Source organism: Stenotrophomonas sp. Steno-Z2 (genome assembly GCF_056393235.1).
In genome coordinates this window covers 112739-170409 of sequence record NZ_JBWJOY010000001.1, presented here as the reverse complement: position 1 = coordinate 170409, position 57671 = coordinate 112739, and the positions used below count along the sequence as shown (strand labels likewise).

The following is a 57671-nucleotide window of genomic DNA, read 5'->3' as shown; positions in this document are numbered from 1 at the left end:
GCGCGGCAGGTAGGCGTCGCCATAGACCGGCTCGTGCTCGACGCCGCTTTCGGCCACCTTCTCCTCGTCCAGCCAGATCTCGTAATAGGCGCGTGTGGCCGGCCTGAAGCGCAGCGACAACTGCTGCGCCCAATCGTGTACCTGCGCGTGCAGCGCCGACTGCAGCGGGTTGCTGGCGCCGAGCACGTTGCGGTTGACGTCGCCGCAGGCCGAGACGGTGTCCAGCGCGGCGGCGTTGATCGCCTGCATGGTCGCTTTCAGCTCGCGCTTGATCACGCCGTGGAACTGGAAGGTCTGGCGCGTGGTCACGCGCAGCGAGTGGTTGGCCCAGGTGGTGGCGATCGCGTCCAGTTTCAGCCACTGCTGCGGGGTGAACACGCCGCCCGGCGCGCGGATGCGGATCATGAACTGGTGCGCGGGTTCCAGCTTCTGCCGGCGGCGCTCGTCGCGCAGGTCGCGGTCGTCCTGCTGGTAGCTGCCGTGGAACTTGATGGTGCGCTGGTCCTCGAAGCTCAGCGAGCCGGTGGTGGCGTCCCGCAGGCCCTGGTCGATGGTGCCGCGCAGGCGCCGGCTTTCGAGTTTGATCTTTTCTACGGAGGGGTGGCTCATGGACAGTCCAATGGCGGTGTTGCGTGGGAGCGACTTCAGTGGCGATCTGGCTTTACCGGGAAAGCGTCATCGCGGTTGAAGCCGCTCCTGCGGATCAATAGACGTCGCGGGCGTAGCGGCCTTCGCGCTGCAGCGTGGACAGGTAGTCGGCCGCGGCCTCGGCGTCGCCGCCGTTGTGCGCGGCCACGACCTCCAGCAGCGCGGCGTGCACGTCCTTGCCCATGCCGATGGCGCCGCACACGTACAGGTGCGCGCCGCCCTGCAGCCAGTCGTACAGGTCGCGGCCCTGTTCGCGCAGGCGCTGCTGCACATGGATTTTCCGGGCCTGGTCGCGGGAAAAGGCCAGGTCGAGGCGATGCAGTTCCTTCTTCTGCAGGGCTTCCTGCCACTCGACCTGGTAAAGGAAATCGCTGTTGAAGTGGCGGGCGCCGAAGAACAGCCAGTTGCGGCCGCTGGCGCCGGTCTCGGCGCGCTCCTGCACGAAGCCGCGGAACGGCGCCACGCCGGTGCCGGGGCCGATCATGATGATGTCGCGGCCGGCATCGGCGGGAACGCGGAAGCGCTCGTTCGGTTCGATGAAGACCGGCACTGGCGCGCCTTCCTCCAGCGCGGCGAGGAAGGCGCTGGCGGCGCCGACATGGGCGCGGCCGTGCGCGTCGTAGGCCAGCTCGTCCACGGTCAGGTGCACCTCCTCGCCCACGCGCTTGCGGCTGGAGGCGATGGAGTACAGGCGGTGCGCGGCCGGGCGCAGCGCGGCCACCAGTGCGGCGGCGTCCCAGCCGGCCGGCCAGCGGTGCAGCACGTCCACCAGCTGGTGGTCGGCGAACACCGCGGCCAGTTCGGCGGCGCGCGCCGGTTCCAGCAGGCCGGCCAGGTCGGCGTTGCCGCTGCGTTCGGCCACGGTCGCCAGCAGCGGGCGCGAGATGCGGGTCAGTTCGCGGTGTTCGCCCAGCCACTGCGCCAGCGGGCGGGTATGGCCGTCATGGCTGACCGCGGCGTCGCCGTCCAGGCCGGTGGCGGCGAGGATGGCGTCGACCAGCGGTGGCGGATTGCGGTGCACGATGCCCAGCGCGTCGCCCGGTTCGTAGTGCAGGCCGCTGCCTTCCAGCGACAGCTCGACGTGGTGCACGCGCTTGTCGATGCGCCCGTAGTGGCCGTAGGCCGGGCCCTTGAAGTCGCGGCCACTCAGCAACTGCCGCGCCAGCAGCTCGGCATGGAACGGATGCTGGGCGCTGTGCGTGGTGTTCTGCGCATGGCGCAGCGGGGTGACGTTGCTGGCCGGCGCGGCGGCGCTTTCACCCAGGGTCTGGCGCGCATCGGCCACGGCACGGGTGCGCCAGGGCGTCGCCACGGTGTCGATGTCGAGGTCGGCCTCGGCCAGCGGCTGCAGGCGCTGCGCGCCGAGTTCGGCCAGGCGCGCATCCAGTTTGCGGCCGATGCCGCAGAAATCGGCGTAGCTGGAATCGCCCAGGCCGAGCACGGCGTATTTGAGGTCCGGCAGTTTCGGCGCGCGCCGGCCGGCGATGAACTCGACCAGGCCGATGGCGTCGTCCGGCGGATCGCCTTCGCCCTGGGTACTGATGACGAGGTAGAGCAGGCGCTCGCCGGCCAGTTCGCGGGTGGGGTAGGCGTCGGCGCGCAGCAGCCGCACCGCCAGCCCGGCGGCCTCGGCGTCGCCGGCCAGCTGCTCGGCGGCGCGGCGCGCGTTGCCGGTCTGGCTGCCGTAGACGATGGTCAGGCGGCCCGCGGCCTGCGTGGCGGGCTGGCCGCCGGCAATCACCGCCAGCGACGGCGGCGGATGGCCCTGGGCCAGGCCGGCGGCGAAACCGGACAGCCACCACAGGCTGTTGCCGTCCAGGCCGTCCACCAGGCGCGTCAGCAGGACCCTGCGGTCTTCGGGCAGGGGGCTGGGAGGCACGGTGGCGGCGGCGGCGGTCATGTCCTGTCCGGTCTGGGATGGGGGACCGATGCTAGGGAGGCGCGCGTGGCGGGGGAAAGGATGCGCGGTTATCGGTTCATGCCCTGCGTTTATTTCTGCGCAGGGCGGATGGCCCGCACACTCGCTGCCCTGCCGGGGTCCCGTGCCGGCCTGCGCTGTTACCCTTCCGTTTCCAGAGCGTTCCCAGAACCTGCCGCAATGACCGCTACTGTTCCCCTGTCGCACCTCGACCGGCTGGAAGCCGAAAGCATCCACATCCTGCGCGAGGTCGCCGCCGGCTTCTCCAACCCGGTGCTGCTGTATTCGGTCGGCAAGGACAGTTCGGTGCTGCTGCACCTGCTGCTCAAGGCGTTCGCCCCCGGCGTGCCGCCGATCCCGCTGCTGCACGTGGACACGCGCTGGAAATTCCGCGAGATGATCGCCTTCCGCGACCGCCGTGTCGCCGAGACCGGCGTGGACCTGCGCGTGCACATCAACCCCGACGGCATCGCTCGCGGCATCGGCCCGGTCAGCCACGGCGCGTCGGTGCACACCGAGGTGATGAAGACCCAGGGCCTGAAGCAGGCGCTGGATGCCTGGAAGTTCGATGCGGCCATCGGCGGCGCGCGCCGCGACGAGGAGAAGGCGCGGGCCAAGGAGCGGGTGTTCTCGTTCCGCAACGACCGCCACCGCTGGGACCCCAAGAACCAGCGCCCGGAGCTGTGGAACCTGTACAACGCCCGCATCCACCCGGGCGAGAGCGTGCGCGTGTTCCCGCTGTCCAACTGGACCGAGCTGGACATCTGGCTCTACATCTACCGCGAGAAGATCCCGGTGGTGCCGCTGTACTTCGCCGCCGAGCGGCCCGTGGTGGAGCGCGACGGCAGCCTGATCATGGTCGACGACGAGCGCCTGCCGCTGCATCCGGGCGAGGTGCCGCAGCGGCGCCGGGTGCGCTTCCGCACGCTGGGCTGCTACCCGCTGACCGGCGCCATCGAATCGGACGCCGACACGCTGGAAAAGATCATCGCCGAGATGCTGGTGTCCACCAGTTCGGAGCGGCAGGGCCGCCTGATCGACCACGATCCGTCCGCCTCGATGGAGAAGAAGAAGCTGGAGGGGTATTTCTGATGAACGCGGTCGCCACGTCTCCGGACATCTCCACCTACCTGCAGCAGCACGAATCCAAGCCGCTGCTGCGCTTCATCACCTGCGGCAGCGTCGACGACGGCAAGAGCACGCTGATCGGGCGGCTGCTGTACGAAAGCAAGCGCCTGTTCGACGACCAGCTGGCCGCGCTGGAGGCCGACAGCCGCCGCCATGGCACCCAGGGCGAGCGCATCGACTATGCGCTGCTGCTGGACGGCCTGGCCGCCGAGCGCGAGCAGGGCATCACCATCGACGTGGCCTACCGCTACTTCGACACCGACCGCCGCAAGTACATCGTCGCCGACTGCCCGGGCCACGAGCAGTACACCCGCAACATGGCCACCGGTGCCTCCACCGCCGACCTGGCGGTGGTGCTGGTGGACGCGCGCAAGGGCCTGCTGCAGCAGACCCGCCGCCACAGCTACCTCGTTTCGCTGCTGGGCATCGGCCAGGTGGTGCTGGCGGTCAACAAGATGGACCTGGTCGACTACGACCCGGCCGTGTTCGAGCGCATCGCCGGCGAATACCGCGCGCTGGCCGCGCAGCTGGGCATCGCCAACGTGCAGGCGATCCCGCTGTCGGCGCTGGAAGGGCAGAACCTGTCGGCGCGCTCGGCGCTGATGCCGTGGTATGCCGGCCCCAGCCTGCTCGAGCACCTGGACACGGTGGCCATCGCCGGCCATGACGCCGACAGCGGCCTGCGCCTGCCGGTGCAGTGGGTCAACCGACCCAACCCCGATTTCCGCGGCTTCGCCGGCACCATCGCCGCTGGCCGCGTGTCCGCCGGCGATGCGGTGGTGGTGCTCCCCTCGGCGCGCCGTTCCACGGTGCGGCAGGTGCTGGGGCCGGACGGTCCGCTGGACGCCGCCGCGGCCGGGCAGGCGGTGACCCTGACCCTGGCCGACGAGATCGATGTCAGCCGCGGCGACATCATCGCCGCCGCCGGCGATCCGCCGGAGGTGGCCGACCAGTTCGCCGCGCACGTGCTGTGGATGGACGATGCCGCGCTGCTGCCCGGCCGCCCGTACTGGCTGCAGATCGGCAGCCGCACCGTGGCCGCCAGCGTCAGCGAGATCAAGCACCGCATCGACGTGAACACGCAGGACAAGCTGGCGGCCAAGCGGCTGGAACTGAACGAGGTCGGCTACTGCAACCTGTCGCTGGACGAACCCATCGCCTTCGAGCCCTACGCCCGCAACCGCGCGCTGGGCGGCTTCATCCTGATCGACCGCCAGAGCAACGCCACCGTCGCCGCCGGCACCCTGGACTTCGCCCTGCGCCGCGCCGGCAACGTGCACTGGCAGCACCTGGACGTGGACAAGGCCGCGCGCGCGCGCATCAAGGGGCAGACGCCGAAGGTGCTGTGGTTCACCGGCCTGTCCGGCGCCGGCAAGTCCACCATCGCCAACCAGGTGGAGAAGCGCCTGCATGCGCGCGGCTGCCACACCTTCCTGCTCGACGGCGACAACGTCCGCCACGGCCTGAACCGCGACCTGGGCTTCACCGACGAGGACCGCGTGGAGAACATCCGCCGCGTGGCCGAAGTGGCCCGGCTGATGGTCGATGCCGGCCTGATCGTGCTGGTCAGCTTCATTTCACCGTTCCGCGCCGAGCGGCAGATGGCCCGCGAGCGCTTCGCCGACGGCGAATTCATCGAGATCTTCGTCGACGTGCCGCTGGAAGTGGCCGAGTCGCGCGACGTGAAGGGCCTGTACCGCAAGGCGCGGGCCGGGCAGATTCCCAATTTCACCGGCATCGACTCGCCCTACGAGCCGCCGGAAGCGCCGGAACTGCACCTGTACGCCGACGGCGAGGCGCTGGACGCCATGGCCGACCAGGTGGTGCGGCTGGCGCTGCGCTGAGCGCCCGGGCCCTCGCGCCGGGACGGCCGCGCCGCCTGTCCGCCATGGCGCGCGGGCGGGCGAGCGCCCTTGGGCACCGGGGAGCGGAGCGGGGACGAACGGGCAAGCCGGCCCGCCCTGGTGTTGCGGCGATCCGCTCCCGGTACATCTTCTCCCGGGGATGAAGGGAATTGGCCGGCGCCGCGGGGCTCGTCCCGACGCTGGCCGGCGCGGCCTCCGCCATGACATCCGGCGATGGCTGCCACCGGCCTGTCTGTGTCGCCGCCCCACCCAATGGCACATCCGGGCTGTCATCCGTGCCCGCTAGACTGCCCGATCGTGTATCTGACGGGATTGCGTATGTTGGGGCGTTTTTCCGCCACTTTCGCCGGTGGCGCTGTCTTGATGCTGGCCCTGGCCGCCTGCGGGCGCGGGGCGGGCGAGGCACCGCGCCCGCAGGGCGGTGCCGTGCCGGTCACCACCCGGGTGGTCGCGCATTCGGCCTGGAACGACACCCTGCAGGCCATCGGCACCGCCAAGGCGCGCGAGTCGGTGACCGTCACCGCCAAGGTCAGCGAGATCATCGAGGCCGTGCATTTCCGCAGCGGCCAGGAAGTGGCGGCCGGCGCGCCGCTGGTGACCCTGCGCATCGACGCGCAGCAGGCCGCGCTGGCGCAGGCCCAGGCCACCTTCGACGAGGCCGACCGCCTGTACCGGCGGCAGAGCGAGCTGGCCACCCAGCAGCTGGTCGCCAGCTCCACGCTCGATACGCAGAAGTCGATCCGCGACGCGGCCGAGGCACGGGTGCGGCAGATGCGCGCGGACGTGTCCGACCGCCAGGTGCGGGCGCCGTTCGCCGGCGTGCTCGGCATCCGCCAGGTCAGCCCCGGCTCGCTGGTCACCCCGACCACGGTCATCGCCACGCTCGACGACATCTCGCGCATGCACGTCGATTTCCAGGTGCCGGAGGCCGAACTGGCCTCGCTCAAGCCCGGCGACAAGGTCAGCGGCAGCAGCATCGCTTACCCGGGGCGCAGCTTCGAGGGCGAAGTCAGCACCGTCGATGCGCGCGTCGACCCGGGCAGCCGCGCGGTCACCGTGCGCGCCGATTTCCCCAACCCCGACCACGCCCTGCGCCCGGGCATGCTGCTGGACGTGCGCGTGTTCCGCCCCGAGCGGCAGGCGCTGGTGATCCCGGAGATCGCGGTGGTGCAGGTGGGGCGTGATTCCTATGTGTTCCGGGTCAAGGACGACGCCACCGTCGAGCGCGTCGACGTGAAGACCGGCACCCGCCGCTCCGGCGTGGTCGAGATCGTGCAGGGGCTGGAGGCCGGGCAGCGCATCGTCGTCGACGGCACCGGCAAGCTGCGCCCGGGCCTGCGCATCGAGGACAAGGCCGCGCTGGCCGCCGCGGAGGCCACGGCCGGATGAAGCTGTCGGACCTCTCGATCAAGCGGCCGGTGCTGGCCGTGGTGATGAGCCTGCTGCTGGTGGTGCTGGGCCTGATGTCCTTCAGCCGCCTGACCCTGCGCGAACTGCCGGCCATCGACCCGCCCATCGTCTCGGTCTCGGTCGATTACACCGGCGCCTCGGCGGCGGTGATCGAGAGCCGCATCACCCAGGTGCTGGAAGACGCGCTGGCCGGCATCGAGGGCATCGACACCATCAATGCGCGCAGCACCAACGGCCGCGCCTCGGTGAGCATCGAATTCACCGCCAACCGCGACATCGAGGCCGCCGCCAACGACGTGCGTGATGCGGTCAGCCGCGTCGCCGACCGCATGCCCGAAGAGGCGCGCCCGCCGGAGATCGCCAAGGTCGAGAGCGACGCCGACCCGATCATCTGGTTCAACATGAGCTCCTCGGCGATGGACACGCTGGAGCTCAGCGACTACGCCGAGCGCTACGTGGTGGACCGCTTCTCCAGCATCGACGGCGTGGCCCAGGTGCGCATCGGCGGCCGCCAGCGCTACGCCATGCGCATCTGGCTGGACCGCGACCAGCTGGCCGCGCGCGGCCTGACCGTGGGCGAGGTGGAGACCGCGCTGCGCAACGAGAACGTGGAGCTGCCGGCCGGGCGCATCGAATCGGCCGACCGCGACTTCACCCTGCGCGTGGAGCGCAGTTACGTGGCCCCGGCCGACTTCGCCAGCATCCCGCTGGGCAAGGGCAGCGACGGCTACGTGGTGCGGCTGGGCGACGTGGCCAAGGTCGAGCTGGCCTCGGCCGAACGCCGCGCCTATTACCGCAGCAACGGCGAGCCCGGCATCGGCCTGGGCATCGTCAAGACCTCCACCGCCAATGCGCTGGACGTGGCCCGCGCCACCCGCGCCGAGGCCGAACGCATCGCCAGGACCCTGCCGGCCGGCACGCAGATCTTCGTCGCCTTCGACAACACCACCTTCATCGAGGCGGCGGTGGAACGCGTGTACGCCACCCTGGTGGAGGCGATGATCCTGGTGCTGGTGGTGATCTGGCTGTTCCTGGGCAGCCTGCGCGCGGCGCTGATCCCGGCGGTGACGGTGCCGGTATGCCTGGTTGCGGCCTTCATCGCGCTGTTCGCCTTCGGTTTCTCCATCAACCTGTTCACCCTGCTGGCGCTGGTGCTGTGCATCGGCCTGGTGGTGGACGACGCCATCGTGGTGGTGGAGAACGTGCAGCGCCGCATCGACCTGGGCGAACCGCCGCTGGTCGCCGCGCGCCGCGGCACCGCGCAGGTGGCGTTCGCGGTGATCGCCACCACCGCGGTGCTGGTGGCGGTGTTCCTGCCGGTCGGCTTCCTCGAGGGCAACACCGGCCGCCTGTTCCGCGAGCTGGCGGTGGCGCTGGCCGCGGCGGTGGCGCTGTCGGCCTTCGTCGCGCTGACCCTGACGCCGATGATGGCCTCCAAGCTGCTCAGGCCGCACAGCGAACGCAGGCCCAACCGCATCAACCGCTTCATCGACGGCCAGCTGGCGCGCGTGGCGGCGGCCTATGGCCGCGTGCTGGACCGCCACGTGCAGCGCAGCTGGGTGTTCGGGCTGGTGATGCTGGCCGCGCTGGGCGCCAGCTGGGGCCTGTTCCGGCTGCTGCCCTCGGAACTGGCGCCGGCCGAGGACCGCGGTTCGTTCCAGATCATGATCGACGGCCCGGAAGGCGCCGGCTTCGACTACACCGTCGGCCAGGTGCAGGAGGTCGAGCGCATCGTCGACCGCTTCGTCGGCCCGGACGAGCCGATCGTGCGCGCCAACCCGCGCGTGCCCGGCGGCTGGGGCAACAGCGAGGAAATGCACACCGGCCGCATCAGCGTGTTCCTGCAGCCTTGGCGGCAGCGCCAGGAGGCCACCGCCGATGTCGCCAACGCGCTGCAGAAGGAGCTGGACGGCCTGAGCGGCGTGCGCGTGCGCACCCAGGTCGGCGGCGGCCTGGTGCGCAGCTTCGGCCAGCCGTTCCAGGTGGTGCTGGGCGGGCCGGAGTACGCCGAGATCGCGCAGTGGCGCGACCGCCTGCTGGCGCGCATGGCCGATTACCCGGGCCTGGTCGGCGCCGACTCGGACTACAAGGAAACCCGGCCGCAGATGCGGGTCAACATCGACCGCCAGCGCGCCGCCGACCTGGGCGTGAGCGTGACCGACATCGGCCGCGCGCTGGAAACCATGATGGGCTCGCGCCGCGTCACCACCTTCGTCGACAACGGCGAGGAATACGACGTGCTGGTGCAGGCCGGCCGCGAGGGCCGCGCCTCGCCGGCCGACCTGGCGGCGATCCAGGTGCGCGCGCGTTCGGGCGAACTGGTGCCGCTGTCCAACCTGGTCAGCCTCAGCGAAGTGGCCGAGGCCGGCACCCTGAACCGTTTCAACCGGCTGCGCTCGATCACCATCAGCGCCAGCGTCGCGCCCGGCCACACCCTGGGCGAGACCATCGCCTGGGTGCAGCAGGTGGCGCGCGAGGAACTGCCCGAGTACGCGCAGATCGACTGGAAGGGCGAGTCGCGCGAGTACCAGAGCGCCGGCAGCGCGGTGCTGCTGACCTTCGCCATGGCCCTGCTGGTGGTCTACCTGGTGCTGGCCGCGCAGTTCGAGAGTTTCATCCACCCGCTGGTGATCATGCTCACCGTGCCGCTGGGCGTGCTCGGCGCCTTCATCGGCCTGTACGTCAGCGGCGGCACGCTCAACCTGTTCAGCCAGATCGGCATCGTCATGCTGGTCGGCCTGGCGGCCAAGAACGGCATCCTGATCGTGGAATTCGCCAACCAGCTGCGCGACGAGGGCCGCAACGTGCACCGGGCCATCGTCGAGGCCTCGACGGTGCGCCTGCGCCCGATCCTGATGACCTCCATCGCCACCGTGGTCGGCGCGGTGCCGCTGGTGCTGGCCGGCGGCCCGGGCTCGGCCAGCCGCGGCACCATCGGCATCGTGGTGATCTTCGGCGTCGCCGTCTCCACCTTCCTGTCGCTGTTCGTGGTGCCGGCGTTCTACGCGCTGCTGGCGCCGTACACGCAGTCGCCGGAAACGGTGGCCAACGAACTGGCGAAGCAGGAGCGCGAGACGCCGTCGGTGGGCGGGCATGCGTGAGCCGCCTTCCACCGGCGCGGTACGCCTGCGGCGCTGGCGGCGCGACGACCTGGAAGCGCTGCTGCGGCATGCCGACGACGCGGCCGTCTCGCGCGGGCTGAGCACGCGCTTCCCGTACCCCTATACCCGCGCCGACGGCGAGGCGTTCCTGGCCGGGCAGGTGCTGGACCTGTCCGGGCCGGTGTACGCGCTGGAGATCGACGGCGAAGCCTGCGGCGGCATCGGCGTGCAGCCGGGCAGCGGCGAGCGCCGCCACGGTGCCACGCTGGGCTACTGGCTGGGGCGGCGCCACTGGGGGCAGGGCATCATGACCGAGGTCGTGGCCGCCTTCGCGCCCTGGGTGATGGACGAACTGGGCCTGTACCGGCTCGCGGCGCAGGTCATGGCCGGCAACCCCGCCTCGGCGCGGGTGCTGCTCAAGACCGGTTTCATCGAGGAAGGCCTGGAACGCCAGGCCGTGCTCAAGGACGGCCTGCTGCACGACCTGCGCTGCTTCGCCCGCCTGCGGGCGTGGCCGCCGGCGCGATGAGGAACCTGCGCAGGCGCCACCCGCCTGCCCGCAGCCCCGGTCCACAACCGGCGGCTATACCCCCTGGCGTCCTCGTTATCCCCGGCCTGGAAGGCGCGGGGGACGCCATCTGCCTATCGCTGCGGAATCATGGAAGAATCGGCAGCTTGCCTGCTTTCCCTTCAGCTACCCGGGAGTCCGCGTGGAATCCATCGTCGAATTCGTAAATGGCATCATCTGGAGCAATGCGCTGATCTTCATGTGCCTGGGCGCGGGCCTGTGGTTCACCCTGCGCACCCGCTTCATGCAGATCCGCGGCTTCGCCGAGATGTGCCGGCTCACCGTGCGCGGGCAGAAGTCCGACGCGGGCGTCTCCTCGTTCCAGGCGCTGGCCATGTCGATGGCCGGGCGCATGGGCATCGGCAACATCGCCGGCGTCGCCACCGCCATCGCCTATGGCGGCCCGGGCGCGATCTTCTGGATGTGGGTGATGGGCTTCCTCGGCGCCTCCACCTCCTATGTCGAATCGACGCTGGCGCAGATCTACAAGACCAAGGATGCCGAAGGCCGCTACCGCGGCGGCCCGGCCTATTACATCGAGAAGGCGATGGGCCTGAAGTGGTACGCGGCCGCGTTCGCCGTGGCCACGGTCATCGCCGCCGGCTTCCTGCTGCCGGGCGTGCAGGCCAACGCCATCGCCGACAGCGCGGTCAACGTGCTGTGCACCGGCGCCGACGCCTGCGCCTCGGTGGGCGGCGCGGGCAGCATGAAGCTGTGGATCGGCATCGCCGTGGCGGTGCTGCTGGGCGTGATCATCTTCGGCGGCGTCAAGCGCATCGCCAGCTTCGCCGAGGTGATCGTGCCGTTCATGGCGCTGGGCTTCATCCTGATGGCCATCGTGGTGATGATGCTCAACGCCAGCAAGGTGCCGACGATGTTCGCCGACATCTTCTCCAGCGCCTTCGGCGCGCATGCGGCGTTCGGCGGCATCATCGGCCAGGCCATCGCCTGGGGCGTGAAGCGCGGCATCTACGCCAACGAGGCCGGCCAGGGCACCGGCCCGCACGCCGCCGCCGCCGCCGAGGTCTCGCACCCGGCCAAGCAGGGCTACGTGCAGGCCTTCGCCATCTACTTCGACACCATGCTGGTGTGCACCTCCACCGCCTTCCTGGTGCTGTCCACCGGCATGTACAACGTGTTCCGCGAGGTCACCGAGGGCGGCGTGCAGAAGCTGGAGGCGATCGTCACCGGCGTGCCGGGCGTGGCGCCCTCGGAGGGCGCGCTGTTCACCCAGGCCGCGGTCGAGTCGGTGCTGCCGGGCTGGGGCGCGGGCTTCGTGGCGCTGGCGCTGTTCTTCTTCGCCTTCACCACGATCATGGCCTATTACTACATGGCCGAGACCAACCTGACCTACCTGGCCGGCAGCAACCGCACCCATCCGGCGGCCACGCTGCTGCTGCGCCTGGGCATCATGGGCATGGTGGTGTTCGGCGCCTTCCACAACGCCAAGATGGCGTGGGCGCTGGGCGACATCGGCGTGGGCCTGATGGCCTGGCTCAACGTCATCGCCATCTTCATCCTGCAGAAGCCGGCGATGCTGGCCCTGACCGACTACGAGCGGCAGAAGAAGCAGGGCCTGGACCCGGTCTTCGACCCCGATGCGCTGGGCATCCGCAACGCCGATTTCTGGCGCGGCAACAAGTAAGCGAGCGCGAGTGCAGTGAACAGCCCCTGGAACAACCGCCGCCCTTCCGCGCGCCCGCCGCGCGCCACGCCGCTGCCACCCACCGGCGGCCGCGGCGAGGGCGCCGGCCCGGTGCGCGGCAACGACGAACTGCGCCTGTATGGCGTCAACGCGGTGCTGGCGATGCACGCGCGTCGCCCGCAGGCGCTGCGCAAGCTGTACCTGGCCGAGGCATTGATCCCGCGGCTGCAGCCGCTGCTGAAGTGGTGCGTGGCCAACCGCGTCGGCTACCGCGTGGTGGGCGAGGGCGATCTCAACAAGCTTGCCGCCACCACCCACCACGAAGGCGTGGTGGCCGACGTGCTGCGCGCCGAACCGCAGCCGCTGGCGGCCTGGCTGGCGGCGCTCGGCGACGGCCCCGCGCTGGCGCTGTGGCTGGACGGCGTGGGCAACCCGCACAATTTCGGCGCGATCCTGCGTTCGGCCGCGCACTTCGGCGCGGCCGGCATCCTGCTCCCGGCCGAATCGACGCTGAGCCTGTCCGGCGCCGCGGCCCGCGTCGCCGAAGGCGGCGCCGAGGCGGTGCCGCTGGTGCGCCTGCCGGCGCTGCCGCAGGCGCTGTCGCAACTGCGCGACGCCGGTTTCGTGCTGGCGGCGACGCTGGTGGAAGGCGGCGATGATCTGTTCGCCACGCCCCTGCCGCCGCGCATGGTCTATGTGATGGGCGCCGAAGGCGAGGGCATGGACCGCGGCTTCGCGCAGCACTGCGACCTGCGCCTGTCGATCCCCGGCACCGGCGCGGTGGAAAGCCTCAACGTCGCCGCCGCCACGGCGGTGTTCCTGTCGGGCTGGCGCAGCCGGCAGGCGAAGGGCTGAGCCAGGCCGGCCGGGCATTGGATTTCAAGGTGGAGTCATGCGTTTGAAGACATTCGTTTCTCGACCCCGTTCCTGGCGCTGACCTGGAGATAGATCGGGCGAGGTGGGGTCGGTCGCCAACGACTGGCTGGGCCGCAATCCCGACATCGACGTGGTCGCCATCAAGCATGACCCCGCGGCCAGCTTCTGGTATCCGCCGCAGCTTTTCGTCCCGGTCTATTACCGCCAGCGCGATTGCGGACGCCGCCGCATTGGGCATGGCATCCGCCGATGCCACGCCGCATGCACGATCGGACCCGGCCCTTACCCGCGATAACCGTTGCTGATCGGATAGCGCCGTTCGCGGCCGAACGCGCGGCGCGAGACCTTGGGGCCGGGCGCGGCCTGGTGCCGCTTCCATTCGCTGATGCGCACCAGCCGCAGCACCCGGTCCACCACCTCCGGCGCGTAGCCGGCGGCGATGATGTCCTCGCGCGACTGCTCCTGGTCGATGTAGCGGTAGAGGATGCCGTCGAGCACGTCGTAGGCCGGCAGCGAGTCCTGGTCGGTCTGGTTCTCGCGCAGCTCGGCCGAAGGCGCGCGCGCGATCACCGCCGGCGGGATCACCGGCGCGCCGCCCACCGTGTTGCGCCATTTGGACAGGCCGTAGACCTCGGTCTTGTACAGGTCCTTCAGCGGCGCGTAGCCGCCGCACATGTCGCCGTAGATGGTGGCGTAGCCGACCGCGTACTCGCTCTTGTTGCCGGTGGTCAGCAGCAGCCCGCCGAACTTGTTGGACAGCGCCATCATGATCACGCCGCGGCTGCGCGACTGCAGGTTCTCCTCGGTCACGTCGGCGTCCTGGCCCTCGAACAGCGCCGACAGCGACTGCATCAGGCCCTGGAAGGCCGGCTCGATCGGCACCGTCTCCAGCTTCACGCCGAGCGCGCGGCACTGCTCGGCGGCCAGGTCGTTGGACAGGTCCGCCGTGTAGCGCGAGGGCAGGGCCACCGCGGTGACGTTGTCCGCGCCCAGCGCGTCCACCGCCAGCGCCAGCACCAGCGCCGAATCGATGCCGCCGGACAGGCCCAGCCATACCCGGCGGAAGCCGTTCTTGCGGCAGTAATCCTGGATGCCGCGGGTGACCGCGCGCCAGGCCAGCGCGTCCATGCTTTCGTCGCCATCGTCGATCCAGCGCAGCGGGGTGAACGCGCGCGCGTCGGCGTCGTACTCGACCACCAGCATCTCCTCGGCGAAGGCCAGCGCCGCCGGATGCACCGTGCCGTCGCCGTCGGCCACCACCGAGGCGCCGTCGAACACCAGCGCATCCTGGCCGCCGACCAGGTTGACGTAGGCGATGGCGGCGCCGCTGTCGCGGCTGCGCTCGGCCATCAGTGCGTCGCGCTGGGCGTGCTTGCCGCGCTCGTAGGGCGAGGCATTGGGCACCAGCACCAGTTCGGCGCCTGCGGCCACGGTCGCGGCCAGCGGTTCGGCGAACCACAGGTCCTCGCAGACCAGCACGCCCAGCTTCACCCCGCCGACCTCGAACACGCAGTTGCCGCCGTCCGGGTCGACGTCGAAATAGCGGCGCTCGTCGAACACCGCGTAATTGGGCAGCTCGCGCTTGCGGTACGTGGCGGCGACCGCACCGTCGCGCAGCACGCTGGCGGCGTTGTACACGACCGCGCCGGCGCTCTGCGGCCAGCCGACCACGGCGACGATGCCGCGCACCTGCGCGGCGATGCGCGCCACCGCCTGCTCGCACTCGCGCAGGAAGGCCGGGCGCAGCAGCAGGTCTTCCGGCGGATAGCCGCTGACCGCCAGTTCGGGAAACAGCACCACGTCGGCACCGTATTCGTCGCGCGCGACCTGCGCCAGTTCGATGATGCGCGCGCTGTTGCCGGCCACGTCGCCGACCGGGAAGTCGTACTGCGCCAGGGCGATGCGGAGGGATCGGGACGTCATGAGGAGGGCTGCCATGCGGTGCGTTGGCGGCCATTATCCCAGACCCGGGTGAGCAGGAAGGATAGAGCGGCTTTCATGGGAGCGGCTTCAGCCGCGAGGGGCCTTTACCGGGCAAGCCCCTTCGCGGCTGAAGCCGCTCCTGCGGGGCGCGATCGTGTCGAGCAGCGGAAGCGCCTGGTGGCGCCTCCGCAGTGGAGCGTCTTCCGTCGCGGTTGCCCTGCGCTGCCGCCTATTCCTTCGGTGGCACCACGTCCCTGGCTTCGCTGCCGAAGCTGCCTTCGGCCTCGGCGGCGAGATAGGCGAACACGGTGTAGGCGGCCACGTTCTGCGCCAGCGCCTTCGGGTCGATCTTGTCCAGGGTGTCGTCGGCGGTGTGGTGCAGGTCGAAATAGTCGGTCCCGTCCTGCGCCAGCCACGCCCAGGCGCCGCCCTTGGCCGCCAGCGGGCCCACGTCCGGGCCGGGGCCGCCCTGGTCCGGGCGGTACTCGATGCCCAGCGGCGCCAGCACCTGCGCGATCTGCGCGGTGGCCTCGCGCGAGCCGGCGGGATTGCCCGAGCCGGTGTTGAACGCGTAGATGCGGCCGGCGCCGAAGTCGCTTTCCGCGGCGATGTGCTGCAGCGGGATTTCCCCGGCCTTGACGCGCGCGGCGGCGTAGGCGAACCCGCCGTGCAGGCCCTGTTCCTCGTTGGCGAAGGCGATCACGCGGATGGTGCGCTTGGGCGCGCGCCCGAGCTGGCCGATCAGGTGGCCGGCGGCCATGGTGATGCCCACGCCGGCCCCGTCGTCGATGGCGCCGGTGCCCAGGTCCCAGGAATCGAGGTGGCCGCCGATCACCACCACTTCCTTCGGCAGGCTGCGGCCGGTGATCTCGCCGATGACGTTCTGCGAGGTGTAGCTGCCGTCCCAGCCGCAGTCCAGCGCCATGCGGATACGGGTCGGGCCGCGCGCGACCAGCCGCGCCAGCTGGTCGGCATCGGGCACCGACAGCGCCGCCGACGGCACCGGGGTCAGGCCTTCGTCGAAACGGGTGATGCCGGTATGCGGCACCCGGTGCGAGTCGGTACCGGCCGAACGCATGATGTAGCCCACCGCGCCCTTGCGGATCGCCTCGGACGGGCCGCGGCTGCGGATGGTGCCGCCGATGCCGTAGTCCTCGCCGCTGCGGCTGCGCGTCATCTGGTAGTCGATGAAGGCGATCTTGCCGGCCAGCGAGCCTTCCGGCGCGGCCTTCAGCGCTTCCAGGCTGTCAAAACGCACCACCTCGCCCTCGGCGGTGCCCGCGGGGCTGCCGCCCAGCGCGGTGATCGCCAGCGGCTGCGCATGCGCGCCGAGCACCTGCGCATGCTCGCTGCGGCGCTCCCACTTGGGGAAGGTGACCGGCTCGGTCCATACCTTGTCGAAGCCCAGCGCCTTGAACTTGGCCTTGGCCCATTCCACCGCGCGCGCGTCGGCCTCGCTGCCGGCCAGGCGCGGGCCGACCTCGGTGGTCAGCGATTCGACCACCTTCCAGCCGGTGTCGTCGGCCAGCGCCTGCTCGCGCAGCTGCGCGGCCTGGGCCAACGCCTGCTCGGGAATGCGGGTCGGGGCGGCCTGCGCGCTGGCGCAGGCGAGCACGGTGGCGATGGCGAAGGCGAGGCGGCGCATGGCGGGCTCCAGGTCGGGTGGGGTTTCCGCACGCTGGCGTGCGGCGCTGCTGCGGGGGATTCGCAGACGAAGAAGCCGCGAGCATACGCCCGCGGCTTCGGGTCGAACCGTGCTGGAGGTCATCGCTCCGGCATCGGGTCACTTCTTCAGGTTGTCGCGGATCTCGCGCAGCAGCAGCACTTCCTCGCTCGGCTCGGCCGGCGCGGCGGGCGCTTCTTCCTTCCTGCGCGACAGGCGGTTGATCACCTTGACCAGCATGAAGATGGCGAAGGCGACGATGACGAACTGCACCACGGTGTTGATGAAATCGCCATAGCCGACCACCACCGCCGGGATCTCCTTGCCGTCCTCGCCGATCCGCGCCGGCGCCAGCGTCCAGGCCAGCTTGGAGAAGTCGACGTTGCCGATCATCCAGCCGATCGGCGGCATGATCACCTTGTCCACCAGCGAGGTGACGATCTTGCCGAACGCGCCGCCGATCACCACACCGACCGCCAGGTCGATGACGTTGCCGCGCATGGCGAATTCCTTGAACTCACTGATCATTCCCATGGGTCTCTCCTGTTGTGCGTGAAGGGAAGGCCGGCACAGAGTACGCCGGCGTCCGTCATCCGGCGATCATGCCGTCGCGGCGCGCGACGTCGCCCAGCCGGGCGCTGAAACGGTCGCCGGGCTGCAGCGCGGCCACGCCGGCCGGCGTGCCCATGAACACCAGGTCGCCGGCGCGCAGCGCGTAGAGCCTGGACAGTTCGTGCAGGATTTCCGGCACGTTCCAGATCATGTTGTCCAGCGTGGAGCGCTGCCGCACCTGGCCGTTGACCTCCAGCGACAGTTCCAGCGGCGCCAGTTCGCCCACCTGCGCGGCGGGCACCAGTCCGCTGCACGGCGCGGAATGGTCGAAGCCCTTGGCGGTGTCCCACGGCCCGCCCTTGGCCTTGGCCGCGGCCTGCAGGTCGCGCCGGGTCAGGTCCAGGCCGACGCCATAGGCCAGCACCAGCGACATCGCCTGCTCGAGCGGCAGCACGCCGGCCGGCGCGTCCTTGCCGAGCGCGACCACTAGCTCGACTTCATGGTGCAGGTCGGAGGTGGCGGACGGGTACGGGATCGGCGCGTCGCCGGTGACGATGGCGTCGGCCGGCTTCATGAAGAACATCGGCCGGCCGCGCTCGGCGGCCGAGGCCGGTGCGTTGGCGCCCATTTCGCGCGCGTGGTCGGCGAAGTTGCGGCCCACGCAGTAGATGCGGCGCACCGGGAAGGTGCCGCCGCCCGCCACCGGGATGCGGGGAACGGGCGGCGCGGGAATCAGGTCGGTCATGGTTCGTGCGGAAAACGAAGGACAGCCGCCATGATGCCGGACGCCGCCGCCGGGCCGGTAGTGCCGCCAGGCGAAGCGGAAGCGGGCAGGGGCACGGCGGTCCGCAGGACGGAAGCATGGCGTGCCGCGCGCGGGCGAGGAGGCCGCTGGCAGGTGCCGGCCCCATGCGGCACGCCCGGCCGATGGCCGGGCGCTGTGCGGTGAATCGTTGCCGGCGGCCCGGCGTCAGTGGACGTGCGGCAGCGCCGGCTTGCGCACCACGCGGTACTCGCCGTCCATGACATTGCCAGCGGCCTTGCCCGCGGCACGCGCCTTGCGCGCGGCCAGCAGCTTCCAGGTCAGGCCGACCAGGATCATCGCCGCGCCGACGAACACGCCGGCCACCACCAGCACCGCGAGGATCGCCAGGCCCAGCAGGCCCAGCGCGATCCGCAGCAACGGGTTGCGCGGCTTGCGCGGCGCGAACAGGTTGCGGAGGTTGGCGAACTGGAAGTAACGGATCTGCATGTCGGCGGTATGACGGTTTGGCTGGCGGCAGTATCGGGGGCGATGCCGGCCGATGAGTGAATTTGTCGTTAAACGCGGCCACGCATTCATCCCCGGGGCCGACGGGGCGGTGTCCCGGTCCATGCGACAATGCACGCGTTTCCGCATTCATTCGAAGCCATCATGTCCGCATCTCCGTCTTCCCCGGTCGAGCTGGCCCAGCTCGAGGCCCTGCCCGACCAGGGGTTCCATACGGTGGAGGCGGTGATCGATGGGGACGCCGAGCCGCTGATCCTCTACCGCGATGGCGGGCAGGTGCGGGCCTGGCTCAACGTCTGCCCGCATGCCGGCCGCAGCCTCGACTGGGCACCAGGACAGTTCCTCAAGAGCCGCGAGGGCCACCTGGTCTGCGCCGTGCATGGCGCCGCGTTCGAGCTGCAGGGCGGCACCTGCGTGTCCGGTCCGTGCAAGGGCGATGCGCTGCGTGGGGTGCCGGTGCGGGTCGAGGACGGCAGGGTGCTGCTTGGCGGATGACCGCCGGTGCCGGGCCTGCCCCGGCACATGGCACTCCGGGAAGGTCCGCGTGCGGCACGCCCCGCCGCCATGGCGCGTTCTTCCTAGAACATGAGGTTGACCATCACCACCACGACCAGGGTGTAGATCAGCGACAGCGGCCCGCCGACGCGCCACATCTCGCGCGGCGTGTACTTGGCCGGGCCCATCACCATCGAGATCACCGGGTTGGACGCGGTCATCAGGTTGTTGGAGGCCGACAGCGCCACGATCAGCGCGAACGCGGTGGGGTTGCCGCCGGCCGCCAGCGCCAGGTTGACCGCGATCGGCACGGTGACGATGGTGGCGCCGACATGGCTGATCACCAGCGAGAAGGCGGTGGTCAGCACTGCCAGCGCCAGCTCCAGCACCCATATCGGGATGCCGGCCGGCAGCTTGTCGATGGTGTGGCCGGCGACCCAGGCCGCCGCGCCGCTGGAGTCCATGGCCCAGCCCAGCGGGATCAGCCCGGCCATCATGAAGATGGTCTTCCAGTTGATCGAGGCATAGGCCTCGTCCATGCGCAGCACGCCGGTGAGCAGCATGCCGGCCACGCCGGTGAGCAGGGTCAGCGCCACCGGCAGGTGCGAGGTCAGCGCGATGATGATGGTGATGGCGAAGATCGCCATGGCGATCTTGAACTTGTGCGGGCGCTGCTCGCCCTTGGGGTAGTCGGTGACCACCACGAAGTCGCGGCTTTCCGCGGCGGCGGCCAGGTCCTGCCAGATGCTGTGGAACACCAGCATGTCGCCGGCGCGCAGCGCCACGTTGCGCACGTCCTCGCGGATCACCTGCTTGTCGCGGTTGATCGCCAGCAGGCTGATGCCGCGCTCCTTGCGCAGGCGCAGCTGGCCGGCGGTCTTGCCGATCAGCTTCGAGGTCGGCGGGACCACCGCTTCGGAAATGCCGGCGCGGCTGGGGTTGAACAGGTCGCCGAGGTTGCGCAGGCGCGAGGACATGCGCAGGAACTGGTTCTGCGCGAAATCGGCCACCTGCTGGCGCGGGCCCATCGCGCCGATCACGCTGCCGACCCAGATGCGCATGTCCGCCGGCGGCGCCAGGCGGGTGTCGTTGCCGGTCTTCAGCGCCAGCAGCAGCGGCGCGTCGAACAGGTTCTCGACCTCGCTGACGGTCATGCCGACCAGCGGGCTTTCGGCCGTCACCGCCAGCTCGAACACCTCGCCCTCGATGCCATAGGCCTTGGCGAAGTAGCTCTCGGTGCGCGCCGGGGTCTGGCCGTCGCCGTCGCCGCCGTCCTCGTGCGACAGCCTGCGGTCGCCGAAGAAGCGGAAGTACAGCAGCGAGGCGGCCAGCAGCGCCACGCCGATCGGCAGCGGCGCGAACATGCGCAGCGGCTCGATGGTGGCGGTGCCCGAGGGCAGGTTGTTGTTGGCCGAGATCAGCAGGTCGTTGAGCAGGATCAGCGGCGAATTGCCGACCATGGTCAGGCCGCCGCCCATCACGATGGCCGCGGTGATCGGCAGCAGCAGCCGCTTGAGGGTGAGCCCGGTGTGCGAGGCCAGCCGCGAGGCGACCGGCAGGTACAGCGCCATCACCGACGGGTTCTGCATGAAGGAGGAATTGAAGCCGGCGGTGGCGCTGGTCAGCAGCAGCAGGCGCTGCTCCAGCCCATGCGAGCGCCGCAGCAGCCAGCCGGCCAGCCGGTTCAGCGCGCCGGTGCGGTCCAGGCCTGCGCCGAGGATGGTGGTGGCGATGATGCTCATCACCGCGTTGCCGGAGAAGCCGCCGAAGATCTCCTCGGGCGCGATCAGGCCGGTGACGCCCAGCACCACCATCACCACCAGCGCCACCACGTCGGCGCGGATGCGCTCGAACAGGAACATCGCCATGGTGAAGCCGACCAGCCCGAGCACGAGCTTCATGTCGGTGGTCAGCGTCAGCGCGGTATCCATCAGGGCTGGGTGGCGCGAGTGGGAAGGCAGGACGCGATGACGGCCGGCGCCGCCCGGTGCGGGGCGGCGCAAGCGCCATGCCCGATGGACGGTGAGGGGAGTGCCTTCCGCTGTGGCAGACGCCTGGTGCCGTCGGCGGGTGCGTATGTGCGTGAAGGCCTCATTCCCTTACTCCCCGGTCCCTGTTTCCTGCCTGTCATACAGCAGATCCCAGACGCCGTGGCCCAGTTTCTGGCCGCGGGTCTCGAAGTGGGTCTGCGGCCGCCAGTCCGGGCGCGGCACGCTGCCGCGCGGACCGGCGCGGTTGGCCAGGCCCGCGGTGGCGTCGAGCACGTCCCACATCTGCTCGGCGTAGTTTTCCCAGTCGGTGGCGCAGTGCAGCAGCCCGCCCGGGCGCAGCTTGCGCACCAGCAGCGCGGCGAACGCCGGCTGCACCAGACGGCGCTTGTTGTGCCGCTTCTTGTGCCACGGGTCCGGGAAGTAGATGCGGATCTCGTCGAGCGCGCCGTCGGCGATCTCCTTCTCCAGTACTTCGACCGCGTCGTGGTGGTAGAGCCTGACGTTGCCGGCGTCGTCCTCGGCCAGTGCGTTGAGCAGGCGGCCGACGCCGGGCGCATGCACCTCGATGCCGATGTAGTCCTTGGAGGGGTCGAACTGCGCGGCATGGCGCAGCGCGGCGCCATTGCCGAAGCCGATCTCCAGCACCTTGGGCGCGGCGCGGCCGAAGGTGGCGTCCAGGTCGCGCGGCTCGCCGGTGAAGTCGATGCCGAAACGCGGCCAGCGTTCGTCGAACGCGCGCTGCTGGGCGGGGGTGAAGCGGCCCTGGCGCAGCACGAAGCTGCGGATTTCGCGGCGGCCTTCGGTGACGGTGAAGGGCTTGGGCGGCGCCTTGGCGCCGGCGCTGTCGAAGGGATTGGTCATCAGCCGATCAACCCGTCCACCGGCGAGGACGCGCTGGCATGGCGCCTGCGCGGAATGCGGCCGGCGAGGAAGGCCTCGCGGCCGGCCTCGACCGCCTTGCGCATCGCGCTGGCCATCAGCACCGGGTTGCGCGCGCCGGCGATGGCGGTGTTCATCAGCACGCCGTCGCAGCCCAGCTCCATGGCGATGGCGGCGTCCGAGGCGGTGCCGACGCCGGCGTCGACGATGATCGGCACCCTGGCGTTCTCGATGATCTCCATCAGGTTGTAGCGGTTCTGGATGCCCAGCCCCGAACCGATCGGCGCGGCCAGCGGCATCACCGCGGCGCAGCCGATCTCTTCCAGGCGCTTGCACAGGATCGGATCGTCGGAGGTGTAGACCATCACCTCGAAACCGTCCTTGACCAGCTGCTCGGCGGCCTTGAGCGTCTGCACCACGTCCGGGTACAGGGTCTTCTGGTCGCCCAGCACTTCGAGCTTGGTCAGGTTGTGGCCGTCGAGCAGTTCGCGCGCCAGGCGGCAGGTGCGCACCGCGTCCTCGGCGGTATAGCAGCCGGCGGTGTTGGGCAGGATGGCGTAGCGGTCCGGCGGCAGCACGTCGAGCAGGTTGGGCTCGCCCGGGTTCTGGCCGATGTTGGTGCGGCGGATGGCGACGGTGACGATCTGGGCGCCGGCGGCCTCGGTGGCCAGGCGGGTTTCTTCCAGATCCTTGAACTTGCCGGTTCCGGTCAACAGCCGGGACGCATAGCGTTTGCCGGCGATGACCAGCGGATCGGTGGGGGCGTGTGCATTCATGGGGCGATTATCGCGCATCGCATCAGGCGCTGTGTTGCATGGCATTGCCTCGTGGTCGCGGGGCCCGCGCCGCATGAGGCTTTCCCGGCAGGGCCGATGGGGTGCAGGTGCCACGCCGGCGGGCGTGGACGAGCGGTCACCCGCCGCCCAGCGCGTGCACGATCTCGACCACGTCGCCCGCGTTCAATTGCCAGTCGCCGTGCCGGCCGCGGGGCACGATTTCGCCGTTGACCTCCACCGCCACGCGGCGTTCGGCCAGGCCTTCGGCGGCCAGCAGGCCGGCCAGGGTGAGGGGCGACGGGAACGGGCGGGTTTCGCCATTGAGCTGGATATCCATGCGCTCATTCTCGCCGGCACGCACGGAAAATCCAGCCCATGCGGCAGTGCAGCGTGAGCCCGCCGTGGGCCAATGAAAAACTAACACCGTGCGGCAGCGTACGCTGCCGCTTCCCTCGTCCGTCAGGAGTTCTTCCATGCGTGTCCTTTCCCGTCCACTGCGCTCGGCGCTCGCCCTGGCGCTGGCTGCCGCCGCCCTCCCGGCGATGGCGCAGTCCCCGTTCTCGAAGACCGTGTTCTTCGGCGACAGCCTGACCGACACCGGCTATTTCCGTCCCATCCTGGTGCAGGCCAACCCCAGCGCTTCGGTTGCCGGCCGTTTCACCACCAACCCGGGCTGGGTCTGGTCCGACTACCTGGCCGACTACTACGGCACCAATGCCCTGCCCAACGGCAACGGCCAGGTGGGCGACAACTACGCTGCCGGCGGTGCGCGCGTGGGCGTGGACGTCCCCAATCCGCTGAGCCCGCTGCTGCCGCCGACGCCCTCGCTCAAGACCCAGCTCAACACCTACCTGGCAGCCAACGGCGGCAAGGCCGATGCCAACGCGCTCTACACCGTGTGGGGGGGCGCCAACGACCTGTTCGCGGTGGCGGGCGGCGCGCCGCCGGCGGCCACCATCGGCGCGGCGGTCGCCAGCCAGGTGGGCATGGTCGCCACGCTCAAGGGCGCCGGCGCGCGGTACGTGATGGTGCCGAACCTGCCCGACATCGGCCTGACCCCGTCCTCGCGCGCCGGCGGCCCGGTGGCGATGGCGCAGGGCACCGCCCTGGCCAAGGCCTACAACGACGCGCTGTTCGGCGGCCTGAAGCAGGCCGGCCTGCAGGTCATCCCGGTTGATACCTTCAGCATCCTGCAGGAAATCGTCGCCAACCCGGGTGCCTATGGCTTCACCAACGTGTCCGGCACCGCCTGCCAGCCGCAGGTCACCGCCCAGTCGCTGACCTGCACGCCGCTGAACTACGTCACCCCCAACGCCGCCGATACCTATGTGTTCGCCGACGGCGTGCACCCGACCACGGCCGCGCACCAGATCCTGGGCCAGTACGCGATCTCGGTGCTCGAGGCGCCGCGCCTGCAGCAGGTGCTGACGCATTCGGCGCAGACCACCGGCCGCGCCCGCGCCGACCAGGTGAGCGGCCACCTGGGTGGCCGCCCCGCCGACGGCATGAGCTGGTGGGGCAACGTGCGCGGCGACATGCAGCGTTACGAGCACGCCAACCTGTACGACGGCATGGCGCCGGCCGGCCTGTTTGGCGTCGACTGGGCGCGCGATGGCGTGGTGGTCGGCGGTTTCGCCGGCTATGGCCGCATGGATGCCGACTTCGGCAACAGCAAGGGCGACTTCACCCAGTCCGACACCACGCTGGGCCTGTTCGCCGGCTGGTACGGCGACCGCGTCTGGGTCAACGGGCAGGCCAGCTACAGCTGGCTGGGCTACGACGTGACCCGCAAGGTGCAGCTCGGCCCCGCCACCCGCGTGCACAAGGGCTCGCCCGACGGCAGCAACCTGACCGCCGCACTCAACGCCGGCTATGAGTTCGGCCAGGACGGCGGCTTCCGCCACGGTCCGGTGGCCGGCGTGGTCTGGCAGAAGGTCAAGCTCGACGGCTACCTGGAGAGCAACGCCAGCGCCACCGCGCTGGGCTATGGCGACCAGGACGTGGATTCCACCGTCGGCCGCGTCGGCTGGCAGGCGCGTTTCGATGGCGGCAGCGTGCACCCCTACGCGCAGGTCACCTGGGACCACGAGTTCGAGGACGGCCAGCAGGCCAGCGCCTGGCTGCAGACCATGGCCGACGTCGGCGCCTACAAGGTTCCGGGCCTGCAGTTCGACCGCAACTACGCCACCGCCGTGCTGGGCGCGCGGATGAACCTGTGGGGGCTGCAGAGCAATATCGGCGTGAGCACCACCACCGCGCAGAAGTCGGCCCGCGACGCGACGTTGTTCGCCACGTTCAGCGGCGGATTCTGAGCCGCGGCGGAGCGTTGGAGGGCGGCGCCGCATGGCGGTGCCGCCCTTTCCGCGGAAGCGCGTGCCAGGCCGGCGCCCCGCAGATTGCCATTGCGCGGCAGGCCCCGGCCCGCATAGACTGCGCTTCGCCGCGCGGGTGTAGCTCAATGGTAGAGCAGAAGCTTCCCAAGCTTACGACGAGGGTTCGATTCCCTTCACCCGCTCCATCTTCCAGGTGCCGCGCAGGCACTGAGGCGACAGGCAAGGGCAGGGCGTGATGTGCCCGCCTGTCTTCCAGGCCCTGCGATGAAGCTCGCCATCCTCTCCCGCAACAGCAAGCTCTATTCGACCCGGCGCCTGGTCGAAGCCGCGCGCGCGCGCGGCCATACAGTGCGCATCCTCGACCCGCTGCGCTGCTACATGCGCATCACCGCGGGCGATTTCAGCATGCATTACAAGGGCCGGCCGCTGACCGGCATCGACGCGGTGATCCCGCGCATCGGCGCTTCCATTACCCGCTACGGCACCGCGGTGCTGCGCCAGTTCGAGATGATGGGCGCACGCACGCCCAATCCCTCCGATGCGATCCTGCGCGCGCGCGACAAGCTGCGCGCGCACCAGGTGCTCGCCGCCAAGGGCATCGACATGCCGGTGACGGTGTTCGGCGACAACCCGGACGATACCGACGACCTGCTGTCCATGCTGGGCGCGCCGCCGCACGTGGTGAAGCTCAGCGAGGGCACGCAGGGCCGGGGGGTGATCCTCACCGAGAAGCTGAGCGCTTCGCGCGGGACGGTGGAGGCGCTGCGCGGCCTGTACGCCAATTTCCTGGTCCAGGAATTCATCGCCGAGGCGCAGGGGGCGGACCTGCGCTGCCTGGTCGTGGGCGACCAGGTGGTCGCGACCATGCGCCGCCAGGCCCAGGACGGCGAATTCCGCTCCAACCTGCATGCCGGCGGCAGCGCCCAGCCGGTCGTCTGCAGCAGGGTTGAACAGCAGGTGGCGGTGCGCTCGGCCAAGGCCCTGGGGCTGGGCATCGCCGGCGTGGACATGATCCGCTCCCGGCGCGGGCCGCTGGTGCTGGAGGTGAATTCCACCCCGGGCCTGGAAGGGATCGAAAGCGTATCCGGCGGCGACATTGCCGGGCGGATGATCGACTACGTGGCCAATCTGAAGCGCTGAGCCGGTATTCCGAATTGCTTGCAAGGTTTTAACGGACCTTTAATTCCGGGGGCCATAGGCTTGCTCCACTGCGACCAGCCCTCCTCAGCGGGTCCGGTGATCGGGAATCTTCAGGCCCTGGCGTCTCTGCGCCAGGGCCTTGTTTTATCGGTGTCGCGCCGGGTCGCCCGCGCGGCGGGTAACCGGTGCGTGGCGCGGCCAGGCACGGCTTGCCGATGCAGCGAATTAAGGGTCCATATGTTGTAATTTCACCGCATTGCCATGCCGTGTCCGACGCGGCACTCTGGAACTCCACATTCGAGGTACCTACGCCTGTGCGCATTCTCGTGATCGAAGACAACAGCGACATCGCGGCCAACCTGGGGGACTACCTTGAAGACCGCGGCCATACGGTGGATTTCGCCGCCGATGGCGTGACTGGCCTGCACCTGGCGGTGGTGCACGATTTCGATGCGATCGTGCTCGACCTCAACCTGCCGGGCATGGACGGCATCGAGGTCTGCCGCAAGCTGCGCAACGACGCGCGCAAGCAGACCCCGGTGCTGATGCTCACCGCGCGCGATTCGCTGGACAACAAGCTGGCCGGGTTTGATTCCGGCGCCGATGACTACCTGATCAAGCCGTTCGCGCTGCAGGAAGTCGAGGTGCGGCTCAACGCGCTGTCGCGCCGCGGCAAGGGCGGCCACACCCGCGTGCTGGAAACCGGCGACCTGGAATACAACCTGGACACGCTGGAAGTGCGCCGCCAGGGCAAGCTGCTGCAGCTCAACCCGACCGCGCTGAAGATCCTGCAGGCGCTGATGGAAGCCTCGCCGGCCGTGGTCACCCGGCAGGAGCTGGAAACCCGGGTGTGGGGCGAGGAACTGCCCGATTCGGATTCGCTGCGCGTGCATATCCACGGCCTGCGTGCCGTGGTGGACAAGCCGTTCAACGCGCCGATGATCCAGACCCGTCACGGCATTGGATACCGGATCGCCGCACCCGATGCCTGAAAATGCGTCGCCTGCGGTCGTCCGCAAGCAGGGGCGGTATCGCCGCCGCTTGCGCAGCCGCATCATCGTCTCGTTCGTGCTGCTGGGCTTCTGCCTGACGGCATTGTTCGCCGCTGCGGCTTGGAACCTCAGGGGCCGGGTAGAAAATCAGCTGATCGAACGGACATTGCAGCGCGAGGTCGACAATCTGGTTGCGCAGGTTGAAACGAACCCAAGCGAGGCGCCTTATTTCCTGATGTTCGATGCCAGGACCTGGAGTCCTGCCAATGCATATAAGGTAGATCCGCTTTATCGCGACCTTGACGAAGGCCTGCATGACATCCGGCAGCAGGCTCCCGATGGTAGCTGGCACGTGTACAAGGTTGCGATCCGGAAGGGCACAGACCCGAAAGGCACGCCATTCACCAGTCTTATTCGCTACGACGTGACCGATGCAGCGAAAGCTACGGAGCAGTTGCTTCGCTGGTTGATCGTTACCGTCGTGCTCTTCACCCTGTTGAGCTTGGTTTTGGGTTGGTGGTCTGCTTCGCGGGTGATGCGGCCGGTATCAGATCTGGCCGCGCGCCTGCGGGCTTACCGGGGAGGTAGCAGCCATCCAGAGCTACTTGCTCCGCGCTTTACCGACGACGAAGTGGGGCAGTTGGCCGAAGCGTTGGACCACTATTCGACGCGGCTGACCGAAGTCGTGCAGCGCGACCGTGAGTTCAACGCGGACGTGAGCCATGAGCTGCGCACGCCGCTGGCCGTGATCCGTGGCGCGACGGAGCTGCTGCTGGCGCGTCCGGGCCTGGACGAAAAAATGCTGCAGCGGCTGCAGCGCATCCAGCGCGCCGAGCAGCAGTGCAGCGACCTGATCGGCTCGCTGCTGCTGCTGTCGCGCAACGAGCGCGGGCAGGGCAGCAGCAATGTCGCCAAGGTCGCCGAACAGCTGCTCGAGGCGCATCGCGCCCAGCTTGGCGGCAAGCCGCTGGAGCTGATACTGGAGGGCGGTCGTGAGCTGGTCGTCGACGCGCCGGAAGCGGCGCTGTCGGTGGCGCTGGGCAACCTGATCGGCAATGCGGTGAAGTACACCCAGGAAGGCCAGGTCCGCGTCCGCGTGCTGGACAATGCGGTCGAGGTGATCGACACCGGCCCGGGGTTGAGCGAGAAGGATGCGGCCAGCCTGTTCCAGCGCGGTTACCGCGGAACCCATGCCGGCCATTCGCAGGGCGGTGGCATCGGCCTGTCCATCGTCAGCCGGTTGTGCGCGCTCTATGGCTGGCAGGTCAGCATCCGGCCCGGTGGCGAGCGCGGCGTGGTCGGCACGCTGGTCTTCGCGCCTGCCAGCTGACGTGGGGTGCGCGGCCTGCCCCGCCTGAAGTCCAGCGTCAGGAGAGCGGTTTTCCGGCAGCCAGCTGCCGATAGAGCCTGTCCAGCGCCTCCACCTGCGGCTGCAGGTGCTCCGGTTGCCCATCGTTGACGATCACATCGTCGGCCAGCGCCAGCCGCTGCTCGCGACTGGCCTGCGCCTGGATCATGCGCGTGGCCAGGGCGGCGTCGATGTTGTCGCGCTGGAGCAGGCGGGCATGGCGCACGGCTTCCGGCGCGTCGACCACCACGATCCGGTCCAGCCAGGGGTAGCGGGCGCGCCCGCCGGCTTCGGCCAGCAGCGGGATCGCGGCGATGGCATAGGGACTGCCGGCGGTTTCGCAGATGTCCCGCACCCGCGCGCGGATCGCCGGATGGGTGATCGCCTCCAGCGCTTTGCGCTCCCCGTCGTTGCCGAAGACATGCTCCCGCAGTCTCGCACGGTCGAGCGAGCCATCGGCCAGCAGCATCGCGCTGCCGAAGCGTCGGCCGATCTGCTCCAGCGCGGGGCTGCCCGGCGCCACCACGTCGCGTGCGGCGACGTCCGCGTCGGCCACGACGATGCCCAGTGCCTCGAAGCGCCGCGTGACCTCGCTCTTGCCCGAGGCGATGCCGCCGGTAAGCCCGACGATGAACCTGCTCATGGGCAGGCGCCGCCCATGGCAATGGAGTGACCGGCAGTGCCGGCCGGCGTCACGCCAGGCCAGCCCACTGGCGGTAGGCCGCGATCATCGGCTCGCCCCACATGAAGACCAGCCAGCCGGCGATGGCCAGGTAGGGACCGAAGGGAATGGGCGTTGCGCGGTCGCGGCCGCGCGCGTACAGCCAGATCGAGCCGATGATGGCGCCCACCAGCGAAGAAAGCAGGATGATCGGCAGGATGCCCTTCAGCCCGCACCAGGCGCCCAGCGCCGCCAGCAGCTTGAAATCGCCGTGGCCCATGCCTTCCTTGCCGGTGATCTGCTTGAACAGCCACCAGACCGTCCACAGCGACAGGTAGCCCACCGCCGCGCCTATCAGTGCCGGCTTGGCGGGCATGTAGAGGTTGTCCATGCTGCCTATCAGGCCCAGCCACATCAGCGGCAGGGTCAACTGGTCGGGCAGCAGCTGGGTGCGCAGGTCGATGCCCGACAGTGCGATCAGGAAGCAGGTCAGCACGATCGCGCCGAAACCCTGCCAGCCGAAACCGAACTGCCACACGCTGGCCAGCACCAGCACCGCCGTCAGCAGCTCCACCAGCGGGTACTGGATGGAGATCGGTGCCTGGCAATGGCGGCAGCGCCCGCGCTGGATCAGCCAGCTGAACAGCGGGATGTTCTCGTACCAGCTCAGCTTGTGCTTGCAGTGCGGACAGTGCGAGGGCTCCACCACCACGCCGGGCGGCGGCGGCTCGTAGATGTCCGGTTCGCCCAGGATCTCCCGAGCGTCGCGTCTCCACTGCCATTCCATGCGCCTGGGCAGGCGCAGGATCACCACGTTCAGGAAGCTGCCGATCAGCAACCCCAGTCCGGCAGCGGCGGGGTAGCCGATGCCGGGATGCTGGTCGAGAAATGCCATGGGTCAATTATCCAACTACGGAGGCGAGCTTGAAGATCGGCAGGTACATGCCGATGACCATGCCGCCGACGACCACGCCGATGAACACCATGATCATCGGTTCGATCAGGCTGCTCAAGGCGTCGACGGCATTGTTCACTTCCTGCTCGAAATACTCGGCCACCTTGAACAGCATGGTGTCCAGCGCACCGGCCTCTTCGCCGATGGCGGTCATCTGGATCACCATGTGCGGGAATACGTTGACCTGTTTCATCGCCATGTTCACCGGGTAGCCCACCGCCACGTCGTCGCGCATGTGCAGGACGGCTTCCTCATAGACCTTGTTGCCGGTGGCGCCGGCGACGATGCCCAGCGCCTCGACCAGCGGGACGCCGGCCCGGAAGGTCACGCCCGTCGTGCGGGAGAAGCGGGCGATGGCGCTGTTGTGCATGATCTGGCCGATCACCGGCACCTTGAGGATCAGCCGGTCCATGGCGTGCTGCATCCTGGACGAGCGCTTGAGGGCAAAAATGAAGCCCACGATGGCGCCCACGGTTACCAGCAATATCAGCCACCACCAGCTGACCAGGAAGCGCGAGGCGGCCACGATCATCTGCGTGAATACCGGCAGGTCGGCACCGAAGCTGCTGAATACTTCCTCGAACTGCGGCACGACGAAGACCAGCAGGATCGCACTGACCAGCAGCGCCACGGCAATGGTCATCGCCGGGTAGAACAGCGCCTTCTTGATCTTGCCCTTCAGCGACTCGATGTTTTCCTGGTAGTTGGCGATGGTCTCCAGCACGGTTTCCAGCACGCCGGCGCCTTCGCCGGCGCGTACCAGGTTGCGGTACAGCTCGTCGAACTGGATCGGATGCTTGCTGATGGCCTCGTACAGGGACGAGCCGCCTTCCAGGTCGGCGCGGATCTGCCCGACCAGCTTGGCCATGCGCGGGTTCTTGTGGCCGTTGCCGATGATCTCCAGTGCGGTCACGATGGGCACGCCGGACTTCATCATCGTCGCCATTTGGCGGCTGAAGAAGGCGATGTCCTTGGGCTTGATGGCGCTGCCGGACGCGCCGAACAGGGGTTTGGGCTTGGGCTTCACCACCGTGGGGGTGATGCCCTGCCTGCGCAGTTCGGCGCGCAGCATGTTGGCGTTGCGGGCCTCCTGCTCGCCCTTCATCTTGGCCCCGCGTTTGTCCGTCCCCTCCCAGACAAACGGTTGCATCTGGCTGGTGTTGCGATCCACCGGCGTCTTGTTCACTGCGCTGCGGGTAGCGGACATCGTTCTTCTCCCCGTCCGGCCACTCCCCGGGCCGGACAACCCTTGCATGGTAGCGGGTCCGCCCGGACGTGGCATCCTGCCTGTCGGCAAGCGTGGACGTCATCACGCTCCTGGGGGAGCGTCGCTGGGCGCCCGTGTTGGCTCCGATGGTGCGGGCAACGGAGCGTCGTGATGTGACGCGGTACGTCACCCTGCCGTGTGCATCCCAGAATCGCCACGCCAGGCTTCATTTCTTCCTGATTGCTGCCATCATGCGTCCCGGGGGACATGGCAGGTGGGAGCCATTGGCACGCAATCTGCTATTCACCCCGTACGGGGCGGGCGACGGTCCTCCCGGTGCTCACAATCCAAACCTCTAGGGGATGTACAGATGAAGAAGATGCAGCAGGGCTTCACCCTGATCGAACTGATGATCGTGGTCGCGATCATCGCCATCCTGGCCGCCATCGCGCTGCCGCAGTACCGCAACTACACCCAGCGTTCGGCCAATGGCGCCTGCCTGGCGGAAGCCAAGGCCTACGTCAACACCGCCGTGGCCGACGCGGCCGATGACCGTGATCCGACCGCGTTCTCCCCGGCTGCTTGCGAGGCTGGCGCTACTGCGACGAAGGCGGATTACACCGGCGATGCGGACATCCAGTTCCAGGCCAAGGCCCGTGGCAACTCGAGCCTCATCCGCGGCACCCAGTGCAACATGGGCAGCGGCACCTGCAGCCTGCTGCCGGAAGGCACGGCGGGTACTCCGTAAGCAAGGCTTGGTCCTGGCAGGTTTGCTGCCGCCAAGTACGTTCAGCGAAAGGCGCCGCGAGGCGCTTTTCGTTTTTTGGGGGCCCGCGCGGCCCACGCCGCTGCCTGCTGGATCTCGCATGCCCGCCACCCATCGCCCGTTCGCGCTCGCCAGCCTGGTCGTTGCCCTGATCGCAAGCCTGCCGTACTGCTTCGGGTTACCCGGGATGTTCGTGTTCGACGACATTCCCAACATCGTCAACAACGGCAGCATCCACCTGACCCGGCTGGATGCGCGCTCGTTGCTGGACGTGCTGGCCACAACCCAGGTGTCCGGCGCCATGCGTGGCCTGCCGGCGCTGAGTTTTGCCCTGGATTACTGGCGGGCCGGGGCGGACCCGGCCAGTTTCCGCGCCACCAATATCGTCATCCATGCGCTCACCGCCTGCGCGCTGGCTTGGATGTTCAGGGCGCTGCTGCGGGCCGCCGGCATGAACGGCAGGAGGGCATGCACCACGGCGTGCCTCCTGGCGCTGGCCTGGGCACTGCATCCCTTGCAGGTTTCAGCGGTGCTGTACGTGGTACAGCGCATGCAGACGATGGGTACCCTGTTTCTGGTGCTGGCGCTGCTGGCCTACCTGCAGGCGCGAGGGGCGCAAATGCAGGGTCTGTCGGGACGGCCTGGCTTGCTGGTTTGCGCCTTGCTGTGGGGGTTGGCCCTGGGCTGCAAGGAAGATTCGGTGCTGTTGCCGGCCTATACGCTCGCGCTGGAGCTGACCGTGCTGCGCTTCGCCGCCGCCGATGCGGGCGTGGCCCGGACCCTGCGTCGTGGCTATCGGGTAGCCGTGCTGGCTGGCGTGGCGGCCTATATGTTCTGGGTGATTCCCCATTACTGGCATTGGGAAGCCTATTCCGGGCGTGATTTTTCGACCTGGGAACGCCTGCTGACCCAGCCCCGGGTGCTGTGCATGTACCTGTGGGAGATCCTGCTGCCGCTGCCCCGGCACATGCCGTTCTTCTACGATTGGGTGCAACCCTCGCGAGGGTTGCTGCACCCGTGGACCACCTTGCCTGCACTGGCCGTGGTGCTGGGCCTGCTGGCATTGGCCTTGCGCCTGCGCTCGCGGCAGCCATTGTTCGCGCTGGGCGTGCTCCTGTTCTTTGGCGCGCACTTCATCGCCAGCAACGTCGTGGGGTTGGAATTGGCTTTCGAGCATCGCAATCACTTCGCCCTGATTGGCGTGGTGCTGGCGGTGGGCAGCCTGCTGGTGGAAGCGGGCCAGCGCCTGTCACCGCGCCCGCTGGTGCAGGCGGGCGTGTGCACGGTACTGCTTGCGGCGCTGGGCAGCGCCACTGCGATACGCGCCCACGATTGGCGCAGCAACGTATCGCTGGCGCATGCCAGCACGCAGGCTGCCCCCGGGTCGGCCCGTGCGTGGATCGAGTTGTGCGATGCGTATTTCAACGCTGGCGGGGGTGTGCAGGTGCGGCCCAATCCGCATCTGGACGATGCGATCGGTGCCTGCGCCTCCGGTGTCGATGCTGCGCCCGGCTCATTGAACAGCCTGGTCCTGCTGACGGTTCTGAAGACCGTCCGTGGTGACGTGTCCGCACAGGACTGGGCGCGCCTGCAGGCCCGGTTGAAGACCGCGCGCATGAGCTGGGATAACGCCAGGGCGCCGCTGATCCTCACCCATTACGCCAGTCTTGGCGTGCCGCTGGACAGGCCGCAGGTACTGCAGGCATTGGCCACGCTGGATCGGCGGACTACCCTGGGGCCATCGCAGCTGGCGTATATCGGCGACAGTCTGGTGAAGGCGTGGTCCGAGCCTGAACTGGCGCTGCCTTATTACCTGAGGGCGATCAGGCTGGCACCGGGCGATCCGTTTGCGGATGAGCTGGCCCGCGAGCTGCGCGACCAGGGCAGGCCTGATCTGGCGCGGGAGATCGAGCAGGCCGGTCGCCCAGCGAACCCGTCGGTCACTCCCATGCAGCCCTCGCCCTGATGCCCAAGACCCTGATGCCTGGACGCTTCCTGCTGCTTGCCCTGCTGACGGGAGGGCTGGCGGCTGCGCTGTTCCTGCCCGGGTTGGGGGGCGGCTTCATGCTGGATGACGTGCACGCGATCGTGCAGAACTCGTTGATCCGTGTGGACTCGCTGAGCAGGTCGTCGCTGCTGGATGCGGCAGCGAGTTTCCATGGGGCCAGGCCGCTGGCGATGGCCAGTTTCGCCTTGGACTACTGGCGTAGCGGCAGCGTGGACGCGCCTGCGTTCAAGGCCACCAATCTGGTGATCCATGCGCTGACGACCTGCTGCCTGGCGCTGATGCTGCGCCGACTGCTGGTGTTGGCCGGTTGGATGCCCCGGCACGCGGTGGTTGGCGCGCTGCTGATGGCGTTTGCCTGGGCGGTCCACCCGTTGCAGGTCTCCGCGGTGTTGTATGTGGTGCAGCGCATGCAGACGCTGTCCACCTTGTTCCTGGTGCTGGCGCTGTGGGCGTACCTGGGCCTGCGGCAGGCGCAGATGGCCGACCGGCGCGGCTGGCCGCAAGGGCTTCTGGCGACGGTGTTCTGGCTGCTGGCGCTGGCGGGCAAGGAGGATGCCGCGATGCTGCCGGCTTACTGCCTGTTGCTGGAGGTGACCGTGTTGCAGTTCCGCGCGGCCCAGCCCTGGCGTGAGCGGTCGCTGCGGCGGAGTTACCTGCTGGCCGCGCTCGCGGGCGTGGCGCTCTATCTGTTCTGGGCTGTGCCGCATTACTGGCACTGGCAGGCGTATCCGGGCCGTGACTTCAGCAGTGTGGAACGTCTGTTGACCCAAGGGCAGGTATTGGCGATGTATCTGGGGCAGATCGTGTTGCCGCTGCCCGGCCGGATGCCGTTCCACTACGACACGCTGGTGATTTCGCGTGGGTTGCTGCAGCCGGCGACCACGTTGCCGGCGTTGCTGCTGGTGTTGACCTTGATCGTGTGGGCCTGGGCATGGCGCAGGCGTCGGCCGGTGTTTGCCTTCGGTGTGCTGCTGTTCCTTGCCGGTCACTTCGTCACCAGCAATGTCATTCCGCTGGAGCTGGCCTTCGAGCATCGCAATCATTTCGCCTTGATTGGCGCGATCGTGGCGCTGTGCGACCTGTTGGCCGCTGCCGCGCAGCGTTGGCGTGTTCCGCCCCGTTGGTGCGCCGCCATCGCCGGCGCGTTGCTGGCAGGTCTGTGCGTGGCCTGCGGCCTGCGCGTGCATGCGTGGGGCGACCCTGTCAGGCTTGCCCGGTACCACGTGCGGATCGCCCCGGCTTCGCCACGGGCATGGCTTGAACTGGGCGGTACCTATTTCGACCTGGCTGGCAGGCGAGCCGGCAAGGACAGCCCCTATCTTGCACTGGCAATCGAGGCCGTGGAGGACGGCGCAGCCCGGACTGGCTCGCCGTCGGCGTTCTCCAATATCGTCACCTACAGGAGCATCCAGGGGGTGGCTACCCCGCGCGACTGGAGCCGTTTGGCGCAACGCCTGGAATCGGCACCGATGTCGCCGCCCACCCGCAACATCCTGTGGACGATGGTCAGCAACCTTCGGGCCGGAATCGGGTTGGACGAAGCCCAGGCCATGCGGGTGATCGAAATCATCGGCCGCCGCGCCGCGTTTTCACCCGAGGAGTCCCTGCGCATCGGCCGCTTTGTCCAGTCACTGCCGGCGCAACGGGAGCGCGCACTGCCGTGGTTCGTCCGCGCCGCCAGCGATCTGCCTGCAGGGGAAGCGCGCATCGTCGGCTTGGCCGACGAGCTGGAGCATGAGGGCAGGGCCGACTGGGCTGATGCCGTCAGGCAGGCCAACACGGCCAAGCGCGCTGTTCGGCGGGAATGATCCCGATGGTTCTGGCGGGTCAGGAAAGGGGCTTGGCCCGCTTCTTGCTAATGTTTTATGCGGAAAAGCACAGGGGAGCAATCATGCACCAGCGCAATGCAGGTTTCACTTTGATCGAACTGATGATCGTGGTCGCGATCATCGCCATCCTGGCCGCCATCGCGTTGCCCCAGTACCGCAACTATACCCAGCGCTCGGCCAATGCGGCCTGCCTGGCCGAGGCCAATGCTTTCATGCATACCGCTTCGGCCGACATGGCAGACGAGCGCAACAGCACGGTGTTCGTGGCGAAAGCCTGCGCAAGCGGACCCGCCGGCCCGTTGCAGCCCAGCGATTGGACCGCGAACACTGCGGTACAGTTCACCCCGCAGACGCGGGGCAACAGCAGCCTCCTGCAGGGAACGACGTGCCATGCGGGAACCGCCGCCTGCGCGCTGGATCCTTGAGCGGGCACAAGTACCGGAATCCGACGCGAAGCTGCATGGCAGGGCCTCTTTCCACACGATTCGACACGGCCACGCGCGAAGGGCGCAGAGTGTGGCAGGCCTTGCTCCCCGCGAGAATGAAGAGGCCGGGTGCTGGCCGCCGGATTGTCGTTCCAGGGAGCCGGATGGGCCGGGATGACGCAGGGCAATGACGTGGCGCCCTCGTAATGTCCGCTGGCAATTGCCTGAGCTGCGCGCCGCCTGCTGTGCGTTGCTCTATGGGGTGTTGCCGAACCTTCCGTTCTGGGTCGTCGCCCATTTTCTGAAGGTTGATCGCCCGTACATCGTGCTCGACTATCTGGTTTCGGCGGCGCTGTTTGCCTATGGTTGGAAGCGGTCTGCTGCGGTGCTGCTGACCTTGTCCCTGCTTGCCGATGGGTTGTCGGTCCAGGGGCTGGTGTATCCGGTACTGCATCCGGCAGACATCCTTTACCTTGTCTCCCTGCTGCCCTACGCGCCTCCAGGCTGGCAGTTCGTGGCGGTCGGCACGTTCCTGGTGTTGATGCTCATGGTCGGCGCGTCCTGGTATTTCGCGCGCGTGATCGATCGGCTTGCCGCGTTGCTGCTGCTCGGCCTTGCGGTGCTCGGCTATGCGGTACAGTCCCAGATGGACCCGCACAGCTCGGAATTCGAACGGGACAAGAGCAGCGTGTTTGGCAGCCAGTTGGCCTACTACGCAAATACGCGCGCCACGTTGGTGCTCGACAGCCTCTTCGAAAGCTTGAATCCGCTGTATCCCATCGGATTCAGGGATGAAGTTTCGTCATGGGCCGGCAAAGGCGATGACGACAGCAGGAATTTCCTGCTGATCGTCGTTGAATCCTGGGGGCAGATGAGGGATTCGCACATTCGGGAAGCCATGCTCCAGCCGTTGCTTGCGGAGCGGGATCAGTTCCAGTGGCTGAAAACAGGAGAAGCGTCTGGTGATCACGCCACCGTAGAGGCAGAGCTGCGTTATCTGTGCGGTCTGGGCGCACGCTATCTCAATCTGGAATCGGTCACCGAAGGCTTCGAGAACTGCCTGCCCTGGCAACTCAAGGCACGGGGGTACACGACCCTTGCGATCCACGCCGCCGACGGAGGCATGCATGCGCGGAAATTCTGGTATCCGCGTGCGGGTTTCGACAAGATCCTTTTCCAGGATACCGCCCCCTGGACGACGCACTGTCATTCCTTTCCCGGGGCATGCGACCGGGAGATCATGGCGTCGACCCTGCCTGGGGCATTTGCGGGGAAAAACCGCCAGTTCGTCTACTGGATGACGCTGAACACGCATGCGCCCTACGATGAGCGCGACCTGTGGATGGATGCCTTCAACTGCGCGGAGTACCAGCTGCCGGAACCTGGCGATACCTGCCGCCTGGGCAAGTTGCACGCGCAGTTCTTCCAGCAACTCGCGCAGTTCCTCGCGCAGCCGGAAATGCGCGGCACAGAAGTGTTCATCGTGGGCGACCACTCTCCGCCGATCCTCGACCAGGATGAGTTCAAGCGCAATTTCGTCGATGGAAGGGTGCCTTATGTCCACTTGCGGGTGAAATAAATGTGGCCTTTGCATGGGAAGCGGGCGCCGGCCATGTACATCACCAGCGCAAGCTGCGCCGTGGAAGGCGGTCTTCGCATTACCATCCAGAAAGCAATCAATACCTGGCGAAGTCGAGTCGATCCGCTGTGCATATAGGCCCCATCACCAGAGCCACCATCCGCACCAGCGCCGTATTCGGGCTGCGTCTTCTTGTGCAGGCCGGCACGCTGCTGTTGCTGGCGCGCATGCTGGGGGCGCAGGGCTACGGGGCATTCGCGGGTATCTCGGCGTTGGCCGTGACCTTGGGTACGCTGTCCACCTTCGGCATGCATCTGGTGTTGCTTGGAGAAATGGCGCGTGATCCAGCGCGCCGGGACTACGGACTGGCCCGTGCCGTGCCGGTAACGCTCATGTGCGGGACGTTGTTGCTGCTGTTGTTTCTGCTGCTCTGCCACGCCGGCTTGCGCGGAGCCGGAATGTCCTGGTGGGTGCTGCTGGCGATAGGGGCTGCCGAAATCCTGTTGCAGCCGTTGTTCAATCTTCCCGTATCCGAATTGCTGGCGCTTGGTCGCGCGGCGCGTTCGCAGTTGCTTGCCATGTTGCCACTGGCACTGCGCCTGGTGGTGTCCGTGTGCGTGGTAGTGCTTGCGCCATCGAACCCGCTGGCGGTCTACGCGTATGCTTACCTTGCCGTCCTGGTCGCGGCGCTGGTGGTTGGTTCCCTGTTGACGGGGCAGCCCTGGCTGTCGCCGGGTTCATGGCGCTGGCCCGCCAAGGGCGAATGGCGCGAGGCGGCAGGTTATGCCGCGCTCAATGTCACCACCGCCGGTCCGGCGGAACTGGACAAGACACTGGCAATGCGACTGCTGCCGCTGGCCGACAGCGGCGTGTACGCGGCCGGCCAGCGCGTGGTCAGCGCGGTGATTCTGCCTGTCGGGGCGATGATGTTGTCCGCTCTGCCGCGACTGTTCCGCGAAGGCAAGGAGCAATCCCGGCGGACGGATCGACTGCTGCGCTGGATTTTTGCGGCGACGCTGATCTACAGCATGGCGCTTGCCGCAGTGCTCTGGTTCTGTGCGCCGGCGTTGGGTTGGTTGTTCGGCGCGAAATACCACGACATCCCACGCATGGTCCATTGGCTGTGCCTGGCGGTGCCGGGCATGGGGTTGCGCATTGCGTGCGGGATCGTGCTGATGGCGCTCGGCAAGCCGTGGATGCGGGTTTGCTACGAGCTCTCCGGACTGGTCGTGCTGGGCATTGCGTCCGTCGTCCTGATTGCCCGGCTGGGGACAATCGGCATGCCACTGGCGTTGGCTGTTTCGGAAGGCATGATGGCCGTCGTCGGCATGCTGCTGGTGGTCGGTGCGCGGAAGTCACGGCGCATGGCGGTCTAAGGCTGCGTTGCCTGCTCCCAGCGTGCCGCCGCGTCCGGTGGCAGGGCAAACACCAGCGAGTACTTCGTGCGCCTGATGTCATCAACAGGTTTGAGCGCGGTTTTTGCGCCGGCCAGCGTAAGTACGATCACGCGCAACCATGGCCATGGAATCGAAGGGCTCCAATCCAGCGCGAGGAAACGCACGTAACCCAGGCCGGCCAGCAGGTCGGCGATCTCCTGGTTGTGCATGTCGTCGTTGGCCTCGAAAGCGACAACCGGCTGATCCCGGCATAACACCTGCGACATTCCCGCGATCACTTTCGGTTCGTGCCCCTCGACGTCGATCTTGACCAAGGCCACCGTACTCTTCGTCATTTCGCGAACTACATCATCGCCGCGCCGCAGATGGATGGCGTATTTTCGAGCCGCGGCCGTGGCGCGTTCCAGGCTCGATGCTCCCAGGTTGCCCGGTACGCCCTCGCTCAATTCGGCGATGCACTCGGCATCGGACAGCCCGCAGCGGACGATGGAAACGTCCAGCGGACCGTTGATGTCGGCATTCAGTTCCAGAACACGGTTGACCACCGGGTGCGGCTCGAACGCAAGCGTCTGCGCGAAGCGGGGTGCCAGCGTAAGGGTATAGATGCCTACGTTCGCGCCGATGTCGAGGAACACCGAAGCCGCAGGGGATTGCACCACACCTGTGTCGCACAGCCATTGCATGGCGGCGAGGCCGGCTGCTTCGTATGTCCCGGCCACGGCGATTTCGCGGCCGATAAGATCGTCAGGGAAGGCGCACAGCCTCAGCTCCTGGGCGGGGCGCTTCCGTAGTCGACTGAGCAGATGCCGCGCCCAGAAGGTTGCAAGCGGCTCCGTATAGCTGAATCGCATTCCGGTCAAGGCGTTTCTCCGCGGGACATGTCAAGAACGTTGCGATAGACCTGCAAATAGGCCGTGAGTGCGGAATCCTCCGAGAACATCGCGTGTACGCGCGCGACGGCATTGGACGACATTTCCCTCCATGCCGTGGTGTCGGTCGCCAAGTGCCGGATGGCGCGCACGAATGCGGCAACGTCATCCTGCGGGCACAGCAGCCCTGATACGCCGTCTTCCACGACTTCGGGCAGCGACGAGCCGCTCGTGGCGATCACGGGCAGGCCGCAGGCCATTGCTTCGGCTGCTGCCAGCCCGAAGCCTTCACTGCGTGATGGAAACAGAAACGCATCCGTATTCTGCATGGCGGCAATCACGCCGTCGCTCGACAACCGCCCAATGTCGTGCATGTTGGCGGGCATTCCGGGCTTGTCCCTTCTCGATGCCGGGCCGCCGGTGTAATGCAGCTCGAAGCCTTCCCCGAGTTCGCGCATGATCAGCGGCAGAAGATCCACGCCTTTGCGCGCCATCCAGCTGCCCACGTACAGCAGGCGAAACGCCTCGCCTGGCATGCGCTTGCGGCTGCCGGGCCTGAACTGCACGGTATCGATGCCATTGTGGATCACGTCCATGGGGACGTCACGCAGGGTTCTGCGTGCCATTTCCGCGACGAATCGGCTGATTGCAATCACCAGGTCAGCCCGCTGCAGTCCCCGGCGTTCGATGGGGGCAATCCAACGGCGGTGGTATGCCGCACGCAACCAACCCTTGTATGGGTGCAATGCCGGGTCGTGAACGGAATGATGCAGCGTTGCGACGACGGGCAGCCGTGGAGGAATGAATCGCGGATGCAGCCAGGTGTTGATATGGCAGATCGTCGCCCATTCCGGTGGCGTTGGTACGTGTACTGTCCAGGGCGCGTACTCCGCGCGCAATGGCAGCCAGGTAATTGCGGTACGCAGGCCGTGCGCTCCCAGTTTCGCGGCCAGCCGCTCGGTGAACACGTCGGTGCCGGTGTCCGTGCGCACCGCCGGAAACCAGATGGCGGGCGCGTCGCTCATGCGCTGCTGCGTTCCAGACGATAGATTAGTGTGGGCACAAGGGGAACGAGCGGACGCAGCACCGCATCGGGAGTACGTCGGAGCAGGCGGGTGGCCCAATGATGCGGGCGTTCTATGTCGAAGGTTTCCCGCCAGCCCTCGATGCATAGATTCCGGTAGCGCATGCCTGTCTGATCCATCATGTTCTCCAGTTCATGCAACTGGGGTGGTTCGCAGTCGTAGAAACTGCCTCTGCCTCGCAGCCTGAGGTAGGGGCTGCGCCACCGGCGCGGCAGCCAGCTCAGAAACTTCAGTCGGTAGTGCGGCTCAGTCACCATCCAGCGATTCGGGACGGCCAGGTAGGCAACTCCATCCTGCTTGAGCACGCGATGGATCTCTTCCAGGTGCTGCAGCTGGGCGGCGGTGTCGCCTACATGTTCGATGACATGGTTGCTGATCACGACATCGAATCGTTCCGCCGCGAAGGGCAGGTCCACGCCCTCTACGTGCAGATAGGTGTAGCCCTCATGCACCTGGCGGCTGTCGTTCACGTCCACGGCGGTGACGCGGCAGGACAGCTCCTTGTGGGTGGCGAAGTAGTGCGATATGCCGCCAGAGCCGCAGCCGATCTCCAGTACCTCCAACGGCGCGTCGCCCGGGCTCAGTCCCAGAAGGCGCTCGATCTTCTTCGCCTTGAGCTGCCGGGACGGCAGGTCGATGACGGCATGGGCTTTCCGATTCATCGAGGTACTTGTCCGGATGCCGATGGCTTGATGTTCAGGCCCAGTTCCCTCGCCAGGTTCTCACCGAAGGCCGGCCAGGCGAAACCGCGGGCGAATGAGCGACAGCCGGGTCGCCATGCCTCCGGTCCGTCCCCCAGCACCAGCAGGATGGCATCCCGCAGGGCGGCGTAGTCTCCGGCCGGTACCAGCTTCCCAGATCGTCCGTCCACGATCGCATCCACGATCCCCCCTGTGGCAAAGGCCACGGTCGGCACGCCATGGGCTGCGGCCTCTATCGCGACCATGCCGAAGCCCTCGGGATCACCAGGAATGCTGCGCACGGGGAACACGTGCAGGGCCGCGCTTTCATAGGCGCAAGCCAGTTCTGTCGGATCGGTAATGACACCAAGAAAGCGCAGGTGCTGGCTGATGCCCAGTTCGTCGGCGATGCACTGGATGCTCTGCCGGGTCTGGACGCTTGCGTGCAACGAGTCGGAAGGAGCATCGCCGACGATGGCGAGCAAGACATCGGGAGCCGCACGTACGATGGCTGGAAGTGCATGCTGCACGAACTCGCGCAGGCCCTTGCGGGTGGTCAATCGGCCAACGGAGAGCAGAATGCGCCCGTTACCCAGGCCATGCCGTGCACGGAAGGCTCCACGCTCGTGGTCGGGCCGCGAAGTATCCGGCATCCGCACGCCTGGATGTGCAATGCGTATCCTGGCTTCCCTGACGCCGAGATCGCGGGCAAGCGCAGCGGTAGGTGAGCTGTTGGCAATGACGGTATCCATGCGGCGGATGGCTGGGTGCCAGAGCGCACGGTAAACGGGGTGGTGCACGGCTGCATCCAGCCCGTGCAGGTAGACACAGGCCCGTGCTTTTGCAATGCGGGCGGCGATCAGCGCTGCGGGCGCAGTCAGCCCGCTGCCGGCCAGCACGAGGTCGGGTCTATGGCCCGACGCGATGCGTACAGCCTGCAGGGCCGAGGCGGACAGGAAACGCCAGAGTGGCCGTAGCGGTACTTCGGTGATGCTTGCCTGCGGAGGACGAACAGCTGACGAGCCAGTGGGGCCGATCACATGCACTTCGGCATGGCGCGACAGCTCGTCGGCCATGTGCCAGTTCAGACGTTCCATACCGCCAACCAGTGGAGGCAGGTTGCGGGTGACGAGGAGGATGCGAGGGCGCCGGGGCTCAGGATTCACGCCGGTAGGTCAGATTGGTGATCTGCTCGGAAATCAGCCCGATCAGGAAGATGATGACCGCCGCGCTGAACAGCAGCGTGCTCATGTTGGTGAGCCGGTGCTCGGTGACGAAGGTATAGCCGTAATACCCCAGCCCGGTGAGAAAAAAGGCGGCGGCGATCGGCGCGAACAGCTTCAGCGGCGAGTACAGCGTGGCGATCTTGAAGATGATCAGCAGGAAGCGGATGCCGTCCTTGATCGGCCGGATGTGGCTGTTGGTGCCCACGCGCCGGGCGACCGGGATCGGGACATAGGCCACCGGGTAGGCGCTGCGGAAGAAGGCCATGGTGCTGGTGGTGGGGTAGCTGAAGCCGTTGGGCAGCAGGTGCAGGAACTCGCGGAAGCGCTCGGCGCGCACGGCGCGGAAGCCGGAGGTCAGGTCGTCGATGCGGTGGCCGGTCATGTGGCTGGCCAGGCGGTTGTAGAAGCCGTTGGCAAGGCCGCGGTGCAGACTGGCCTGGCCGCTGGCGTCGCGTGCGCCCACCACCATGTCGTAGCCTTCTTCCAGCTTGGCCAGCAGGGCGCCGACGTGCTGCGCGCCGTGCTGGCCGTCCGCGTCCATCAAGACCAGGATCTCGCCGGTGGCGGTGCGGGCGCCGCGCTTGATCGCCGCGCCGTTGCCCATCGAATACGGGTTGCTGGCCACCTGGGCGCCGTGGCTGGCCGCGATGGCGGCCGTATCGTCGGTGGAACCGTCGTCGACGACGATGATCTCCGCCTGTGGCCAGGCCTGCCGCAGTGCCGGCAGGGTGCGCCGCAGCCCCTCGGCCTCGTTCTTGGCCGGCAATATGATGCTCAGTCGCTGCACGTTCTCTACCCGTCGTTCTCCCCGGCGGACATGGTAGCGGGAACCCGCGGCCATGGGATGGGGCGGGTTCTCATTCCTTTGCGGCGGGCTCCGCGAATAGAATTGCGCCTGTTGCCGCTGTTATCCAATGGAGTACCCGGTGAAAGCTCTTGTCTGCGGCGGCGCCGGTTATATCGGCAGCCACATGGCGCGCCTGCTGGCCGCGCACGGCCACGAGGTGGTGGTGCTGGACGATCTGTCCACCGGGCATGCGCAGGCGGTGCAGTGGGGGCGGCTGGTCGAGGCTGACGTGCTGGACCGGCCGTCGCTGGAGGCGGCGTTCGCCGGGCAGCGGTTCGATGCGGTGTTCCATTTCTGCGCGCGTTCGCTGGTTGCCGAGTCGATGGTCCAGCCGTACGACTACTACGCCAGCAATGTCGTGGGCACGCTCAACCTGCTCGAAGCGATGCGGCGGCACGAGGTGCGGCGGCTGGTGTTTTCCTCGAGCGCGTCGGTGTTCGGCCAGCCGGCCGGCGGCCTGGTCGACGAGGATCACCCCACGCTGCCGATCAATCCATACGGCGCCAGCAAGCTGATGGTCGAGCGCATCCTGGCCGATGCGGCGGCGGCCTACGGGCTGGATTCGGTGGCGCTGCGCTATTTCAACGCGGCGGGGGCGACGGCCGATGCGCGCATCGGCGAGTCGCACGCCTGCGAGACCCACCTGATTCCCAATGTGCTGCGCTCGGTACTGGGCGACCGGCCCGCGCTGAAGGTCTTCGGTGGCGATTACCCCACGCCCGACGGCACCTGCATCCGCGACTACGTGCACGTCGACGATCTGGCGCAGGCGCACCTGCTGGCGCTGGATTATCTGGATTCCCATCCGGGAGCCCACGCGTTCAATCTCGGCAACGGCAAGGGCTTTTCCGTGCGCGAGGTCATCGCCGCCGCGTCGGCCGTGACCGGCCGCACCGTGCCCTGGGAGATGGCGCCGCGCCGTGCCGGCGATACGGCGGTGCTGGTGGCCTCAAGCCGGCGGGCGAAGGCCGAACTGGGCTGGTCGCCGGCCTGGACCGGGCTGGACGCCATCATCGAAAGCGCCTGGCGCTGGCATCGCGCGCAGCCCTGGTGAGCCGCCGCGCCGCGGTCACCGGTAGGTGACGACCCGCACCGGCTGCAGGCTGCCGGCGTCGAGCACCAGGCGCCCGGCGCCGTGCCGCGCCACGATCGGCAGGCTGCGGAAGGCGGCGTGCGCCGGATTGGCGGCAGGCTGGCCGTCGATGGTGCTGGGCGTGGCGTTGACCGCCAGCCGCGGCGCGATCGCGGCGTAGGGCACGTACCACGCCGGCTTCAGCTCCCGGTCCATGCCGGTGTCGAGGAAGGCGGCAAGCACGGAGGCAGGGTCGGTACGCGAGGTGCCGGGGCGCAGGCCGACCAGCAGCGGACGGCCCCGCGGCAGGCGCGTCCATTCGGGGCGGCTGGCCCGTGCCAGGTCGGCCGCCTCCACTTCGTTGGCCAGGACGACGGCCAGGCGCATGTCGCTGGCGACCAGGAACACCGGCCGGGTCTGCCACAGCAGGTGCAGGCCGAAACCGAGGAAGGCCAGCTGCAGCAGGCCGACAACGGCCAGGTCCAGGCGCAGGCGCTTCTTTCCGGGCTTGAACACGATGAGGGTCAGCAACGGCCCGGCGGCCAGTTGCGCGCCCAGTACCAGGCCCAGCAGTGGCAGCGCGCCGGAGATGCGGTACAGGCCCCAGGGGTGCCACAGCGGCAGCACGAAGGCGGCGATGGCGGCGACCAGCAGCAGGCTGGCCAGGGCATGCAGGGCGGTGGCTTTCCAGCGGTTCATCGGCTCGGGGCGCGGGCGGAGGCGTACAGCATGCGGGCTGCCCCGGCCGGCGTCGAGCCGTTCGAACGGGGCATCCCACGCGCCGGCGCGCCGCTGGCGTGCGCAGAAGGCGCGGGTACAATCGCCGGACTGTCGTCCGTGCCGGGGAACACCATGAATACAGCCGTTGCCGCCAATCTCGTGGGCATCACCGGGATCGCCCGGCGCCTGGTGCAGGACGGTGCGCTGGAGGAGGCCGCGGCGCGCAACGCGATGGCGCAGGCGGCGACGGCCAAGGTGCCGCTGGCGCAGTGGCTGGCCGAGAAGAAACTGGTCAACGCCGCGCAGCTGGCGGCGGCCAACGCCGTCGAGTTCGGCATGCCGCTGCTGGACGCCTCGGTGTTCGACGCCAACCACAACGCGATGAAGCTGGTCAGCGAGGAGCTGCTGCGCAAGCACAACGTGCTGCCGCTGTTCAGGCGCGGCGGCAAGCTGTTCATCGGCACCAGCAACCCGACCCAGCCGCTGGACGAGATCAAGTTCCACACCAACCTGGTGGTCGAGCCGATCCTGGTGGACGAGGACCAGATCCGGCGCACGCTGGACCTGTGGCTGGCGAGCAACGAGAGCCTGGGCGGCGGCCTGGGCGACGACGACGAGGGCATGGGCGACCTGGACGTCGCCGCCGGCGACGAGGACATGGGCGGTGGCGGCGATGCCGGCATCGATGCCAAGGGCGACGACACGCCGGTGGTGAAGTTCGTCAACAAGGTGCTGGTGGATGCGATCCGCCGCGGCGCCTCGGACATCCATTTCGAGCCCTACGAGGACGACTACCGGGTGCGTTTCCGCATCGACGGCCTGCTCAAGACCGTGGCCAGGGCGCCGGTGAAGCTGCGCGAGCGCATCGCCGCGCGCCTGAAGGTGATGTCGCAGCTGGACATCGCCGAGAAGCGGGTGCCGCAGGACGGCCGCATCAAGCTCAACCTGTCCAAGACCAAGCAGATCGACTTCCGCGTGAGCACGCTGCCGACGCTGTTCGGCGAGAAGATCGTGCTGCGCATCCTCGACGGCAGCGCGGCCAAGCTGGGCATCGACAAGCTGGGTTACGAGCCGGTGCAGCAGCAGCTGTTCCTGGATGCCATCCACAAGCCCTACGGCATGGTGCTGGTGACCGGCCCCACCGGTTCGGGCAAGACGGTGTCGCTGTATACCGCGCTGGGCATCCTCAACGACGAGACCCGCAACATCTCCACCGCCGAGGACCCGGTGGAAATCCGCCTGCCCGGCGTGAACCAGGTGCAGCAGAACAACAAGCGCGGCATGACCTTCGCCGCGGCGCTGCGCTCGTTCCTGCGCCAGGACCCGGACGTGATCATGGTCGGCGAGATCCGCGACCTGGAGACGGCGGAGATCGCCATCAAGGCGGCGCAGACCGGCCACATGGTGCTGTCCACCCTGCATACCAACGATGCGCCGCAGACCATCGCGCGCCTGATGAACATGGGCATCGCCCCGTACAACATCACCTCCTCGGTGACCCTGGTCATCGCCCAGCGCCTGGCGCGGCGGCTGTGCCCCAGCTGCAAGAAACCCGCGCACCTGCCGGACAACGCGCTGCTGGCCGAAGGCTTCACCCAGGCGCAGATCGACCAGGGCATCCAGCTGCACGAGCCGGTCGGCTGCGAGGAGTGCACCGAAGGCTACAAGGGCCGCACCGGCATCTACCAGGTGATGCCGATGACCGACGAGATCGCCACCATCGTGCTGCAAGGCGGCAACGCGCTGGACATCGCCGAGGCCGCGCAGCGGATCGGGGTCAACGACCTGCGCCAGTCGGCCCTGCTCAAGGCCGCGCAGGGCATCACCAGCCTGACCGAGATCAACCGCGTCACCAAGGACTGACCGCACCCGCCGTCGCCGCGGCCGATCCCTGCGGCGCATGGACGGGGCGACCTGGGCGTTTCCCATCCCCTCCGGGCGGGCCTGATCCGCTTCCGGATTCCCCGCACCGGCATGTCCCGGGACATCGCCGTCGCCGCGCTCAAGCGCGGCCGGGAGCGTGCCGATAGATCGCCATGGAGCGGGCATGGGGCCGTTCGACCGCCGGGCATGATTGCGCTAGGCTGGCGTGGCACGTGTCGGTCCAGCACAGCCGGGTCTGGGGGGAAGGGGCATGAGCGGTAGCGCATGGTCGGGCGACGACAGGATGTTCGAGTTCCGCCAGGAACTGGCCGACAGCGGCCAGCCGCCGGACAGCACGCCCTTCACCGTCCTGAGCGTCGATGACGACCCCGGCTTCCAGCAGTCGCTGCGCATGGCGCTGTCGGATTTCCGTTTCAACGAGAGCCCGCTGCGGCTGCTGACGGCGTCCTCGTCCCGCGAGGCGCGCGAGGTGATGGCGGCCAACCCCGGCATCTCCGCGATCCTGCTGGACGTGGTGATGGAAACCGACGACGCCGGTCTGCAGCTGGTGCGCGCGGTGCGCGAGCAGCTGGGCAATTCCGAAGTGCGCATCGTGCTGATCACCGGCCAGCCGGGCATGGCGCCGCTGCGCAAGACCCTGCAGCAGCTGGACATCAGCGAGTACTGGCTCAAGACCGACCTCTACCGCGAACGCCTGCAGGGCATCGTCACCGGTTCGCTGCGCACCTGGAGCGAGATCCACGCGCTGGCGCGGGCCAAGCGCGGGCTGCAGCACATCGTGCAGGCCGGCAGCCGCCTGGCCGGGCTGCGTGATCCGGACGGTTTCTCGCGCCAGTTGCTGCGCGAACTGGCGGCGCTGCTGGAGGTGCCGGTCGACGGCCTGGTCTGCGTGCACGACGGCACCCTCGACCTGCCCGCCGACGAGGCGATGGTGACCGCGGCCGATGGCTGCTTCGAAGCGCTGGAAGGCCGCCGCGTGCAGGACATCGCCGACCCGATGGTCCACGACCTGCTGCTGGATGCGTTCTCGCGCCGCACCAGCATCGGCATGCCCTCCAGCCAGGTGCTGTTCCTCGACGGCGGCGGCACGGTGCCGCCGATGGCGGTCTACCTTGCCACCGAGCGCTCGCTCGACGCCGAGGAGCACGAACTGCTGCAGGTGTTCGTCACCCACGCCAATGCCGGCCTGGTCAACGTCGACCTGGCGGCGCGGCTGGACCGCGTCGCCTACCGCGACAGCCTGCTGGACATCCCCAACGGCAATGCGCTGCGCCGCGACCTGCGGCAGGTACTGGAGCAGCCGCGGCCCTGTGGGCAGAGCCTGCTGGTGGTCGACCTGGGGCAGTACAGCGACGGCAGCCTCGCGCTGGGGCCGGAGCAGGGCGACCTGCTGCTGCAGCGCATGGCCGAGCGTCTGGCGCAGATGTATCCGCCGCCCTGCGGCATCGCGCGCCTGCACGAGGGCACGTTCGCCGTGCTCGGGCCGTCGCGGTGGCTGGCCTCCGACCCGGTCGATGCGCTGGAGCAGAGCGAGGACGAAGGCGAACTGCCGTTCCTGCGGGTCGATGCGGCGCGCGTGGACCTGGACGAGTACCGCGGTGGCGCCGGTGGCGCGGTGGCCGCCGGCCTGCTGCTGGTGAACCGGATCCGCGCCAGCGGCGGCCACGGCGTGGCCGAGTACCAGGTCCAGAGCGAGCAGGAAAACCTGCGCCGCTTCCTGGAGTCGCGCGCGCTGTACCGCGCGCTGCGCGAGGACCGCATCGGCATCGTGCTGCAGGCGCAGGTGGACCTGGACAGCGGCGCCATCGTCGGCGCCGAGGCGCTGGCGCGCTGGACCGAGGACGGGCAGCCGATGTCGCCGGCCAGCTTCATCCCGGTCGCCGAGGCCAGCGGCCTGATCGTGCCACTGGGCGGGCGCGTGATCGAACTGGTCTGCGACGCGCTGCGGGCGATGGAGCAGGCGGGTTTCCCGGACATCCCGGTGTCGGTCAACGTGTCGCCGCTGCAGCTGCGGCGGCGCGAATTCATCGAGGAACTGGCCGCCACGGTGGCGCGCCACGGCATCGCGCCGCGGCGCATGGAAATCGAGATCACCGAGGGCGCGGTGATGAGCGACTACCAGGACGGCCGCGAGTTGCTGGCACGACTGCGGCGGCTGGGGTTCGGCATCGCCGTGGACGATTTCGGGACCGGCTATTCGTCGCTGCGCTACGTGCATTCGCTGCCGGTGACGCGGCTCAAGCTGGACCGGCAGTTCACCGCGGGCGTCGGCGAGCAGGGCGGCGGCGCCAACGTGGCGGACATGATCATCGCCCTGGGCCACCGGCTGGGCCTGGATATCGTCGCCGAAGGCGTGGAGACCCCGGCCCAGGTCGAATGGCTGCGCCGCCATGAATGCCCCCGCGCGCAGGGCTACCTGTTCGCGCATCCCGAGCCGGTGGAGGACTTCATCGCGCGGCTGCGCGGCCAGGGCTGAGATGCGCCGCCTCTGGCAGTCGCCGCGGCTGCGCTGGCAGGAGGCCTGGGCGGCCCTGCGTGCGCATCCGTGGCGGGTGGCGCTGATCGCCGCGCCCTGGCTGCTGGGCCTGCTGACCGCCTTGCCGGTGCTCTGGTACGAAATGGACCGCGCCGTGCGCCTGCCCGAGCGCCAGGCCGCGCACGATGCGGTGGAGAACGCGGCGCAGTCGATGCTGCGCCGGCTGGGGCGCCTGCGCGACGACACCCGTTTCCTTGCCTTCCTGACGCCGCGCCTGCTGGAGACCGGTTCGCAGGCGCAGCTGCTGGAAACCTACACCAGCTTCCTGATGACCGGGCGCGACTACCACAAGGTGCGCTGGATGGATGCGACCGGGCGCGAGCGCCTGCGCGTGGACCAGGACGCGGGCAGCGTCCACCGCGTTCCCGGAGGCGCGCTGCAGGACAAGCGCGGCCGGCCGTTTTTCGAGAACGCGCTGCACCTGCAGCCGGGCCAGATCCATCTTTCGCCGCTTGACCTCAATGTCGAGAACGGGCGCATCGAGCAGCCGCTGCGGCCGACCCTGCGCGCCTCCTCGCCGTTCGTGCTGGCCGACGGCAGCGCCGGCGTGGCGGTGGTCAACCTGCATGGCAATGTGTTGCTGGAGCGCCTGCGCGAGCGCGCGGCGCAGTCGGGCTTCAGCCTGTACCTGGTCCATCCACAGGGCTACTGGCTGCTGGGCCCGGCCCCCGACGACGCCTGGGGCTGGCAGCTGGGACGTGCCGACCGCACGGTGGCGAACTTCGACCCGGCGCTGTGGGCGGCGATGCAGCGGCGTCCGTCAGGCGACTGGCACGACTGGAGTTTTTCAACCCTGCAGGCGGCCTGGCGGGGAACCGAAGGCGACCTGCTGGCCCACGCCGATCCGACGCTGGGGCAGCTGCGGCTGCTGGTGCACCGTTCGCGTCCGCCGGCCGCGCGCTGGAAGGCCGCGCTCGGCGGGCTGGCGCTGCTGGGCCTGGTGCTGGTGGCGTGGGTGGTGCTGGGCCAGGCGCGCGGCCTGGCGCGCGAGCTGGCCTACATGCAGCGGCTGCGCGACAGCAACGAGGCGCTGGCGCTGGCGAACGGGCACCTGCAGGCCGCGCAGCAGGAACTGGCGCGGGCAGAGCGACTGTCCTCGCTGGGGCTGATGGTGGCCGGCGTCGCCCACGAAATGAACACGCCGCTGGCCAGCGCGCAGCTGGCCCTGGGCACGCTGCGCAGCGGTGTCGCCCGCCTGCAGGCGCAGATCATGGCCGGCCTGCGCCGGTCCGAACTGGAGAGTTTCCTGGCCGAGGCCGCTGGTGCCTGCGCGCTGGCCGACGGCGAGCTGCGGCGCACCGCGGCGCTGGTGCAGCGCTTCAAGCAGGTGGCGGTGGACCGCGCCTCGCTGGAGCGCCGCCGCTTCGACCTGGCCGACGTCCTGCTCGACGCCGATCCACGCCTGCGCCGCGGCGGCCTGGCCGATGGCATCGCGCTCGAACTGGACCTGGAGCCGGGCATCGCCATGCAGACCTACCCGGGGCCGCTGGAGCAGGTGGTGGCCAACCTGCTCAACAATGCGCTGCTGCATGCCTACCCCGAAGGGCAGGGCGGGCGCATCCGGCTGGCGGCCCATCGCGACGGGGAAGCGCAGGTCCGGATCGAGGTCGTCGATGACGGCGCCGGCATCGCGCCGGAGCACCTGCCACGCATCTTCGAGCCGTTCTACACCACCGCGCGCCACCGCGGCGGCACCGGCCTGGGGCTGCACATCGTCCACCAGATCGTGACCGAGGTGCTGGGCGGACGGATCGAGGTGCGCAGCCGCCGTGCCGGCGATCCAGGAGACACGCCGGTGGGTACCTGCTTCATTCTGCACATCCCGTGCGAGGCGCCCGAGCGGCCCGGGACTTTGGAGTCGCAGGAGGCGTAGGGTCGCTTCCTTCTCCCCGCGGGAGAAGGTGCCCCGGAGGGGCGGATGAGGGCCGGGGCGCAGCCCTGCGGCGTTCAACTGCATGGGGCTTCGCCCGTACCCTCACCCCAACCCCTCTCCCGGTGGGAGAGGGGCTTCGAGCTTTCGTTCTCCCGGTGGGAGAGGGGCTTCTGCTCGTCGCATTCACTCCCCAGGAGGAGCTGCGCGTCAGTCCATTCCCAGCTTCTTGAGCTTGTAGCGCAGCGCGCGGAAGGTGATGCCCAGCTGCGCGGCGGTACGGGTCCGGTTCCAGCGGTTCTCTTCCAGCGCCTTCTGGATGGCCGCGCGCTCCATCTGCTCGATATAGGAGGGAAGGGCGGCACTGCCGGTTTCGATGTCCGCGACCGCTTCTTCGGTGGCCATGGACGCCTCGGTGCGCGGCGCCGGCAGGCGCAGGTCGCTGGCGCCGATGCTGTCGCCGTCGGCCAGGGCGAGCGCGCGTTCCAGCACGTTTTCCAGTTCGCGCACGTTGCCGGGGAAGGCGTAGCCGGCCAGGGCGTCCAGCGCCGAGGGCGAGAGCAGCGGCGTGGGCAGCTGCTGCGAGCGGGCCAGGCGGCTGAGGATGGCCGCGGCCAGCTGCGGCAGGTCGCCACGGCGTTCGCGCAGCGGTGGCACGCGCAGCTCGATCACGTTGATGCGGTAGTACAGGTCGTGGCGGAAGCGGCCGTCCTGCACCTGCACGGCCAGGTCCTTGTGCGTGGCCGACAGGATGCGCACGTCCACTGGCACTTCGGTGGCCGAGCCGACCGGGCGCACGGATTTTTCCTGGATGGCGCGCAGCAGCTTGACCTGCATCTGCAGCGGCAGCTCGGCCACTTCGTCCAGGAACAGGGTGCCGCCATGCGCGGCCTGGAACAGCCCCGGCTTGTCGGCATGCGCGCCTGTGAAGCTGCCCTTCTTGTGGCCGAAGAACTCGCTTTCCATCAGCTCGCCGGGAATGGCGCCGCAGTTGACCGGAATGAACGGCCCGGCCGCGCGCGCGCCCTGGTCGTGGATGGTGCGCGCCACCAGCTCCTTGCCGACGCCGGACTCGCCGACGATGTAGACCGGCGCCTGGCTGCGCGCGACCTTGGCGATGGTGGCGCGCAGGTCGGCCATCGCCTGCGAGTCGCCGAGCAGGCGCGAGGCGCTCTCCGGCGGTGCCGGCGGCGTGGCGCGCTCGCTGTTGTTGAGCTCCAGCGCGTGCTTGACCATGCCGCGCAGCACGCCGATGTCCACCGGCTTGCTGACGAAATCGAAGGCGCCGGCCTTCAGCGCCTCCACCGCCAGGTCCATGCTGCCGAAGGCGGTGATCATGGCCACCGGCGTGCGCGGGTGGTCGCGCGCGATCTCGGTGACCAGTTCGATGCCGTTGCCGTCGGGCAGGCGCATGTCGGTCAGGCACAGGTCGAAGCTGTTGCTGGCCAGCAGCTCGCGGGCCTCGGCCAGGTTGGCGGCGGTGCTGATGCGCAGTCCCATCCTGCCCAGGGTGAGGACCAGCAGTTCGCGGATGTCCCGTTCGTCGTCGACGACCAGCGCGCTATGCGTCACGTTCATGTGGAAAACGATAGCCGAGTCCGGCGCTGGGCGTCATCTTCCGGCGCGCGCCTGCACCGGGATCAGGCGGCGAAGGCGCCGTGCGGCGCGGCCATGACGATGCGGAAACAGGCGCCGCGGGTCGGGACCGGGATGTAGTCCAGCTGCGCCTGGCTGGCCCGGCACAGCTCGCGGGCGATGTACAGGCCCAGCCCGGTGCCGTGTTCGGAGGTGGTGTAGAACGGCCGGAACAACTGCGTGGCCACCGCCTCCGGGATGCCGGGTCCGCGGTCGATCACATCGATCACCGCATGGCGGCCGGACGAGGCGACGCGGATCCGCACCCGCGCCGGCTCGTCGCCCATGCGCCCGTACTTGAGCGCGTTGTGCACCAGCGCGGTCAGGACCTGGTGCAGGTGGCGCGGGTCCATCAGCGCCGGCACCGAGGATTCGCGGATGATGGATTCCACGTCGTCGGTCTCGGTGGACAGGGTCTGCCGGTACTCCAGCACGAAGCGGCGCACGAAGCTGGCCAGGTCCAGGTTCTCCGGGCTGGCGCGCTCGCGGCGGGCCAGCGCCAGCACGCTCTCGACGATGCCGTTGGTGCGCTGGCACTGCTGGTGGATGATCTGCAGCAGGCGCCGGTCGGCGTCGCCCAGGTCGTCGGATTCCTCCAGCAGCTGGGCGGCGTAGTTGATCGCCGCCAGCGGGTTGCGGATCTCATGGGCGAGGCTGGCCGAGAAACGGCCGAGGGTGGACAGGGTCAGCGATTCGGCGCGGCGCGAGACCACGCTGGTGTCGTCCAGGAACAGCAGGGTCTGGTCGCTGCCGGCCAGCAGGCGGGCGAAGCGCGGCTGCACCTCGGCCTGGCCGTTGGCCAGCTGCAGCGGCAGTTCCTCGCCGCTGGAACCGTTGCGCCAGCGCTGCAGGCGCCGGGCCAGCTCCGGTGCCACCTGCCCCAGCCGCGCCTCGCCGCCGGCCAGGCCATCGCCGGCTTCGCCGAGCAGGGCCGCGGCGGCTTCGTTGGCCAGGGCGATGCGGCCGCCACCGTCGACCACCAGCACGCCGGTGCGCATGCGGCGGATGATCAGCTCGTTGATCTCGAACAGGTTGGCGACCTCGGCGCCGCGCCGCTCGGCCAGCTGCTGGTTGCGGCGGGCGCGGTTGCCGATCTGGTAGCTGATCCAGGCCAGGGCCAGGTAGCTGGTGATGAACATCGCCAGCTCGGCCAGCGTGCGGGTGCTTTGCCCGCCCTCGAATTCGCGCCAGCCGAACTCGGCCACGGTGGCGAGGCTGGCCACCACCGCCACCAGCATGCCGCGCGACAGCGGCAGCAGCATGGCCGCGGCGGAGATGTTGAACAGCAGGCTCATCGAGATGCCGGCGCTGGCGCCGGGCAGGGCGTGGGTGAGCAGGGTGGCGGCGAGGATGTCGGTCATCGCTCCCCAGAGGACCAGCGGCTGCAGCCAGCGTTCGTTGCGGCCCCACACCAGCAGGCCCAGCGCGACCGGCAGGTAGCCGACGCAGACCGCGCGCGCCAGCACCGGGTGGTGCGCCTCGCTCATCAGCGCGCTCAGCGGGCTGAACACCAGCGCCGCGATCAGGCTGGCGATCAGCACCCGGTACAGCGCGAAGAAATAGAGCTCGCGCCGCGGTATCGATTCGAGGCGGTCGATCAGGGAGGAACGGGACGGCAAGCGCGGGCTCCGGCGGCGGGCGGCAGGACGGAGTATAGGTGCGGGCAGGGCGCCGCCGTGGGCCAGGGGCGGGGGCTCTGCCGGTGACCGGCAAGTGCCTGGAATGGCGCCCGATTCCGCTCCCTGCACACGTCCCGGGGGGCGTTGCCCTGTTCCCGCCCTGCCGCGGCGGGGAGAACCCTTCGGGCCATCGACGGGCGATGCCAGGAACCGCTCGGGGCGGTTTTTTTGCGCCACGGGCCGCGGTCGGCGACAATGGTGGGCCCGCCCGCCCTGCAGGAAGGCCATCCGATGGCCCTGTGGACTCGTGGCGGTTGTTCCCATTCCCACGGTGACACATGAATTTCCACGAATACCAGGCAAAACAACTGCTTGCCGAGTACGGCATCCCCGTCCCGGCCGGCAAGGTCGCGGCTACCCCGGACGAGGCGGTGGCCGTTGCCCAGTCGCTGGGCCAGGGCCCCTGGATGGTCAAGGCGCAGATCCACGCAGGCGGCCGCGGCAAGGCCGGCGGCGTCAAGTTCTGCAAGACCGTCGAAGACGTGAAGGCTGCCGCGGCCAAGATGCTTGGCACCAAGATGGCGACCTACCAGACCGCCGGCGTCGAGCTGCCGATCAACCTGGTGCTGGTGACCACCGCCGGTGAGATCGTCAAGGAACTGTACCTGTCGGTGCTGGTCGATCGTGGCACCCGCACCATCAGCTTCATCGCCTCCTCGGAAGGCGGCATGGAGATCGAGCAGGTCGCCGCCGAGACCCCGGACAAGATCCACACCCTGAACGTGGATTTCGTCGAGGGCGTGCAGGGTTACCACGGCCGTGACATCGGCTTCAAGATGGGCCTGACCGCCAAGCAGGCCGGCCAGTTCGCCAACATCATGGTGAACCTGTACCGCATCTTCAACGAAAAGGACCTGGCGCTGGTCGAAATCAACCCGCTGGCGATCCTGGACGACGGCAACCTGTACGCGCTGGACGGCAAGTTCAACAGCGACGACAACGCCAACTTCCGCCACAAGGAACTGGTCGCCATGCGCGACAAGTCCCAGGAAGACGAGACCGAAGTGACCGCTTCGGAGCTGGACATCAACTACGTCACCATGGACGGCAACATCGGCTGCATGGTGAACGGCGCCGGCCTGGCCATGGCCACCATGGACGTCATCAAGCTCAACGGCGGCGAGCCGGCGAACTTCCTGGACGTGGGCGGCGGCGCCAACAAGCAGCGCGTGATCGAGGCGTTCAAGCTGATCCTGTCCTCGGACAAGGTCGAAGGCATCTTCGTCAACATCTTCGGCGGCATCGTCCGCTGCGACATGATCGCCGAGGGCATCATCGCCGCGGTCAAGGAAGTGGGCGTCAAGGTTCCGGTCGTGGTGCGCCTGGAAGGCACCAACGTGGAAGAAGGCAAGCAGCTGCTGCGCGACAGCGGCATGGCCATCATCCCGGCCGACAACATCAACGACGGCGCCAAGAAGGTCGTTGAAGCGGTCAAGAACGCCGCCGCCTGATCATTCCCTGTTTCGGGGCACCGGGCTGCGCTTCTCCAGCCCCCTTGAGTCAAGGGGGCGACATCGACGCGAAGCGGCGATGTGGGGGATGTGGAGGCATGTCTGAGTGATGTTCCGCATGGCGGAACATCACGTGGTTCCGAAGCCGACAACAGCAAGAGATTCAGAGGACTCAAACGAATGTCCGTTTTGATTAACAAGAACACCAAGGTGATCGTGCAGGGCTTCACCGGCCAGCAGGGCACCTTCCACGCCACCCAGATGATCGAGTACGGCACCCAGGTCGTCGGCGGCGTCACCCCCGGCAAGGGCGGCACCACCCACATCGACCTGCCGGTGTTCAACACCGTGGCCGATGCCGTGGCCAGCACCGGCGCCGATGCGTCGGTGATCTACGTGCCGCCGCCGTTCGCGGCCGACGCGATCCTGGAAGCCGCTGCCGCCGGCATCAAGGTCATCGTCTGCATCACCGAGGGCATCCCGGTGCTGGACATGCTGCGGGTCAAGAACGTGCTGACCCGCACCTACCCGGAGACCGTGCTGATCGGGCCGAACTGCCCCGGCGTGATCACCCCGGGCGAGTGCAAGATCGGCATCATGCCGGGCCACATCCACAAGCCGGGCAAGATCGGCATCGTGTCGCGTTCGGGCACCCTGACCTATGAAGCGGTCAAGCAGACCACCGAAGTCGGCCTGGGCCAGTCCACCTGCATCGGCATCGGCGGCGACCCGATCAACGGCCTGAACTTCGTCGACTGCCTGAAGCTGT

The 57671-nt window shown here is 68.6% G+C and carries 46 protein-coding genes and 1 tRNA gene (2 of these 47 running past the window's edge); 25 read left to right on the top strand and 22 right to left on the bottom strand.

Annotated elements, in window-relative coordinates; genetic code table 11:
• Positions 1 to 609: the 5' end (the start) of an assimilatory sulfite reductase (NADPH) hemoprotein subunit gene (gene cysI, locus AC06FP_RS00730; protein ID WP_478074119.1), read on the bottom strand. 1098 nt of this gene lie to the left of the window's left edge; only the first 609 of its 1707 coding nucleotides appear in the window; it begins with the start codon at positions 607 to 609; the stop codon falls past the left edge of the window.
• Between the two features lie 94 nt (positions 610 to 703).
• Positions 704 to 2548 carry an assimilatory sulfite reductase (NADPH) flavoprotein subunit gene (locus tag AC06FP_RS00725; RefSeq protein ID WP_478074118.1) on the bottom strand — a complete coding sequence of 615 codons (1845 nt, stop codon included), beginning with the start codon at positions 2546 to 2548 and terminating at the stop codon, positions 704 to 706.
• Between the two features lie 198 nt (positions 2549 to 2746).
• Between AC06FP_RS00725 and cysD the strand changes: the two genes are divergently transcribed.
• From cysD to AC06FP_RS00690, 7 genes are all read left to right on the top strand, one after another.
• The gene (gene cysD, locus AC06FP_RS00720) at positions 2747 to 3658 is read left to right on the top strand and encodes a sulfate adenylyltransferase subunit CysD (RefSeq protein WP_478074117.1); all 912 of its coding nucleotides are present in this window, start codon (positions 2747 to 2749) and stop codon (positions 3656 to 3658) included.
• Entirely contained in the window at positions 3658 to 5538 is a 1881-nt protein-coding gene (gene cysN / locus AC06FP_RS00715) for a sulfate adenylyltransferase subunit CysN (protein WP_478074116.1), read from the top strand. The genes cysD and cysN overlap by 1 nt, the downstream gene beginning before the upstream one ends.
• 339 nt (positions 5539 to 5877) lie before the next feature.
• The gene (locus tag AC06FP_RS00710; protein WP_478074115.1) at positions 5878 to 6948 is read left to right on the top strand and encodes an efflux RND transporter periplasmic adaptor subunit; all 1071 of its coding nucleotides are present in this window, start codon (positions 5878 to 5880) and stop codon (positions 6946 to 6948) included.
• Complete coding sequence (locus AC06FP_RS00705) at positions 6945 to 10070, top strand: efflux RND transporter permease subunit (protein ID WP_478074114.1); 3126 nt, start codon at positions 6945 to 6947, stop codon at positions 10068 to 10070. Before AC06FP_RS00710 ends, AC06FP_RS00705 begins: the two co-directional genes overlap by 4 nt.
• Positions 10063 to 10599, top strand: coding sequence for a GNAT family N-acetyltransferase (locus AC06FP_RS00700; protein ID WP_478074113.1), 537 nt, complete (start codon positions 10063 to 10065; stop codon positions 10597 to 10599). Before AC06FP_RS00705 ends, AC06FP_RS00700 begins: the two co-directional genes overlap by 8 nt.
• Before the next feature lie 181 nt (positions 10600 to 10780).
• Complete coding sequence (locus AC06FP_RS00695; RefSeq protein ID WP_478074112.1) at positions 10781 to 12283, top strand: alanine/glycine:cation symporter family protein; 1503 nt, start codon at positions 10781 to 10783, stop codon at positions 12281 to 12283.
• A 15-nt stretch (positions 12284 to 12298) separates the two neighbouring features.
• On the top strand, positions 12299 to 13138 hold the full coding sequence (locus AC06FP_RS00690; RefSeq protein ID WP_478074111.1) for a TrmH family RNA methyltransferase: 840 nt from the start codon (positions 12299 to 12301) through the stop codon (positions 13136 to 13138).
• A gap of 303 nt (positions 13139 to 13441) precedes the next feature.
• Here the strand turns inward: AC06FP_RS00690 and AC06FP_RS00685 are convergent, their stop codons facing one another.
• From AC06FP_RS00685 to AC06FP_RS00665, 5 genes are all read right to left on the bottom strand, one after another.
• Positions 13442 to 15082: an NAD+ synthase gene (locus AC06FP_RS00685; RefSeq protein ID WP_478074110.1), complete on the bottom strand. Its 1641-nt coding sequence runs from the start codon at positions 15080 to 15082 to the stop codon at positions 13442 to 13444.
• 229 nt (positions 15083 to 15311) lie between these two features.
• Positions 15312 to 16727 carry a M28 family peptidase gene (locus tag AC06FP_RS00680; RefSeq protein WP_478074109.1) on the bottom strand — a complete coding sequence of 472 codons (1416 nt, stop codon included), beginning with the start codon at positions 16725 to 16727 and terminating at the stop codon, positions 15312 to 15314.
• A gap of 138 nt (positions 16728 to 16865) precedes the next feature.
• Positions 16866 to 17279: a large-conductance mechanosensitive channel protein MscL gene (mscL, locus tag AC06FP_RS00675; RefSeq protein ID WP_456116878.1), complete on the bottom strand. Its 414-nt coding sequence runs from the start codon at positions 17277 to 17279 to the stop codon at positions 16866 to 16868.
• Between the two features lie 55 nt (positions 17280 to 17334).
• Positions 17335 to 18042, bottom strand: a complete 708-nt coding sequence (locus tag AC06FP_RS00670) for a fumarylacetoacetate hydrolase family protein (protein ID WP_456116877.1) — start codon at positions 18040 to 18042, stop codon at positions 17335 to 17337.
• A gap of 225 nt (positions 18043 to 18267) precedes the next feature.
• Positions 18268 to 18549 (bottom strand): hypothetical protein, encoded by a 282-nt coding sequence (locus AC06FP_RS00665; RefSeq protein ID WP_456116876.1) that lies wholly within the window; start codon positions 18547 to 18549, stop codon positions 18268 to 18270.
• A gap of 162 nt (positions 18550 to 18711) precedes the next feature.
• Between AC06FP_RS00665 and AC06FP_RS00660 the strand changes: the two genes are divergently transcribed.
• Complete coding sequence (locus AC06FP_RS00660; protein ID WP_456116875.1) at positions 18712 to 19062, top strand: Rieske (2Fe-2S) protein; 351 nt, start codon at positions 18712 to 18714, stop codon at positions 19060 to 19062.
• A gap of 83 nt (positions 19063 to 19145) precedes the next feature.
• Here the strand turns inward: AC06FP_RS00660 and AC06FP_RS00655 are convergent, their stop codons facing one another.
• The 4 genes from AC06FP_RS00655 to thiS form a co-directional block, all read right to left on the bottom strand.
• On the bottom strand, positions 19146 to 20993 hold the full coding sequence (locus AC06FP_RS00655) for an SLC13 family permease (protein WP_456116874.1): 1848 nt from the start codon (positions 20991 to 20993) through the stop codon (positions 19146 to 19148).
• 168 nt (positions 20994 to 21161) lie between these two features.
• Positions 21162 to 21914 carry a tRNA (guanosine(46)-N7)-methyltransferase TrmB gene (gene trmB, locus AC06FP_RS00650; RefSeq protein WP_456116873.1) on the bottom strand — a complete coding sequence of 251 codons (753 nt, stop codon included), beginning with the start codon at positions 21912 to 21914 and terminating at the stop codon, positions 21162 to 21164.
• Entirely contained in the window at positions 21914 to 22708 is a 795-nt protein-coding gene (locus tag AC06FP_RS00645; protein ID WP_456116872.1) for a thiazole synthase, read from the bottom strand. Before AC06FP_RS00645 ends, trmB begins: the two co-directional genes overlap by 1 nt.
• 136 nt (positions 22709 to 22844) lie before the next feature.
• Positions 22845 to 23045: a sulfur carrier protein ThiS gene (gene thiS / locus AC06FP_RS00640; protein WP_456116871.1), complete on the bottom strand. Its 201-nt coding sequence runs from the start codon at positions 23043 to 23045 to the stop codon at positions 22845 to 22847.
• A 136-nt stretch (positions 23046 to 23181) separates the two neighbouring features.
• Between thiS and AC06FP_RS00635 the strand changes: the two genes are divergently transcribed.
• From AC06FP_RS00635 to AC06FP_RS00615, 5 genes are all read left to right on the top strand, one after another.
• Positions 23182 to 25020, top strand: coding sequence for an autotransporter outer membrane beta-barrel domain-containing protein (locus tag AC06FP_RS00635; RefSeq protein ID WP_478074108.1), 1839 nt, complete (start codon positions 23182 to 23184; stop codon positions 25018 to 25020).
• 132 nt (positions 25021 to 25152) lie between these two features.
• Positions 25153 to 25226: transfer RNA gene (locus AC06FP_RS00630), tRNA-Gly, on the top strand.
• Positions 25227 to 25305: 79 nt separating this feature from the next.
• The gene (rimK, locus tag AC06FP_RS00625; RefSeq protein ID WP_456116865.1) at positions 25306 to 26181 is read left to right on the top strand and encodes a 30S ribosomal protein S6--L-glutamate ligase; all 876 of its coding nucleotides are present in this window, start codon (positions 25306 to 25308) and stop codon (positions 26179 to 26181) included.
• 314 nt (positions 26182 to 26495) lie between these two features.
• A complete protein-coding gene (locus AC06FP_RS00620; protein WP_054667261.1) occupies positions 26496 to 27173 on the top strand; it encodes a response regulator transcription factor in 678 nt (225 codons plus the stop codon).
• Positions 27166 to 28503, top strand: a complete 1338-nt coding sequence (locus AC06FP_RS00615; protein WP_478074107.1) for a sensor histidine kinase — start codon at positions 27166 to 27168, stop codon at positions 28501 to 28503. Before AC06FP_RS00620 ends, AC06FP_RS00615 begins: the two co-directional genes overlap by 8 nt.
• Before the next feature lie 37 nt (positions 28504 to 28540).
• On the opposite strand, the gene coaE is transcribed toward AC06FP_RS00615, so the two are convergent.
• From coaE to AC06FP_RS00600, 3 genes are read right to left on the bottom strand one after another with little or no spacing between them, the layout of a single operon-like run.
• Entirely contained in the window at positions 28541 to 29164 is a 624-nt protein-coding gene (gene coaE, locus AC06FP_RS00610; RefSeq protein ID WP_478074106.1) for a dephospho-CoA kinase, read from the bottom strand.
• Between the two features lie 49 nt (positions 29165 to 29213).
• Positions 29214 to 30077: a prepilin peptidase gene (locus AC06FP_RS00605; protein ID WP_456116862.1), complete on the bottom strand. Its 864-nt coding sequence runs from the start codon at positions 30075 to 30077 to the stop codon at positions 29214 to 29216.
• 7 nt (positions 30078 to 30084) lie between these two features.
• A complete protein-coding gene (locus tag AC06FP_RS00600) occupies positions 30085 to 31344 on the bottom strand; it encodes a type II secretion system F family protein (protein WP_478074105.1) in 1260 nt (419 codons plus the stop codon).
• Between the two features lie 370 nt (positions 31345 to 31714).
• Between AC06FP_RS00600 and AC06FP_RS00595 the strand changes: the two genes are divergently transcribed.
• From AC06FP_RS00595 to AC06FP_RS00570, 6 genes are all read left to right on the top strand, one after another.
• On the top strand, positions 31715 to 32092 hold the full coding sequence (locus tag AC06FP_RS00595) for a prepilin-type N-terminal cleavage/methylation domain-containing protein (protein WP_456116860.1): 378 nt from the start codon (positions 31715 to 31717) through the stop codon (positions 32090 to 32092).
• Between the two features lie 118 nt (positions 32093 to 32210).
• On the top strand, positions 32211 to 34076 hold the full coding sequence (locus AC06FP_RS00590) for a tetratricopeptide repeat protein (RefSeq protein ID WP_478074104.1): 1866 nt from the start codon (positions 32211 to 32213) through the stop codon (positions 34074 to 34076).
• On the top strand, positions 34076 to 35926 hold the full coding sequence (locus AC06FP_RS00585) for a hypothetical protein (protein WP_478074103.1): 1851 nt from the start codon (positions 34076 to 34078) through the stop codon (positions 35924 to 35926). Before AC06FP_RS00590 ends, AC06FP_RS00585 begins: the two co-directional genes overlap by 1 nt.
• 83 nt (positions 35927 to 36009) lie before the next feature.
• Positions 36010 to 36372, top strand: coding sequence for a prepilin-type N-terminal cleavage/methylation domain-containing protein (locus AC06FP_RS00580; RefSeq protein WP_478074102.1), 363 nt, complete (start codon positions 36010 to 36012; stop codon positions 36370 to 36372).
• A gap of 187 nt (positions 36373 to 36559) precedes the next feature.
• Complete coding sequence (locus AC06FP_RS00575; protein ID WP_478074101.1) at positions 36560 to 37951, top strand: sulfatase-like hydrolase/transferase; 1392 nt, start codon at positions 36560 to 36562, stop codon at positions 37949 to 37951.
• A 2-nt stretch (positions 37952 to 37953) separates the two neighbouring features.
• Complete coding sequence (locus AC06FP_RS00570) at positions 37954 to 39327, top strand: lipopolysaccharide biosynthesis protein (protein ID WP_478074100.1); 1374 nt, start codon at positions 37954 to 37956, stop codon at positions 39325 to 39327.
• On the opposite strand, the gene AC06FP_RS00565 is transcribed toward AC06FP_RS00570, so the two are convergent.
• From AC06FP_RS00565 to AC06FP_RS00545, 5 genes are read right to left on the bottom strand one after another with little or no spacing between them, the layout of a single operon-like run.
• On the bottom strand, positions 39324 to 40199 hold the full coding sequence (locus AC06FP_RS00565; protein ID WP_478074732.1) for an FkbM family methyltransferase: 876 nt from the start codon (positions 40197 to 40199) through the stop codon (positions 39324 to 39326). The genes AC06FP_RS00570 and AC06FP_RS00565 overlap by 4 nt on opposite strands.
• A 5-nt stretch (positions 40200 to 40204) precedes the next feature.
• Positions 40205 to 41242 carry a glycosyltransferase family 4 protein gene (locus AC06FP_RS00560; RefSeq protein ID WP_478074099.1) on the bottom strand — a complete coding sequence of 346 codons (1038 nt, stop codon included), beginning with the start codon at positions 41240 to 41242 and terminating at the stop codon, positions 40205 to 40207.
• Positions 41239 to 41964: a class I SAM-dependent methyltransferase gene (locus AC06FP_RS00555; protein WP_456116853.1), complete on the bottom strand. Its 726-nt coding sequence runs from the start codon at positions 41962 to 41964 to the stop codon at positions 41239 to 41241. Before AC06FP_RS00555 ends, AC06FP_RS00560 begins: the two co-directional genes overlap by 4 nt.
• Positions 41961 to 43148, bottom strand: a complete 1188-nt coding sequence (locus tag AC06FP_RS00550; RefSeq protein WP_478074098.1) for a glycosyltransferase family 4 protein — start codon at positions 43146 to 43148, stop codon at positions 41961 to 41963. The genes AC06FP_RS00555 and AC06FP_RS00550 overlap by 4 nt, the downstream gene beginning before the upstream one ends.
• Positions 43138 to 43995, bottom strand: coding sequence for a glycosyltransferase family 2 protein (locus AC06FP_RS00545; RefSeq protein WP_478074097.1), 858 nt, complete (start codon positions 43993 to 43995; stop codon positions 43138 to 43140). Before AC06FP_RS00545 ends, AC06FP_RS00550 begins: the two co-directional genes overlap by 11 nt.
• A gap of 139 nt (positions 43996 to 44134) precedes the next feature.
• On the opposite strand from AC06FP_RS00545, the gene galE reads away from it, so the two are divergent.
• On the top strand, positions 44135 to 45109 hold the full coding sequence (galE, locus tag AC06FP_RS00540) for a UDP-glucose 4-epimerase GalE (protein ID WP_478074096.1): 975 nt from the start codon (positions 44135 to 44137) through the stop codon (positions 45107 to 45109).
• 15 nt (positions 45110 to 45124) lie between these two features.
• Here the strand turns inward: galE and AC06FP_RS00535 are convergent, their stop codons facing one another.
• Positions 45125 to 45826, bottom strand: coding sequence for a hypothetical protein (locus AC06FP_RS00535; RefSeq protein ID WP_478074095.1), 702 nt, complete (start codon positions 45824 to 45826; stop codon positions 45125 to 45127).
• Between the two features lie 153 nt (positions 45827 to 45979).
• Here AC06FP_RS00535 and pilB point away from each other — a divergent pair, with 153 nt between their 5' ends.
• From pilB to AC06FP_RS00520, 3 genes are all read left to right on the top strand, one after another.
• The gene (gene pilB, locus AC06FP_RS00530; protein WP_456116849.1) at positions 45980 to 47710 is read left to right on the top strand and encodes a type IV-A pilus assembly ATPase PilB; all 1731 of its coding nucleotides are present in this window, start codon (positions 45980 to 45982) and stop codon (positions 47708 to 47710) included.
• A gap of 271 nt (positions 47711 to 47981) precedes the next feature.
• Positions 47982 to 50207: a two-component system response regulator gene (locus AC06FP_RS00525; RefSeq protein ID WP_478074094.1), complete on the top strand. Its 2226-nt coding sequence runs from the start codon at positions 47982 to 47984 to the stop codon at positions 50205 to 50207.
• A gap of 1 nt (position 50208) precedes the next feature.
• Positions 50209 to 52140, top strand: coding sequence for a sensor histidine kinase (locus AC06FP_RS00520; protein ID WP_478074093.1), 1932 nt, complete (start codon positions 50209 to 50211; stop codon positions 52138 to 52140).
• A gap of 207 nt (positions 52141 to 52347) precedes the next feature.
• Here AC06FP_RS00520 and AC06FP_RS00515 read toward each other — a convergent pair whose 3' ends face one another.
• Positions 52348 to 53715 carry a sigma-54-dependent transcriptional regulator gene (locus tag AC06FP_RS00515; protein ID WP_456116846.1) on the bottom strand — a complete coding sequence of 456 codons (1368 nt, stop codon included), beginning with the start codon at positions 53713 to 53715 and terminating at the stop codon, positions 52348 to 52350.
• A 62-nt stretch (positions 53716 to 53777) separates the two neighbouring features.
• A complete protein-coding gene (locus tag AC06FP_RS00510) occupies positions 53778 to 55391 on the bottom strand; it encodes a sensor histidine kinase (RefSeq protein ID WP_456116845.1) in 1614 nt (537 codons plus the stop codon).
• Positions 55392 to 55729: 338 nt separating this feature from the next.
• Between AC06FP_RS00510 and sucC the strand changes: the two genes are divergently transcribed.
• Positions 55730 to 56902 carry an ADP-forming succinate--CoA ligase subunit beta gene (sucC, locus tag AC06FP_RS00505; RefSeq protein WP_104939398.1) on the top strand — a complete coding sequence of 391 codons (1173 nt, stop codon included), beginning with the start codon at positions 55730 to 55732 and terminating at the stop codon, positions 56900 to 56902.
• Positions 56903 to 57082: 180 nt separating this feature from the next.
• A protein-coding gene (gene sucD, locus AC06FP_RS00500; protein WP_456116844.1) for a succinate--CoA ligase subunit alpha crosses the window boundary here: on the top strand, positions 57083 to 57671 show its 5' portion. Its footprint extends 287 nt past the window's final position; 589 of the gene's 876 nt are visible here — the first part of the coding sequence; it begins with the start codon at positions 57083 to 57085; its stop codon lies off the right edge, out of view.

Bases quoted from the DNA above. Each gene is read 5' to 3' on its own strand.
- AC06FP_RS00555 (WP_456116853.1), bottom strand. From the start codon at position 41,964: ATGAATCGGAAAGCCCATGCCGTCATCGACCTGCCGTCCCGGCAGCTC.
- AC06FP_RS00595 (WP_456116860.1), top strand. From the start codon at position 31,715: ATGAAGAAGATGCAGCAGGGCTTCACCCTGATCGAACTGATGATCGTG.
- AC06FP_RS00685 (WP_478074110.1), bottom strand. From the start codon at position 15,082: ATGACGTCCCGATCCCTCCGCATCGCCCTGGCGCAGTACGACTTCCCG.
- AC06FP_RS00660 (WP_456116875.1), top strand. From the start codon at position 18,712: ATGTCCGCATCTCCGTCTTCCCCGGTCGAGCTGGCCCAGCTCGAGGCC.
- AC06FP_RS00680 (WP_478074109.1), bottom strand. From the start codon at position 16,727: ATGCGCCGCCTCGCCTTCGCCATCGCCACCGTGCTCGCCTGCGCCAGC.
- AC06FP_RS00710 (WP_478074115.1), top strand. From the start codon at position 5,878: ATGTTGGGGCGTTTTTCCGCCACTTTCGCCGGTGGCGCTGTCTTGATG.
- AC06FP_RS00670 (WP_456116877.1), bottom strand. From the start codon at position 18,042: ATGACCGACCTGATTCCCGCGCCGCCCGTTCCCCGCATCCCGGTGGCG.
- AC06FP_RS00655 (WP_456116874.1), bottom strand. From the start codon at position 20,993: ATGGATACCGCGCTGACGCTGACCACCGACATGAAGCTCGTGCTCGGG.
- AC06FP_RS00700 (WP_478074113.1), top strand. From the start codon at position 10,063: ATGCGTGAGCCGCCTTCCACCGGCGCGGTACGCCTGCGGCGCTGGCGG.
- AC06FP_RS00515 (WP_456116846.1), bottom strand. From the start codon at position 53,715: ATGAACGTGACGCATAGCGCGCTGGTCGTCGACGACGAACGGGACATC.
- AC06FP_RS00665 (WP_456116876.1), bottom strand. From the start codon at position 18,549: ATGCAGATCCGTTACTTCCAGTTCGCCAACCTCCGCAACCTGTTCGCG.
- AC06FP_RS00705 (WP_478074114.1), top strand. From the start codon at position 6,945: ATGAAGCTGTCGGACCTCTCGATCAAGCGGCCGGTGCTGGCCGTGGTG.
- mscL (WP_456116878.1), bottom strand. From the start codon at position 17,279: ATGGGAATGATCAGTGAGTTCAAGGAATTCGCCATGCGCGGCAACGTC.
- AC06FP_RS00645 (WP_456116872.1), bottom strand. From the start codon at position 22,708: ATGAATGCACACGCCCCCACCGATCCGCTGGTCATCGCCGGCAAACGC.
- pilB (WP_456116849.1), top strand. From the start codon at position 45,980: ATGAATACAGCCGTTGCCGCCAATCTCGTGGGCATCACCGGGATCGCC.
- cysN (WP_478074116.1), top strand. From the start codon at position 3,658: ATGAACGCGGTCGCCACGTCTCCGGACATCTCCACCTACCTGCAGCAG.
- trmB (WP_456116873.1), bottom strand. From the start codon at position 21,914: ATGACCAATCCCTTCGACAGCGCCGGCGCCAAGGCGCCGCCCAAGCCC.
- AC06FP_RS00520 (WP_478074093.1), top strand. From the start codon at position 50,209: ATGCGCCGCCTCTGGCAGTCGCCGCGGCTGCGCTGGCAGGAGGCCTGG.
- AC06FP_RS00725 (WP_478074118.1), bottom strand. From the start codon at position 2,548: ATGACCGCCGCCGCCGCCACCGTGCCTCCCAGCCCCCTGCCCGAAGAC.
- AC06FP_RS00635 (WP_478074108.1), top strand. From the start codon at position 23,182: ATGCGTGTCCTTTCCCGTCCACTGCGCTCGGCGCTCGCCCTGGCGCTG.
- AC06FP_RS00585 (WP_478074103.1), top strand. From the start codon at position 34,076: ATGCCCAAGACCCTGATGCCTGGACGCTTCCTGCTGCTTGCCCTGCTG.
- AC06FP_RS00615 (WP_478074107.1), top strand. From the start codon at position 27,166: ATGCCTGAAAATGCGTCGCCTGCGGTCGTCCGCAAGCAGGGGCGGTAT.
- rimK (WP_456116865.1), top strand. From the start codon at position 25,306: ATGAAGCTCGCCATCCTCTCCCGCAACAGCAAGCTCTATTCGACCCGG.
- cysD (WP_478074117.1), top strand. From the start codon at position 2,747: ATGACCGCTACTGTTCCCCTGTCGCACCTCGACCGGCTGGAAGCCGAA.
- AC06FP_RS00565 (WP_478074732.1), bottom strand. From the start codon at position 40,199: ATGCGATTCAGCTATACGGAGCCGCTTGCAACCTTCTGGGCGCGGCAT.
- AC06FP_RS00525 (WP_478074094.1), top strand. From the start codon at position 47,982: ATGAGCGGTAGCGCATGGTCGGGCGACGACAGGATGTTCGAGTTCCGC.
- AC06FP_RS00605 (WP_456116862.1), bottom strand. From the start codon at position 30,077: ATGGCATTTCTCGACCAGCATCCCGGCATCGGCTACCCCGCCGCTGCC.
- AC06FP_RS00600 (WP_478074105.1), bottom strand. From the start codon at position 31,344: ATGTCCGCTACCCGCAGCGCAGTGAACAAGACGCCGGTGGATCGCAAC.
- sucC (WP_104939398.1), top strand. From the start codon at position 55,730: ATGAATTTCCACGAATACCAGGCAAAACAACTGCTTGCCGAGTACGGC.
- thiS (WP_456116871.1), bottom strand. From the start codon at position 23,045: ATGGATATCCAGCTCAATGGCGAAACCCGCCCGTTCCCGTCGCCCCTC.
- AC06FP_RS00560 (WP_478074099.1), bottom strand. From the start codon at position 41,242: ATGAGCGACGCGCCCGCCATCTGGTTTCCGGCGGTGCGCACGGACACC.
- coaE (WP_478074106.1), bottom strand. From the start codon at position 29,164: ATGAGCAGGTTCATCGTCGGGCTTACCGGCGGCATCGCCTCGGGCAAG.
- AC06FP_RS00580 (WP_478074102.1), top strand. From the start codon at position 36,010: ATGCACCAGCGCAATGCAGGTTTCACTTTGATCGAACTGATGATCGTG.
- AC06FP_RS00590 (WP_478074104.1), top strand. From the start codon at position 32,211: ATGCCCGCCACCCATCGCCCGTTCGCGCTCGCCAGCCTGGTCGTTGCC.
- AC06FP_RS00575 (WP_478074101.1), top strand. From the start codon at position 36,560: ATGACGTGGCGCCCTCGTAATGTCCGCTGGCAATTGCCTGAGCTGCGC.
- AC06FP_RS00535 (WP_478074095.1), bottom strand. From the start codon at position 45,826: ATGAACCGCTGGAAAGCCACCGCCCTGCATGCCCTGGCCAGCCTGCTG.